General features: G+C 69.1%; 57 protein-coding genes and 1 pseudogene (2 of these 58 only partly in view). 26 read left to right on the top strand and 32 right to left on the bottom strand.

Annotation, left to right across the window (positions count from 1 at the left end; translation table 11 throughout):
* A protein-coding gene (locus AB2U09_RS19665) for a potassium channel family protein (protein WP_459194445.1) crosses the window boundary here: on the bottom strand, window positions 1-742 show its beginning. It extends 899 nt beyond the left edge of the window; 742 of the gene's 1641 nt are visible here — the first part of the coding sequence; its start codon is at window positions 740-742; its stop codon lies off the left edge, out of view.
* Between the two features lie 153 nt (window positions 743-895).
* Here AB2U09_RS19665 and AB2U09_RS19660 point away from each other — a divergent pair.
* A pseudogene (locus AB2U09_RS19660) lies at window positions 896-1222 on the top strand (ATP-binding cassette domain-containing protein); the annotation flags it as partial.
* Between the two features lie 168 nt (window positions 1223-1390).
* Here the strand turns inward: AB2U09_RS19660 and AB2U09_RS19655 are convergent.
* Window positions 1391-2188: an ABC transporter permease subunit gene (locus AB2U09_RS19655; protein ID WP_459194444.1), complete on the bottom strand. Its 798-nt coding sequence runs from the start codon at window positions 2186-2188 to the stop codon at window positions 1391-1393.
* Window positions 2185-3183, bottom strand: coding sequence for an ABC transporter ATP-binding protein (locus AB2U09_RS19650; protein ID WP_459194443.1), 999 nt, complete (start codon window positions 3181-3183; stop codon window positions 2185-2187). Before AB2U09_RS19650 ends, AB2U09_RS19655 begins: the two co-directional genes overlap by 4 nt.
* A 166-nt stretch (window positions 3184-3349) precedes the next feature.
* Here AB2U09_RS19650 and AB2U09_RS19645 point away from each other — a divergent pair, with 166 nt between their 5' ends.
* The 5 genes from AB2U09_RS19645 to AB2U09_RS19625 all read left to right on the top strand — a co-directional run bounded on the left by AB2U09_RS19645 (window position 3350) and on the right by AB2U09_RS19625 (window position 6603).
* Window positions 3350-3523: a protein translocase SEC61 complex subunit gamma gene (locus tag AB2U09_RS19645; protein ID WP_459194442.1), complete on the top strand. Its 174-nt coding sequence runs from the start codon at window positions 3350-3352 to the stop codon at window positions 3521-3523.
* Between the two features lies 1 nt (window position 3524).
* Window positions 3525-3962 (top strand): transcription elongation factor Spt5, encoded by a 438-nt coding sequence (locus AB2U09_RS19640; protein WP_274325850.1) that lies wholly within the window; start codon window positions 3525-3527, stop codon window positions 3960-3962.
* Between the two features lie 198 nt (window positions 3963-4160).
* Window positions 4161-5132 carry an ABC transporter ATP-binding protein gene (locus AB2U09_RS19635; protein WP_459194441.1) on the top strand — a complete coding sequence of 324 codons (972 nt, stop codon included), beginning with the start codon at window positions 4161-4163 and terminating at the stop codon, window positions 5130-5132.
* The gene (locus AB2U09_RS19630) at window positions 5129-6010 is read left to right on the top strand and encodes an ABC transporter permease subunit (RefSeq protein WP_459194440.1); all 882 of its coding nucleotides are present in this window, start codon (window positions 5129-5131) and stop codon (window positions 6008-6010) included. Before AB2U09_RS19635 ends, AB2U09_RS19630 begins: the two co-directional genes overlap by 4 nt.
* 5 nt (window positions 6011-6015) lie before the next feature.
* A complete protein-coding gene (locus tag AB2U09_RS19625) occupies window positions 6016-6603 on the top strand; it encodes a hypothetical protein (protein WP_459194439.1) in 588 nt (195 codons plus the stop codon).
* A 97-nt stretch (window positions 6604-6700) separates the two neighbouring features.
* On the opposite strand, the gene AB2U09_RS19620 is transcribed toward AB2U09_RS19625, so the two are convergent.
* The 4 genes from AB2U09_RS19620 to AB2U09_RS19605 form a co-directional block, all read right to left on the bottom strand.
* Window positions 6701-7006 (bottom strand): DUF7565 family protein, encoded by a 306-nt coding sequence (locus AB2U09_RS19620; RefSeq protein ID WP_459194438.1) that lies wholly within the window; start codon window positions 7004-7006, stop codon window positions 6701-6703.
* Between the two features lie 84 nt (window positions 7007-7090).
* Window positions 7091-7573, bottom strand: coding sequence for a metal-dependent hydrolase (locus tag AB2U09_RS19615; protein WP_459194437.1), 483 nt, complete (start codon window positions 7571-7573; stop codon window positions 7091-7093).
* A 118-nt stretch (window positions 7574-7691) separates the two neighbouring features.
* The gene (locus AB2U09_RS19610; protein ID WP_459194436.1) at window positions 7692-8213 is read right to left on the bottom strand and encodes a CinA family protein; all 522 of its coding nucleotides are present in this window, start codon (window positions 8211-8213) and stop codon (window positions 7692-7694) included.
* A 79-nt stretch (window positions 8214-8292) separates the two neighbouring features.
* Complete coding sequence (locus AB2U09_RS19605; RefSeq protein ID WP_459194435.1) at window positions 8293-9255, bottom strand: winged helix-turn-helix domain-containing protein; 963 nt, start codon at window positions 9253-9255, stop codon at window positions 8293-8295.
* A 126-nt stretch (window positions 9256-9381) separates the two neighbouring features.
* Between AB2U09_RS19605 and AB2U09_RS19600 the strand changes: the two genes are divergently transcribed.
* Window positions 9382-9876, top strand: coding sequence for a P-loop nucleotide/nucleoside kinase family protein (locus tag AB2U09_RS19600; protein ID WP_459194434.1), 495 nt, complete (start codon window positions 9382-9384; stop codon window positions 9874-9876).
* Window positions 9877-9951: 75 nt separating this feature from the next.
* Window positions 9952-11070: a pyridoxal phosphate-dependent aminotransferase gene (locus tag AB2U09_RS19595; protein WP_459194433.1), complete on the top strand. Its 1119-nt coding sequence runs from the start codon at window positions 9952-9954 to the stop codon at window positions 11068-11070.
* A 30-nt stretch (window positions 11071-11100) separates the two neighbouring features.
* Here the strand turns inward: AB2U09_RS19595 and AB2U09_RS19590 are convergent, their stop codons facing one another.
* Both AB2U09_RS19590 and AB2U09_RS19585 read right to left on the bottom strand, forming a co-directional pair.
* Entirely contained in the window at window positions 11101-12159 is a 1059-nt protein-coding gene (locus AB2U09_RS19590; protein WP_459194432.1) for a Gfo/Idh/MocA family protein, read from the bottom strand.
* Between the two features lie 92 nt (window positions 12160-12251).
* Window positions 12252-14549 (bottom strand): sensor histidine kinase, encoded by a 2298-nt coding sequence (locus AB2U09_RS19585; RefSeq protein ID WP_459194431.1) that lies wholly within the window; start codon window positions 14547-14549, stop codon window positions 12252-12254.
* Window positions 14550-14762: 213 nt separating this feature from the next.
* Between AB2U09_RS19585 and AB2U09_RS19580 the strand changes: the two genes are divergently transcribed.
* The 3 genes from AB2U09_RS19580 to AB2U09_RS19570 all read left to right on the top strand — a co-directional run bounded on the left by AB2U09_RS19580 (window position 14763) and on the right by AB2U09_RS19570 (window position 19343).
* Window positions 14763-17339: an ATP-dependent DNA helicase gene (locus tag AB2U09_RS19580; RefSeq protein WP_459194430.1), complete on the top strand. Its 2577-nt coding sequence runs from the start codon at window positions 14763-14765 to the stop codon at window positions 17337-17339.
* A 199-nt stretch (window positions 17340-17538) separates the two neighbouring features.
* Entirely contained in the window at window positions 17539-17694 is a 156-nt protein-coding gene (locus AB2U09_RS19575; protein ID WP_425484368.1) for a DUF7563 family protein, read from the top strand.
* Between the two features lie 578 nt (window positions 17695-18272).
* Window positions 18273-19343 (top strand): ArsA family ATPase, encoded by a 1071-nt coding sequence (locus tag AB2U09_RS19570; RefSeq protein WP_459194429.1) that lies wholly within the window; start codon window positions 18273-18275, stop codon window positions 19341-19343.
* Between the two features lie 6 nt (window positions 19344-19349).
* Here AB2U09_RS19570 and AB2U09_RS19565 read toward each other — a convergent pair whose 3' ends face one another.
* Together AB2U09_RS19565 and AB2U09_RS19560 are read right to left on the bottom strand one after the other, a co-directional pair.
* Window positions 19350-20711, bottom strand: coding sequence for a glycerate kinase type-2 family protein (locus AB2U09_RS19565; RefSeq protein ID WP_459194428.1), 1362 nt, complete (start codon window positions 20709-20711; stop codon window positions 19350-19352).
* 2 nt (window positions 20712-20713) lie between these two features.
* The gene (locus AB2U09_RS19560; RefSeq protein WP_459194427.1) at window positions 20714-21538 is read right to left on the bottom strand and encodes an SDR family oxidoreductase; all 825 of its coding nucleotides are present in this window, start codon (window positions 21536-21538) and stop codon (window positions 20714-20716) included.
* A 132-nt stretch (window positions 21539-21670) separates the two neighbouring features.
* On the opposite strand from AB2U09_RS19560, the gene AB2U09_RS19555 reads away from it, so the two are divergent.
* A complete protein-coding gene (locus AB2U09_RS19555) occupies window positions 21671-22234 on the top strand; it encodes a class I SAM-dependent methyltransferase (protein ID WP_459194426.1) in 564 nt (187 codons plus the stop codon).
* A 34-nt stretch (window positions 22235-22268) separates the two neighbouring features.
* Here the strand turns inward: AB2U09_RS19555 and AB2U09_RS19550 are convergent, their stop codons facing one another.
* Both AB2U09_RS19550 and AB2U09_RS19545 read right to left on the bottom strand, forming a co-directional pair.
* Entirely contained in the window at window positions 22269-23135 is an 867-nt protein-coding gene (locus tag AB2U09_RS19550; RefSeq protein WP_459194425.1) for an endonuclease V, read from the bottom strand.
* Window positions 23135-24067: a rhomboid family intramembrane serine protease gene (locus AB2U09_RS19545; RefSeq protein WP_459194424.1), complete on the bottom strand. Its 933-nt coding sequence runs from the start codon at window positions 24065-24067 to the stop codon at window positions 23135-23137. Before AB2U09_RS19545 ends, AB2U09_RS19550 begins: the two co-directional genes overlap by 1 nt.
* Window positions 24068-24224: 157 nt before the next feature.
* Between AB2U09_RS19545 and AB2U09_RS19540 the strand changes: the two genes are divergently transcribed.
* Window positions 24225-24800, top strand: a complete 576-nt coding sequence (locus tag AB2U09_RS19540) for a response regulator (RefSeq protein ID WP_459194423.1) — start codon at window positions 24225-24227, stop codon at window positions 24798-24800.
* Window positions 24801-24959: 159 nt separating this feature from the next.
* Here AB2U09_RS19540 and AB2U09_RS19535 read toward each other — a convergent pair whose 3' ends face one another.
* From AB2U09_RS19535 to btuC, 3 genes are all read right to left on the bottom strand, one after another.
* Window positions 24960-25775, bottom strand: coding sequence for a CAP domain-containing protein (locus AB2U09_RS19535; RefSeq protein ID WP_459194422.1), 816 nt, complete (start codon window positions 25773-25775; stop codon window positions 24960-24962).
* Window positions 25776-25867: 92 nt separating this feature from the next.
* Window positions 25868-27193 carry an ATP-binding cassette domain-containing protein gene (locus AB2U09_RS19530; RefSeq protein WP_459194421.1) on the bottom strand — a complete coding sequence of 442 codons (1326 nt, stop codon included), beginning with the start codon at window positions 27191-27193 and terminating at the stop codon, window positions 25868-25870.
* Window positions 27190-28290, bottom strand: a complete 1101-nt coding sequence (btuC, locus tag AB2U09_RS19525; protein ID WP_459194420.1) for a vitamin B12 ABC transporter permease BtuC — start codon at window positions 28288-28290, stop codon at window positions 27190-27192. The genes AB2U09_RS19530 and btuC overlap by 4 nt, the downstream gene beginning before the upstream one ends.
* Before the next feature lie 62 nt (window positions 28291-28352).
* Between btuC and AB2U09_RS19520 the strand changes: the two genes are divergently transcribed.
* Window positions 28353-29606, top strand: coding sequence for a PGF-CTERM-anchored ABC transporter substrate-binding protein (locus AB2U09_RS19520; protein WP_459194419.1), 1254 nt, complete (start codon window positions 28353-28355; stop codon window positions 29604-29606).
* Window positions 29607-29663: 57 nt separating this feature from the next.
* Here AB2U09_RS19520 and AB2U09_RS19515 read toward each other — a convergent pair whose 3' ends face one another.
* Window positions 29664-32345 (bottom strand): outer membrane protein assembly factor BamB family protein, encoded by a 2682-nt coding sequence (locus tag AB2U09_RS19515; RefSeq protein ID WP_459194418.1) that lies wholly within the window; start codon window positions 32343-32345, stop codon window positions 29664-29666.
* 186 nt (window positions 32346-32531) lie between these two features.
* Between AB2U09_RS19515 and srp19 the strand changes: the two genes are divergently transcribed.
* The 7 genes from srp19 to AB2U09_RS19480 all read left to right on the top strand — a co-directional run bounded on the left by srp19 (window position 32532) and on the right by AB2U09_RS19480 (window position 37325).
* On the top strand, window positions 32532-32810 hold the full coding sequence (gene srp19, locus AB2U09_RS19510; protein WP_459194417.1) for a signal recognition particle subunit SRP19: 279 nt from the start codon (window positions 32532-32534) through the stop codon (window positions 32808-32810).
* An 18-nt stretch (window positions 32811-32828) separates the two neighbouring features.
* Window positions 32829-33056: an H/ACA ribonucleoprotein complex subunit GAR1 gene (locus AB2U09_RS19505; RefSeq protein WP_459194416.1), complete on the top strand. Its 228-nt coding sequence runs from the start codon at window positions 32829-32831 to the stop codon at window positions 33054-33056.
* A 69-nt stretch (window positions 33057-33125) separates the two neighbouring features.
* Window positions 33126-34031, top strand: coding sequence for a phosphatase PAP2 family protein (locus AB2U09_RS19500; protein WP_459194415.1), 906 nt, complete (start codon window positions 33126-33128; stop codon window positions 34029-34031).
* A 42-nt stretch (window positions 34032-34073) separates the two neighbouring features.
* The gene (locus AB2U09_RS19495) at window positions 34074-35210 is read left to right on the top strand and encodes a presenilin family intramembrane aspartyl protease PSH (RefSeq protein WP_459194414.1); all 1137 of its coding nucleotides are present in this window, start codon (window positions 34074-34076) and stop codon (window positions 35208-35210) included.
* A gap of 112 nt (window positions 35211-35322) precedes the next feature.
* Entirely contained in the window at window positions 35323-35490 is a 168-nt protein-coding gene (locus AB2U09_RS19490) for a hypothetical protein (protein WP_459194413.1), read from the top strand.
* Window positions 35491-35601: 111 nt separating this feature from the next.
* Window positions 35602-36414, top strand: coding sequence for an aldo/keto reductase (locus tag AB2U09_RS19485; RefSeq protein ID WP_459194412.1), 813 nt, complete (start codon window positions 35602-35604; stop codon window positions 36412-36414).
* Window positions 36415-36431: 17 nt separating this feature from the next.
* Window positions 36432-37325, top strand: a complete 894-nt coding sequence (locus AB2U09_RS19480; RefSeq protein WP_459194411.1) for an SDR family oxidoreductase — start codon at window positions 36432-36434, stop codon at window positions 37323-37325.
* Window positions 37326-37382: 57 nt separating this feature from the next.
* Here the strand turns inward: AB2U09_RS19480 and AB2U09_RS19475 are convergent, their stop codons facing one another.
* From AB2U09_RS19475 to thiE, 4 genes are all read right to left on the bottom strand, one after another.
* Window positions 37383-38342 carry an oxidoreductase gene (locus AB2U09_RS19475; RefSeq protein WP_459194410.1) on the bottom strand — a complete coding sequence of 320 codons (960 nt, stop codon included), beginning with the start codon at window positions 38340-38342 and terminating at the stop codon, window positions 37383-37385.
* Between the two features lie 83 nt (window positions 38343-38425).
* Window positions 38426-39778, bottom strand: coding sequence for an MFS transporter (locus tag AB2U09_RS19470; RefSeq protein WP_459194409.1), 1353 nt, complete (start codon window positions 39776-39778; stop codon window positions 38426-38428).
* A gap of 103 nt (window positions 39779-39881) precedes the next feature.
* Window positions 39882-40076 carry a hypothetical protein gene (locus AB2U09_RS19465; protein ID WP_459194408.1) on the bottom strand — a complete coding sequence of 65 codons (195 nt, stop codon included), beginning with the start codon at window positions 40074-40076 and terminating at the stop codon, window positions 39882-39884.
* A gap of 29 nt (window positions 40077-40105) precedes the next feature.
* Window positions 40106-40747, bottom strand: a complete 642-nt coding sequence (thiE, locus tag AB2U09_RS19460; protein WP_459194407.1) for a thiamine phosphate synthase — start codon at window positions 40745-40747, stop codon at window positions 40106-40108.
* Between the two features lie 505 nt (window positions 40748-41252).
* Between thiE and AB2U09_RS19455 the strand changes: the two genes are divergently transcribed.
* A complete protein-coding gene (locus tag AB2U09_RS19455; RefSeq protein ID WP_459194406.1) occupies window positions 41253-42419 on the top strand; it encodes an MBL fold metallo-hydrolase in 1167 nt (388 codons plus the stop codon).
* A 48-nt stretch (window positions 42420-42467) separates the two neighbouring features.
* Here AB2U09_RS19455 and AB2U09_RS19450 read toward each other — a convergent pair whose 3' ends face one another.
* On the bottom strand, window positions 42468-42758 hold the full coding sequence (locus AB2U09_RS19450; RefSeq protein ID WP_459194405.1) for a DUF6432 family protein: 291 nt from the start codon (window positions 42756-42758) through the stop codon (window positions 42468-42470).
* Between the two features lie 145 nt (window positions 42759-42903).
* Between AB2U09_RS19450 and AB2U09_RS19445 the strand changes: the two genes are divergently transcribed.
* Together AB2U09_RS19445 and AB2U09_RS19440 are read left to right on the top strand one after the other, a co-directional pair.
* Complete coding sequence (locus tag AB2U09_RS19445; protein ID WP_459194404.1) at window positions 42904-44037, top strand: DUF7093 family protein; 1134 nt, start codon at window positions 42904-42906, stop codon at window positions 44035-44037.
* Between the two features lie 96 nt (window positions 44038-44133).
* Window positions 44134-44526 carry a DUF5611 family protein gene (locus AB2U09_RS19440; RefSeq protein ID WP_459194403.1) on the top strand — a complete coding sequence of 131 codons (393 nt, stop codon included), beginning with the start codon at window positions 44134-44136 and terminating at the stop codon, window positions 44524-44526.
* Window positions 44527-44893: 367 nt separating this feature from the next.
* On the opposite strand, the gene AB2U09_RS19435 is transcribed toward AB2U09_RS19440, so the two are convergent.
* The 10 genes from AB2U09_RS19435 to AB2U09_RS19390 form a co-directional block, all read right to left on the bottom strand.
* Window positions 44894-45253, bottom strand: a complete 360-nt coding sequence (locus AB2U09_RS19435) for a cell division protein SepF (protein WP_459194402.1) — start codon at window positions 45251-45253, stop codon at window positions 44894-44896.
* Between the two features lie 81 nt (window positions 45254-45334).
* Window positions 45335-45691 carry a hypothetical protein gene (locus AB2U09_RS19430; RefSeq protein WP_459194401.1) on the bottom strand — a complete coding sequence of 119 codons (357 nt, stop codon included), beginning with the start codon at window positions 45689-45691 and terminating at the stop codon, window positions 45335-45337.
* 160 nt (window positions 45692-45851) lie between these two features.
* A complete protein-coding gene (locus AB2U09_RS19425) occupies window positions 45852-46109 on the bottom strand; it encodes a hypothetical protein (protein ID WP_459194400.1) in 258 nt (85 codons plus the stop codon).
* A 462-nt stretch (window positions 46110-46571) separates the two neighbouring features.
* Window positions 46572-47063 (bottom strand): DUF7285 family protein, encoded by a 492-nt coding sequence (locus AB2U09_RS19420; RefSeq protein ID WP_459194399.1) that lies wholly within the window; start codon window positions 47061-47063, stop codon window positions 46572-46574.
* Window positions 47041-47541 carry a DUF7283 family protein gene (locus AB2U09_RS19415; RefSeq protein ID WP_459194398.1) on the bottom strand — a complete coding sequence of 167 codons (501 nt, stop codon included), beginning with the start codon at window positions 47539-47541 and terminating at the stop codon, window positions 47041-47043. The genes AB2U09_RS19420 and AB2U09_RS19415 overlap by 23 nt, the downstream gene beginning before the upstream one ends.
* A 111-nt stretch (window positions 47542-47652) precedes the next feature.
* Window positions 47653-49371 (bottom strand): secretion system protein, encoded by a 1719-nt coding sequence (locus AB2U09_RS19410; protein WP_459194397.1) that lies wholly within the window; start codon window positions 49369-49371, stop codon window positions 47653-47655.
* A gap of 19 nt (window positions 49372-49390) precedes the next feature.
* Window positions 49391-51325, bottom strand: coding sequence for an ATPase, T2SS/T4P/T4SS family (locus AB2U09_RS19405; protein ID WP_459194396.1), 1935 nt, complete (start codon window positions 51323-51325; stop codon window positions 49391-49393).
* A 98-nt stretch (window positions 51326-51423) separates the two neighbouring features.
* Window positions 51424-51921 carry a DUF7311 family protein gene (locus tag AB2U09_RS19400; RefSeq protein WP_459194395.1) on the bottom strand — a complete coding sequence of 166 codons (498 nt, stop codon included), beginning with the start codon at window positions 51919-51921 and terminating at the stop codon, window positions 51424-51426.
* Window positions 51918-52730 (bottom strand): DUF7310 family coiled-coil domain-containing protein, encoded by an 813-nt coding sequence (locus AB2U09_RS19395; RefSeq protein WP_459194394.1) that lies wholly within the window; start codon window positions 52728-52730, stop codon window positions 51918-51920. The genes AB2U09_RS19400 and AB2U09_RS19395 overlap by 4 nt, the downstream gene beginning before the upstream one ends.
* A 147-nt stretch (window positions 52731-52877) precedes the next feature.
* Window positions 52878-53936, bottom strand: coding sequence for an ATP-binding protein (locus AB2U09_RS19390; RefSeq protein WP_459194393.1), 1059 nt, complete (start codon window positions 53934-53936; stop codon window positions 52878-52880).
* Window positions 53937-54011: 75 nt separating this feature from the next.
* Here AB2U09_RS19390 and AB2U09_RS19385 point away from each other — a divergent pair, with 75 nt between their 5' ends.
* Window positions 54012-54500, top strand: coding sequence for a hypothetical protein (locus tag AB2U09_RS19385; RefSeq protein WP_459194392.1), 489 nt, complete (start codon window positions 54012-54014; stop codon window positions 54498-54500).
* Between the two features lie 149 nt (window positions 54501-54649).
* Window positions 54650-55204, top strand: the 5' end (the start) of a protein-coding gene (locus AB2U09_RS19380; protein WP_459194391.1) for a GLUG motif-containing protein. 1845 nt of this gene lie beyond the right edge of the window; 555 of the gene's 2400 nt are visible here — the first part of the coding sequence; it begins with the start codon at window positions 54650-54652; its stop codon lies beyond the right edge, outside the window.

The raw sequence follows: 55204 nt of genomic DNA, 5'->3' as shown, positions 1-55204 counted from the left end.
GGTCCGTGGAGACGCCGGCGGTCACCTTCCGCGCGAGGCTCTCGCCCAGCAGCGGCCGCGGCGACAGCACCGCGTCGGCGCCGGCGAGCTCGTGGTAGCGCGCGCGGTCCGGCTCCTCGACGACGCTGACCACCCGGACGGACTCGTCGAGTTCCTTGGCGGTCAGGACGATGCTCGCGTCGACCTGGTCGGAGACGTCGGCGACCAGCGCGCGGGCGTCGGTGAAGTTGGCCGCCTCCAGCCCGCTCACGGAGTCGGGATCGGTGTGGATGACGTCGTAGCCCTCCTCGTAGAGGTCGGTGGCGCTCTCGCGGTCCGGTTCGACGATGACCCACTCGACCCCGCGGGAGTCGAGTTCGGCGATGAGCGTCTCGACCCTGGGCGTGTAGGTCGCGACGATGACGTGGTCTTCGAGGCTGTTCTCGACCGCGGAGGGGACGGTCGTCGACAGCGCCTCCTCGAAGGCGGGGAAGGCCACGACCGGGAGCGCGAGGAAGATCATGACCGTCCCGATGATGTCCATGACGCTGACGAACGCGAGCATAACGGAGGATTCCCAGCCGGCCTGGGCGCCGTAGCCGGTCGTCGTGAACGTCTCGACGATGAACTGGAAGGCCTCGAAGTACGTCTTGGGGTCGCCCTCGAAGTTCGCCATCCCGTAGTGGTAGACGAGGGTGAACGCGAACATCGAGAGGGCGAGCACGCCGGTGTACCAGACCGACCGGCGCTGCCACGTGTTCATTACCCGTGTGGTTACCGTTGTCCCGTAAAACGGTTCTGGGAGGTGGATCGACCGTCACCGATGGGAGCCTTTGGGGCCGAGATCGAATTCGGCTGCGGCCGAAGTACGCAGTTATTTACTGTAGTAATGTAATTTGCAAATGTACAAGTAATAATGAGTGCGATCGAGATTGACGGACTCACGAAACGGTACGGGAGCGTCAATGCAGTAGACGGGCTCGACCTGACAGTCGAGCGCGGTGAGGTGTTCGGATTTCTCGGCCCGAACGGTGCGGGGAAATCGACGACGATCAACGTATTGCTCGATTTCGTGCGGCCGACCGACGGTCGCGTCTCCGTCCTCGGATACGATCCGCGGACGGAGAGTCGCGCTGTCAGAGACCGGATCGGCATCCTTCCGGAGGGGTACGACCTCTACGGGCGCCTGACGGCGCGCCGGAACGTGGCGTTCGCCATCGAACTCGAAGACTCCGACGACGAGTGCGGCGACAACTGCGGTGGCACCACCTGTTCACCCGCCGGCAACTGCTGGCTCTCACGACGTGAGTGCAGCGAAGACTGCCGACAGAACGGCTCCGACCACTACTGCCACGACGACTGCCACTGCGGGTGCTGAGCGTCGAGCGCAGGCAATTACCCTCTCACTTTTTTAGAACTCGGCCCTCCGGAACGCCCAGTATCCCGCTGCTGCAGGAACGATTGTCCATGCCAGTAGCACGGCCAGCATCGCGGGCGTCGACAGCAGCGGGTCGGTCACCGGGACGGCGTAGATGTTCTCTTTCGGCGTCGCCGCCTGACTGTAGGCTCCGAACGGGCTGAGTCGTGCGAGGAATTCGAATAGGACGCCGCCGGACTCGGAGCCTGCGCGACCGCCATTCGAGGGGGCGACCATCCCGACGATATGCGGCCAGAACAGCGACCAGACGTAGAAGCCGAGCGCGGCACCGACGGCCCGCAGTCTGGTCGGCGAGACCGCCGAGACGGCGATCCCGACGGCGGTGTAACACAAACAGACCAGCACCGTGGGCACGGCGACGGTCACGGCGTCGCCGATGAAACCGGGATCCGTGATCGCGAGGACGCCCGACAGCACGGCGAATCCGGCCGCGACGGCCCCACAGGTCAGGACCGCCCGTGAGGCGAGCGTCCCGAGGTAGACATCGCCACTCGTCAGGGGCGTTCCGAACAGCAGTCGGTGACGGCCTGACTCGCGGTCGGCGGCGAGCGTCACCGAGGCCGTCAGCAGTGCGCCGAGCGGGACGGCCGTCCCCGCGACGAGCCACAGCGAGAACGCGAGGAAGTCGGGTGTTAGCGGCCCGTTCGACAGAGCGCGCCCGACGACGACGCTGCCGACCGTCGCGGCGACCGCGAGTCCGACCACGAGCCGCCCGACGGTCGTCCGCCGCACCACCGCGAGGTCGTGACGAAGGAACGACGCCACGGTCATTCCGCTCGCTCCCCGTCGAGTTTCGGGTTCCGGTCGGCCTCGAGGGTTGGACGTGACCCGTCCGCCGATCCGCTGCGGTCCCGCGCGACCGTCTCCGCAAAGACCTCTTCCAACCCGGTTTCGACGATTTCGAAGTCCACTACGGAGCAGCCCCGGTTCGCGTGCTCGATGACGTCGGCCTTCGCGGCCGGTTCGGTGCAGGCGACCGAAAGTGCGCAGCCGTCGCGTTCGACCGCCGCCACGCCGTCGATCGAGCGCAGTCTGTCGAGCGTGTCCTCGTCAGCCGGCCGCTCGGTCGTTAGTCGAAGTTGCTTGTTCCCCCCCACACGCTGTTCGAGCGCGTCGACGTCCTCGACTGAGACGACCTCTCCGTCAGCGAGGATGGCTGCTCGGTCGCATAGTGCCTCGACCTCGGCGAGCCGGTGGCTGGAGAAGAAGACGGTCGTCCCCGCCTCCGCCCGCTCGCGGACGAGTTCCCGGACGAGGACGACGCCTTCGGGGTCCAGCCCCGACATCGGTTCGTCGAGGATCAGCAGATCGGGGTCGCCGGCAAGCGCCGCGGCGAACACCAGCCGCTGGCGCATCCCAGTCGAGTAGCCCTCGACCGGCCGCTCGACCGCCTCGTCGTCCAGCCCGACGGTGTCGAGAAGCCGGTCGAGGTCCCCGTCGGCCGACTTCAGCCGCTGCAGCAGGCGGAGATTCTCCCGGCCGCTCAATCCGCTGTAGAGACCGTAATCCTGCGGTAGGACGCCGATCCGGTCGCGTACGGTCCGCGGGTCTGCGGTCACGGACGTTCCGAAGACGAGCGCTCGACCCTCGGTCGGCGTCGTCAGCCCGAGGAGGACATCGATGAGCGTCGACTTCCCCGCCCCGTTCGGACCGAGCAGACCGTATACCGTCCCTCGACCGACGCTCATATCGACCCCGTCAAGGGCTCTTACAGGCCCGAAATCCTTCCTCAGCCCCTCGACTGCGACGGCGTTCGCCGTTTCCATGAGTGTCACACTACTGTAGAGAATTTATTATTTTCCGTAGCCATGAACGTCCAGTGATCGAAAGCCGATGCTCGGTCGGGGCGAAACGGGCGGTCGACCGACGCGTCAGACGGGCAACCGGCGCCGACCACAATATAGAAAAGCACGGACTGGCAACGGACAGAACATGAACGTTCCCTACGACCTGAACTCCTACGTCCGCGTGCTGAAACTGGCCAGCACGCCGTCGTGGGACGAGTTCTCGCAAGTCGCGAAGATCGCCGGGGCCGGCATCATGCTCGTCGGCATCCTCGGCTTTTTGATCTTCGTGGTCATGAACTTCATCCCGGGAGGGCCCTGAGATGGGCATCTTCGCCGTCAAGACCACGGCCAGTCAGGAGCGGACCGTCGCCGACATGATCATGAACCGCGAGGAGGAGTCCATCCACGCCGCGCTCGCTCCGGACTCGCTGACCTCCTACGTCATGGTCGAGGCCGAGGACTCCGCCGTCTTCGAGCGGATCTCCGACGAGATTCCCCACATGCGCGGCGTCGTCCCCGGCGAGTCCGGGATCAGCGAAGTCGAGCACTTCCTCTCGCCCAAGCCGGACGTCGAGGGCATCGCCGAGGGGGACATCGTCGAACTCATCGCCGGCCCGTTCAAAGGCGAGAAGGCGCAGGTCCAGCGCATCGACGAGGGCAAAGACCAGGTCACCGTCGAACTGTACGAGGCGACCGTCCCGATTCCGGTCACCGTCCGCGGCGACCAGATTCGCGTCCTCGACTCCGAAGAGCGATAAGCTACCGTCCGGCGGCTTCGCCGCCGGTTCCCCGAACTCGCGCACAGCGCGAGTTCGGCCTTTTTGCCCCATCTTTTTGGCGGAGTGGTGGGCGCGGTTTGCCCACCACTCCGCGAAAAAGGTGGTTGGTCAAACGCTCATCGAACCCAGGGGAAGACACTTACTGGCCCCCCGTGTGTCGATTGACGAGAACCACACATGCCCTCCATCCAGACGAACGGGTTGACAAAGGAGTTCGGCGACGACGTCGTCGCCGTCGACGGGCTCGACCTCACGATCGAGGAAGGGGAGATATTCGGCTTCCTCGGGCCCAACGGCGCGGGGAAGTCGACGACGATCAACATGCTGCTCGACTTCATCCGGCCGACCGCGGGGTCGGCGCAGGTGTTCGGGATGGACGCCCAGGACGAGGCGGCGGCCATCCGCGAGCGCATCGGCGTGCTCCCCGAGGGGTACGGCTTCGACGACTACCTCACCGGCCGGGAGTACATGGAGTGGGCTATCGAGACGAAGGGCGCCGAGGACGACCCCGAGCATCTGCTCGACCTCGTGGGGATCCGCGAGGACGCCGGTCGGGTCGCCGCCGGCTACTCGAAGGGGATGCAACAGCGCCTCGCCTTCGGGATGGCGCTGGCCGACGACCCCGACCTGCTGATCCTCGACGAGCCATCGACGGGGCTGGACCCGAACGGCATCCAGCACATGCGGTCGCTCATCCGCGACCGGGCGGACGACGGGACGACCGTGTTCTTCTCCAGTCACATCCTCTCGGAAGTCGAGGCGGTCTGCGACCGCGTCGGCGTGATGAACGAGGGGAAACTGGTCGCCATCGACACCATCGACGGCCTGCGCGAGAGCGCGAGCGGCGAGGCGACCATCGAACTGGAGTGTGCGAGCGCGCCCCCGACCGACGGGGTCGCTGACATCGACGGGGTCGCCACGGTCGACGTGGCGGGGACGACGCTGACCGCGACGTGTACCGACCCGCGCGCGAAGGTCGACGTGGTCAAGCGCGTCGACGCCCGTGCGGAGGTGGTCGACATCCTCGCGGACAACACCTCGCTCGAGGAGCTGTTCAACCAGTTCACCGGCGGCGGCCGCGACGGTGACGTCGACGTGCCGGCGGGCGCAGCCGGCGAGCGCGGCGAGGCACAGGAGGTCTCCACATGAGTACGGTCACCGTCGCGAAGAAGGACTTCAAGGCGGCGCGGCGCTCGAAGATGCTCTGGGGAGCGGCCATCGCGCTCGGGATGATCGCCGCGTTCCTCGCGTACGTCTCCGGAGGGGCCGCAGCGACCGACGTCCGGCGGGTCCAGTCGCTGTTCCGCACGCTGGGGATGTTCCTCGGCGTCCTGTTGCCCATCGTCGCGCTGGTGGCGAGCTATCTCGCTATCGCCGGCGAGCGCGAGGGCGGCGGGATCAAGTTCCTCCTCTCCTTGCCGAACACGCGCCGCGGCGTCTTCGTCGGGAAGGTACTCAGCCGGAACGGCATCGTGGCCGGCGGCGTCGCGTTCATGTACGTCACGGCGGTCAGCGTCGCGCTGACCCGCCACGGTGCGTTTCCGGCGGCAGTGATATTCGGCACGCTGCTGGTGACGCTGGTGTACGGGTCGACGTTCGTCAGCATCGCGCTGGCGATGTCCTCGGCGGCGGCCTCCCGGAGTCGCGCCATCGCGGGCGCGTTCGGGACGTACTTCCTGCTGGTCATCCTGTACCTCTTCCCGATCGCATCTGTGAGTGACATCGCCCGCTGGATCCACACGACGATCCTCGGCGCCGACGCCAACCCCGACCTGTACAACGCCGTCCAGTACACCAGTCCGTACCTCGCCTACCGCAAGGCGATCAACCTCGTGATGCCCGAAGCAATGCGCCAGAACGTCTTCCGGTCGAGTCTTCCCGAGGACCTCCGATTCGATCCGGTCGGGGCCAACGACGCGCTCCCGATGTACCTGCAGGACGAGGTTTCACTGGTCGTACTGGCGTTCTGGCTGGTTGTACCGCTGCTGATCGGCTACTGGCTGTTCGAACGGGCGGACCTGGAGTGATATCGATGAATCGACGGAACACACTCGGTACGGCGCTGGTGGTACTGGCAATCGTGCTGTTCACGGTCCCGGCGTTCTTCCCGGTCCAGCCGGTACTGGTCCACGACACGGACAGGTCGGTGAACGCACCGCCGGAGGAACTGCGACAGGAGGGGTACCGGATCATCGGCTACGAGAACCTCTCCTCGCGGGGCCAGGAGCTGTACGTGGAGGCGCTGAAACAGCGTCGCGACTACAGCGTCCCCCAGGGGCAAGGCGCCGACGAGTTCCCCTATCTCAACCAGACCGAGATCCAGCAAGTCTACAGAAACGACAACCGGAGCGATCTCGACCAGGTCGTGATCAAGCGGCCGGCCGACGACAGCGGGCTCCCGCCGGCCGGCGAGTACTACCACGAGCGCGACCCCGAGGAGACGAACATGACCGAGCAAGAGCGCGAGCAACGCCGCGAACGGGCCCTCCGCTACGACGCCATCGAGACGACGATGGAGCAGCCGCCACTGGGCGCGACGCCGCAGCTGCTCCGGCTTGCGGCCGTGCTGTTCGCAGTGCTGTCGCTCGGCGTCGGTGGATACCTGTTCTCCTCGAAGTAGCCGGCGCTCGCGGGGTCTTTTCGACGGCCGAATCGGTACCGACTGCGAGTGAGAGCGGAGAGAACGGCGGGAGCGCGACGACGGAGCGACGCGGTTCTCAGAGGCTGCCGCTGCCGCCTTCGAGGCGGTCGATGACCTCGCGGATGTCGGCCTCTTCCTCGATGGTCTCTTTGACGTTCTCGCGGCGGCGGACCTCCTTGGCGGTGGCGTCGTAGGCGCGGACGTACTCTGCGCGACTGTGTTCGTCGAAGGCGTGGCGGATGGCGAAGTAGCCGTCTGGGAGGACGGTCCCGCAGACCTTGCACTCGATGCGTTCGTGTGCCGTCGACTGGTGGACGATCAGGTCCTCGACGCGTTCGAACTGGTCGTCGTCGCCGTCGATCGCACACTCCCAGGGGGCCATCGTACCCGAGACATGCCGGCCCCGTAATAAAAATATTCCCCCTCGACCGGCGGACGGCGGCCGATCCGCCGTGGTCGGCTGCCCTCAGACCGGGAGCACGCCGCTCAGGTCCGGGAGATACGCGGGGAGCACGTAGACGAGTCCGGCGGCGACCGTCAGTTCGAAGGCGGTGATGGCGAGCATCATCGCGTCGGAGAAGTCGCTGCTGACGGGGACGCCGACCGGGGCGCCGAACTCCTCGTCCCACAGCGGGTAGAAGAGGGCGATCCCGCGGGTCGTACCGAACACGTCGAGGACGTAGTGGGAGAGGACGCCGAGCCAGACCCACTGGAGGTTGTCGAAGTAGATCGGGTAGGCGGCGACGATCCCGAGGACGAAGACGTTGTGGAGGGTCTTCCGGTGCTTGCCGAAGTGGGTGTCCACGTCGGGGAAGAGTGCGCCCAGGACCAGCGGCACGAACACCGCCGCGACGGTCCGGAAGGTCGCCGCGTCGCCGGCCGGTTCGAGGACGAACCCGAGCCCGACGGCGAGGATGACCGCGTTCAACACGTGTCCGCGCTTGTTCATCGGCGGTTTCGAGGGATGGCAGGGTCACAAGTGTTCCCCTTCGGCGCGCTCGCGTCCGGCGGAAAGAGACCGACCGGAGCGGGGAGACCGGCTGACAGTATCGCGAGCGGACCGAGACTCACTTCGGGCGGTCCCGGGCTTCGCGTTCGAGGTCGGCGAGCGCGCGGCGGGCGAGGCGCTCGCGGACGGCGGCGCGGTCGCCGTCGAACTCGTAGCGTGAGACGGTCGCGGTGGAGTCGCCCGTCTCCCACGGGGCGGCGTACGCGACGCCGACGAAGCAGGTACCGACCGGTTTCGCCTCGGTGCCGCCGCCGGGGCCGGCGATGCCAGCGGTCGCGATCCCCCAGGTGGCGTCGGCGGTGTCGCGGGCAGCCCGGGCGAGTTCCCGGGTGACCGGTTCGCTGACGGCGCCGTGTTCGTCCAGCGTCTCGCGAGCGACCGCGAGCGTCGACCGGAGCGCATCGTAGTCGTAGGGGACGATCACGCGGTCGAGGTAGTCGCTCGCGCCCGGCGCGCTCGTGAGGAGCGTCCCGACCAGTCCTCCCGTTGCTGTCTCGGCCACGGCGACGGTGTCGCCGCGCTCGCGCAGCAGGTCGCCGACGCGCTCCTCGACCGGCGGGTCCTCGGCGAACTCGTCCATACCGGCCCGACGGGCGGCCGGCCGAAAAATGCAGGGGAACGGCCGTAGCGGAACGGTCGCGCGATATCCGGCGGGGTGCTCAGGGGCGCTCAGCCCCGGTCACGGAGAGGGACTCATCGAGAGTCAGGGTGAGGGCGTCGTCGTCCACGGCGAAGGTGAACCGCGCTTCGAATGGGTCGGTCGAGACGACCTCCTCGTCGAAGTCGTTGTACGCGCGGCCGATCGCCGGGAGCGTCTCGGCGGTGGGCGCGAAGGGGTTCAGCCCGTGGTCGAGCAGGAAGGCCACGAGCGGTGCCGCACCGGCGAAACCGACGACGGCGGCGCCGCTCTCGTCGTAGATGCAGTTCGTGCACGCCAGGTCGAACGCGACGGCGTGGCGCCGGCCGCAGGACTCGCAGAGCCCCTCGTCCGCGTCGTGGTCCTCACAGACGCGGGTCGAGCGATCGAGCGTCGCCGAGCAGCGCGGGCAGACGCCCGCCGAGGCGGCGAGCAGTTCGAGGTGCCCCCAGACCCACGCCGCGCGGAAGACCGCCTCGGGGTCGCGGTCGGCGACGCCCGCCGGCGGAAGCGGGTGATAGCCCAGATAGCCGTACCCGTCGTCGGTACCGGTCTCGTCGACGGCGCAGCCGCTCTGTCGGGAGTACGTTCCCGCGCACTCGGTACAGTACAGCTCGACGCGCTCCTCGCGGAAGCGGACGGCGACCGGGGCGCCGCAGTAGTGACAGGGCTGGTCGATCTCCGTCGGTTCGAGGACCGGCGCGTCGGTGACCGCGCCGGAGAGGACCGCCTCCACGACGCGTTCGCCCGGTCGCCGGAGTTCGTACCCGTCCTCGGTCTTGCGGACGAAGTGGCCGGTCAGCCGGTCGAGGTGGTAGTTGAAGCGCCCGGAGTCGGCCGTCCCGACCCGCTCGCGGAGCGCGGAGAACGACACCGGTGCCCCCGCTCCGCCGAGCGCCCGGAGGATGCTCACGCGCGTCTCGTTTCCGAGTACCTCGAACGCCTCGTCCGGCGAGAGCGTCCGGTCGGCCGGATCGTCGGTCATGGCTCCCGCTATCGCGCTCGGACAGGAAAAGGCTCGCTCTCGCTCGGCGACGAGGGTGCGCGAAGGGGCGATATCGACGAATCGGTTCAGTCGGATTCATAGGGCCGGAGGCTCGATACTGGGCCGATGGGTCCGAGACTCGTGGTGCAGTGTGGCCTGCCCGGCGTCGGGAAGTCGACCGTCGCGGCCGAGATCGCCGACCGCCTCGGCGTCGAGCGCGTCCGGAGCGACGCCATTCGCGCCGAACTGTTCGACGATCCGACCTACAGCCGCGCGGAGAAAGACCGCGTCTACGCGACGATGCTGGAGCGTGCGCGCTCGTCGCTCGCCGAGAGACGCCCGGCCGTCCTCGACGCGACCTACGAGCGACAGGTCGACCGCGACGACGCTGCGGCGCTCGCCGACGAGATAGATGCGGACCTCCAGTTGGTCCGTGTCGTCTGCGAGGAGTCGGTCGCTCGCGAGCGCATCCGCCAGCGCGAAGACGATCCGAGCGAGGCCGACGTCGAGGTCTACGAGAACGCCCGCGAGCGCTTCGAGCCGCTCGACCGCGAGCACGTCACGATCGACAACTCCGACGATTTCGCGGCCACCTGCCGGCAACTCGACGAGCACTTCTGAGTCGGCGGGACGCCCGCTCGCGCGAGCGGCGAGCGTCAGGATTTACGTCGCGGGGGGCCAACCGGCGAGTACTCGATGGACTACGAGACGCCGCAGTTCTTCAGAGTCATGCAGTACGCCGCCCGCGCCGACCGCGACGTGGTCGACATGGTCAGCGGGAACCCCGACTGGGAGCCCCCCGAGGCGCTCCGCGAGGGGTTGCGCGAGTACGCCGACGGCGAGGTGAGCGACTTCCAGTACCCGCCGAGCGTCGGCATCACGCCGCTACGCGACGAAATCGCCGAACGGCGCGGCGTCGACCGCTCGCGCGTGCTCGTGACCAACGGCGCCGGCGAGGCCAACCACCTCGCGATGACGAGCGCGCTCGACCGCGAGGCGGGCGAGGAAGTGATCATGACCGACCCGGTTTACCCCTACTACGCCGGCCGCGCGAATCTGCTCGACGCGCCGGCCACCTACGTCCCCGTGGACGAGACGGGCCAGCTCGACCCCGCCGACGTCCGCGCGGCCGCCAGCGACGACACCGCCGCCATCGTCGTCAACTCGCCGAACAACCCGACTGGGGCGGTCTACCCTCCCGAAACCGTCCGAGCGCTGGTCGAGATCGCCGAGGAGTACGACGCCGTACTCGTCAGCGACGAGGTGTACGACCACTACGACTTCAGGGGCGGGTTCGAGAGCGCGCTCGCGACCGACTCCGACCACGTCGTCGCCACCAACTCCTTCTCGAAGTCGATGGCGATCACGGGCTTCCGGGTCGGCTACGCCGTCTTCCCGCCGGAGGACGGGCCGCTGGGCGAACTCCTCGACCGGGCGCGGACTCGCCACATGATCCAGAACGTGGCCGGGAGCCGACCGGCCCAGTACGCCGTCCTGCGGGCGCTGCGGGAGACGCCGGTCGAGTACTACGAGCGCAACCGCGAGCGGCTGCGCGAGCGGATCGACCGGTTCACCGACGCGCTCGACGCCGCCGGCGCGGAGTACACGACCCCCGGCGGGTCGTTCTACGTGATGGCCCGCTTCGAGGGGTTCCCGGGGACGATGGAGAACGTCGAGCGACTGATCGACGAGGCGGGCGTCGCGGGGATGCCCGGCGAGGCGTTCGGCGAGTCCCGCACCGACTGGCTCCGCTTCGCGCTCGTCACGCTCCGCGTCGACGAGGCGGCGGAGCGACTGGCCGACTACCTCGGCTAGCCGGTCGGTCGGCCGCTCCGGCGCCCCGAGTCACTCCAGCGTCACGGACTCGCCGCGCTCGGCGGACTCGTAGACGGCCTCGACGATGGCCACGGCCTTGCGCGACTCCGGGCCGTCGAGCATGAACGGTTCGCCGCGCTCGCGGGCGTCGAGGAACTCGCGGACGTTCGGGACCTCCAGCGGGTCCGGTTCGTCGGCGCTCGCGTCGGGTCCCGAGAAGCGCTCGCGGACCTCCGCGTCCTCGTCCCGTTCCGCGCGAAACTCCCAGGTGTCGAGTTCCTCGCCGGTGACCGCCGCGGAGCCGTCGCGCCCCCCGAACTCGTAGCGGGCGGCCCCGCCGGGGTAAGATCCCGTCGTCGCGAGGACCTGCCCGAGCGTTCCGTCGCGGAACCGGAGCGTCGCGACGGCCGCGTCCTCGACCTCGATCAGGTCGTCGTCGTGCGCTCGGACGTCCGCGAACGCGAAGACCTCCGCGACGGGGTTCTGTCCCCGCTCGAGATCCATTCCCGCGCCGGCGATCCACTGGAGGGCGTCGACGTTGTGGATCGCCTGGTTCATCACCGCGCCGCCGCCCGAGGCATCGCGGTCGGCCTGCCAGGCGCCGTCGTAGTAGTCGTCGTCGCGCCACCACGGCAGCGTGGTGCTCGCGATCGACAGCGACCCGAATCGGCCTTCGTCGACCGCCTCCCGGACGGTCCGCAGGACCGGCTTGTACCGGCGCTGGAAGATCCCGCCGAGCCGGATCCCGTGCTCGTCGGCCGCCTCGATCATCCGGTCGACGCGCTCGGTCGTCACCTCAAGCGGCTTCTCGCAGAGCACGTCGACGCCGCGTTCGGCGGCCGCGAGCGTCGGGTCGAGGTGCGCGCCGCTGGGTGTGCAGACGTCGAGGACGTCCGGATCGGCGTCGTCGAGCATCGAGTCGACCGATTCGTACGCCTCGCAGCCGCGTTCGTCGGCGAAAGATGTTGCGCTCGCCATACTCCGGCTCGTACAGGCGACAACTTCCGCGTCTTCAAGTTGCTCGAAGGCGCGTGCGTGGGTCCCGGCGGCGTTCCCGGCGCCGGCGATCGCGATCCGGTGAGTTGGCATGGGCGAACGAACGGCGAACGACGGGAAAAAGGCGAGGGCCCGCCGGTCGACGGAGTCCGGACGGGACTGGTCGGTTCCTGCTGTGTCTCAGTTCACGTCAGGTCCCCAGCGTCGCCGGCGTCGAGGGTGACGGTGACGGTCGTGCCGTCGGGGCCGGCGTCGAAGGACAGTTCGCCGCCGGAGCGCTCGACGACCCAGTCGACCAGCCAGAGGCCGACGCCGGTCCCGTGTTTGAGTGGCGTCTCCTGGCGCTCGGCCAGGACCTCGAGTTCCTCCTGCGAGATTCCGGGCCCGTCGTCTTCGATCCGGAGGACGACCGTGTCCCCGTCTTCGGTCGCCGAGATCGTCACCGTCACGTCGCTGTAGTCGCGCTCCGCGGGACTCTCGGGGTCAGTATCGGCGTCCGTTTCGCCGTGGCTTTCGAGGCCGGTGTCGGCTTCGTCGTGACCTCCGTCTTCCCGCCCCGGCTCCGCGTCGGACCCGGCCGGACAGTGCTCTACCGCGTTCTCGATCAGGTTCTCGACCGCGCTGGGAAACGCCGGGTGGACGCGGACGGGCAGTCGCTCGGTGATCCGCACGTCGTACTCCGCGGCGGGGTAGGCGGCCGAGACGTCGGCGACTGCACCGGTGACGACCGATCGCAGGTCGAGCGTGTCGCGGCCCGCCTCGCTGTCGATGACGCGCTCGATGTTCCGGGCCTTCTCGGCCGTCTCGGCGAGCTCTTCGCTCCGCTCGACGATGGTCTCGGCCATCCGCTGTTCCTCGCCGGACGTGCGTTCGGCCAGCACTTCCGCCTGCCCGCGGACGACCGTGAGGCCGGTCCTGACGTCGTGGCGGAGGACGCGCGTGAGCACCTGTTTCAGGAGGTCGAGTTCGCGCTCGCGGCGCTCGCGCTCGGTCACTTCGTGGAGGATCCCGACCGAGCCCGTGGCGTCGGCGTCACCGAGTCCCGCGACGGTGGCCTGGAACTGCCGGGCCTCGTCGTCGGGCGTCCGGAGTTCGAGTTCGAACGTGACGCTCTCGTCGGCTTCTCGGGCGCGCTCCAGCGCCGCGCGGGTCCGTTCGACGGCTTCGTCCGGGGCGAGTTCGGTGAGGGGGACGCCGTCGAGCGACTCCGGCGAGCGGTCGAACAGCGAGGCCAGCGCGTCGTTGCAGATCTCGACGCGGCCCTCCCCGTCGAGGACGTACATCGGGTCGTCGGCGCTCTCGACGAGACGGCGGTAGCGTTCGAGGCGCCGCTCGTGCTCGCGGCGCTCGGTCACGTCCCGGGCGACGTTGACGAGCCCCTGGTAGCCGCCCTCGTCACCCCGGACCGAGAAGTTGACTGCGAGCGTCCGCTCGTCACCGTCGGCGGTCTCGAAGCCCATGTCGATGACGCCGCTGTCCTCGCTCGCCGTCCGCAGCCGCTGGATCAGCCGCTGGCCGGACTCGAGTTCGCCGCCGGTCATGAACGACGCCGTGTGCTCGCCGACCATGTCGTCGTAGCCGAGCAGTCCGGCGAACGACTCGTTGTGGTACTGGACGCGGCCGTTGGCGTCGACGACGGAGATGCCGTCCTGGACGTGGCGGTCGAGCAGCTCCAGCAACTCGTAGCGGGCGTCCGACCGGGCCGACCACGTCACGTCTTCGACGACGACGAGCCGGAGCGGCCCCACCGTCTCCGGGAACTCGTGTTCGCTGTAGCGGAAACACGCCTCGCTGTCGGCGGTCGGGACCGTAAACCGCGTCGGCTCCTCCGGGATGTCCGGGCCGCGGATCGTCCGGATCGCCTCGGGATCGTGCGTCAGCGCGGCCGAGAGTTGCTTGTAGAAGTTCGGCGTCTCCGGGAGCGTGACCGCCACGTCGCGGCGGTCGAACAGTTCCTCCAGCGTCGCCGTCTCCCAGATGACGGTCCCGTCCTCGTAGACGAGGAAGCTCGACGCCGACTGGGTGTCCGGGTCGACCCGTTCGAAGGCGCGGGTGAACCGCGACTCGGGTTCGGCGGCCGCGCGGACCGCGCCCAGCAACTTCTCGACGACGAAGTCCAGCCCCTCCTCGGCAGTCCACTTCTCGACGAGGGTGTCGGCCGCGCCGGAGATCGCCGGGTCGATGTCGTTCGGTTCGAGCGCCGTGTAGAGGGCGATTGGCACCTCGGCGTCGGCGACGAGGTCGGTCACGTCGGCCGGACCGTCAGGTTCGACGACGAGGACGTCGGCGTCGCCGTCGTCGAGTCGTTCGCGTATCTCCTCGGGATCGTCCGTCCCGTCGTAGGTCACGTCGTCGTCGCGTTCGTCGACGACGGTCCCGAGTCGGGACCTCACTGTCTCGTCGTGATCGAAGTGGAGAATCCCGACCGTCGATCCGTCGCTCTCCGCGTCTCCGTCGGCTGTATCGTCGTCCGGTCCTGTCATCTGTCACTCCCGCCTGGCCCGTTTCGCGCCCCACCGGCCGTCTCGTCGGCCATCGGTGCCGATAGTGCTGACTCCAGAACCATAAGTGTCCCGCGAAATCGCCCCCGCTGGCGGGGTGACGGGCGCGCGGACGAGCGGAGTTTCGACCACACGGGTCCGCGGGCCGTCGCGCCATCCGTGCGTTCATAGGCGAGGACGACACAGGGATCCACGATGGCCGACGACCGGGGCGCGAGCGGGGAGGCCGGGAGCGGATCAGTGACCGGTGGGACTGCCGAGTCAGCAGGATCGGACGGCGATCCGGCGGCGTTCGAGAGCGGGGACCCGCAGGACGTCTGGCCCGACGTGTTTGGCTTCGACGAGCCCTACGAGAGCCAGACCGACGCGATCGAGACCGCTATCGAGGTCGGCGAGCGCGGCGGCTACCTCGCGATGGAGGGGCCCTGCGGGACCGGCAAGACGATGGCCGCGCTGACCGCGGGCGCGACGCTCGTGCGGACGACCTCGAAGTACGACCGCGTAATGGTCGTCACGCCGGTCAAACAGCAGCGCATCCAGTTCGTCGAGGACCTACGGACGATGAACGCCGGGCTGGCCGCCGACCCCGACGCGCCCGACCCGCTGGACGGCGTCGCGCTCGTCGGCAAGCGCGACCTCTGCCCGTACGGCCGCGAGGGCGCGTTCCCCGACGACGCCTCGACGCACGACCGCTGTGAGGACCTGCGCGAATCGACCGCGGATCTGGTCGAGGCCGACCGCCGCTCGGGCGACGCGCCCGCGGCCGACGCCTCGCTCGAGTCCGACCCCGACGACATCTGGTGGGACCCCGACCTCGCGAGCGATCTGGTCCGCGAGGCGCGCATGGACGCCGACACCTACCGCACCTTCGACAGCGCGCTGGGGACCGCGGGCGCGGAGTCACCCTACCCGCGGAGCCAACCCAGCGCGCCCGAAGGGATGACGTCCGGCGACGACGCCCCCCTCTACTGCCCGTTCGAGGCCGACTGGTTCGCCCGCAACAAGGGCTCGCCCGTCGACTTCTCGGCGGGGGAGAACCGCGTCGTCACCGCCGACGACTACCTGCCCGCGAGCGTCGAGCGGGGCACCTGCCCCCACCGCGTGATGGGCGTCATGCTCGAACACGCCGACGTGATAATCGGCAACTACAACCACGTCTTCGACCCGGGGTCGCGGCCGCTGGTCGCCGCCGCGCTCGACTCTTCGACCTTCCTCGTCGTCGACGAGGCCCACCGGCTCGAAGAGCGCGTCCGCGACCTGCTCTCCGATCGAGTCGGGCGCTCGACGGTCAAGCGGGCCCGCAACGACTGTAATCACCTCCTCACGCGAGCGCGCGAGAGCGAGGACCGCAAGCGGCAGGTCCGCGACCGCCTCGCCGCCCACGACGTGCCGCTCTCGGCGATCGACCAGGCTCACGCGTTCTACGACGACCTCCTCGACTGGCTGGACGAGCGCGTCGAGCGGTACCTCGACGCGGAGTTCGACCGCGAGTGGCGCGTCGGCGACCCCGCCGACAGCGTCCCCGCTCGCGACGTGGAGGTCCCCCTGCGCGACCCGGACGAGCCGGAACCCGACGAGCTGACTCGCTGGGCCGAGCGCAACGGCTACGACGGGGACACCTGGCGGACGCTCGCGACCGTCGGCGCGGCCGTCGAGGACGCCATCGACGACCTCGGGCTGGCGCGCTCGCCCGTCTGCGCCGCCGTCGGCGCGGTGATGACCCGCTGGTGGGAGCGCGACCACGACCGGTACCTCCGGGAGATCGAACTCGAACACTCGCCGAAGACCGGGCAGGCCGCCGACGCCGTCGACGAGGATTATCTGCGCGTCTACACGCCGGGGCTCGTCCTCTTCGACTGCATGCCCTCGGAGTCGCTACGGGAGATCTTCGACTCGCTCGGCGGGGGCACCCTCATGAGCGCGACGCTCTCGCCGCTGGACGTCTTCACCGAAGTCTCGGGTCTCGAATCGCTCCGCGCGGGCGACCCCGATCCGGGGCCGACGCCCGACGAGGGCGACTACGGCCGCCCCGTCGAGGCCAAGAGCTACCCCCTGCGGTTCCCGGCCGAGAACCGCGCGAGCTGGGTCGTCGACGCCGAAGCGTTCACCGCGCGCAACCGCGGCGACCCCTCCGAGATGGACCCGCTCGGCGACGGCTGGAACCGGACGCGCGACGAGTACGCTCACGTCCTGCGGTCGGTCGCGCGCTCGCCCGGAAACGTGCTCGTCGCCATGCCCAACTACCGGGAAGCCGAGTGGGCCGGTGCTTACCTCGACGGGGCGGTCGACAAGCCGGTCCTCGTCGACGAGAGTTCGAGCAACGAGGCGACGGAGGAGCTGAAGGCCGAGTTCTTCCGCGGCGGCGGGAAAGTCCTCGTCACGAGCACTCGCGGGACGCTCACGGAAGGCGTCGACTACGACGGTGAGAAGCTGGCGGCCGCCCTCGTCATCGGCGTCCCGCTCGTCAACGTCGGATCACCACGTGTACAGGCGGTCCGGCGGGCCTACGCCGACGAGTTCGGCGAGGACAACGCCTTCGAGTACGCGCTGACCGTCCCCGCGGTCCGGCGCGCCCGCCAGGCCATCGGCCGCGTCATCCGCGGCACCGACGAGGTGGGCGTGCGCGTGTTCGCCGACCGCCGCTACACGGCGGGCGCCCCGCGTTCCGTCCACGAGTACCTCTCGCCGGCCGAGCGCGAGGAGTTCGTCCGGATGACCGCGGAGTTCCTCGACGGCCAGCTCGACCGGTTCTGGAGCGACCGCTCGCAGTGAACCCGGGAGTGGGAGGTAATCGTCTCGAGCGAGATCGCCCGCGGGCGGACGGGCCGCCGATCGTCTCAGGCCGGCGAAAGGTAGTGAGGATATACCCCCGGGAAGTTGCTACCTGACAACCGACGATGGGGAGTTAATCGGTCTATACCGCCATCCACGGCCGGAAAGCATATGGCGGTGTATTCCCGTTACTCAAGAGATGCCAGAGTGTCAGAACTGTGGGTCGTTTGTTACCGAGGCGTACGTCCGCGTGTTCACGCCCGACGGTCACACTGGCCCTCGCGTCTGTCCGTTCTGCGAAGACAAACTCCGTGACGGTGCCGAGGTGCGCGAGGCTCGGTCGTCGCGGTCATAGGCGTTCCATCCGCTCGTGCCGGCCGTCCGGGGGGACGGTCGTCCACCCGTTGTTTTTGAACTCTTGAGTGGCAACTGTATTGATAGGACGAGTGTGAGGTCCCAATCCGCCTCCGCGGAGTCAAACCGCAGGAATCAGTGGGCGTTGAAAGTCCTCGACGCGCCCGCTAGCAGAGGTAGTATCCGCTACCGCAACAATCGCTGGGCGTTGAAAGCCCTCGGCGCGCTCGCGGTCGCTGAGCGGGATATCCGCGCTCTCCGCACCGCCCGCGCGGATAGTGCCCGCTCAGGCGACTACATAAACGCGAGCCCGCCTCGCCCGTTCAGTCCACCAGGGACAGCAACCGCAACTGCACCGCCATAGCACCGCAGACGGCCACACGCCTCCCCAACCGATTCGCTCCCGACAGTCGCTCATCCCTCGCGCGGCTATTTCGAGCGGCCCGCCAAGAGGCGGGCACGCTCGACAGCGCGCGCCACTGTAGTCTGTCCAGGGGCGTACTGTCTACATATCGACGTGCGACGGCCGTCCCCAGACGAAAGAGATGGTTCTATCCGTCGCGGGAGGCGACTGAACGTATGAGCGAAATCGACGTCGAAGCGGTCGACGACATCGACGACGAGGTGGTCCCGACGGGCGTCGACGCGCCGGAGTACGTCCTCTACGGGGGGAAAGGCGGCGTAGGAAAGACGACGATGGCCGCCGCGACCGCGCTGGCGAGCGCCCGGGACGACACTGCGACGCTGGTCGTCTCCACGGACCCCGCCCACTCCCTCTCGGACACGCTGGAAACCGAAATCCCCGCCGAACCCGCACAGATCCGCGACGACATGCCTCTCTACGCGGCGGAGATCGATCCCGAGGCCGCGCTGGAAGACGGCCCGTTCGCGGAGGGCGGGGGCGGACTCGGCGGTGCGGGCGGGGCGATGGGCGGGCTCGGCGGGATGCTCGGCGACGGGGACGACGAGATGGTCGACCCGCTGGGCGGGTCGATGCCCGGCGCGGACGAGGCGGCGGCCATCCGGCTGCTCATCCGCTACATGGACGACCCGCGGTTCGACCGGGTCGTCGTCGACACCGCGCCGACGGGCCACACCCTGCGACTGCTGGAACTCCCCGACGTGATGGACTCCATGGTGGGGAAGTTCCTCTCGCTGCGCGAGCGGATGGGCGGGATGATGGAGAACCTCGGCGGGATGTTCGGCGGCGACGAGGAGGACGTCGACCCCGAGGAGGGGCTGGACGACCTGCGAGTTCTCAGCGACCGCATCGAGCAGTTGCGGGCCATCCTGCAGGACCCGGCGCAGACCGACTTCCGCGTCGTGATGGTCCCCGAGGAACTGTCGGTGCTCGAATCCGAACGCCTGCTCGCCCGTCTCGACGAGTTCGACGTGCCGGTCGGGACCGTCGTGGTCAACCGGGTGATGCAGGACCTGGCGGACGTTGCGGACGTCGACGCCGACTGGTTCATCTCGCCGAACCTCGATGACTGCGAGTTCTGTCAGCGGCGCTGGGACGTCCAGCGCGAGGCGCTCTCGCGGTCGCAGGACGTCTTCCGCGGCCACGACGTGCGCCGCGTCCCCCTGTTCGCCGACGAAGTACGCGGCGAGCGGGCGCTGCGCGTCGTCGCGGCGTGTCTCGAAGAGTAGGGCGCCTCACTCGACCAGCAGCACGCGCAGGTCGTTGACGTTCGTCCCGGTCTGGCCGGTCCGGACGAGCGCGTCGCGGTCGGCGAGGAACGGTTCGGCGTCGTTGGCGGCCAGCGCGTCGCGTGCGGTAGCCGACGCTTCTGCTCCACGGACCGTCTCGCCGTCGACCAGCGCACCAGCCGCGTCGGTACCCCCGTCTCTCCCGTCGGTGTCGACGGCCCCAAGTACCGCGCCGTCGGGGAGTTCCAGGGCCACCCGGAGCGCGAACTCCTGATTCGGACCGCCGGAGCCGTCGCCGCGGACGGTCACCGTCGTCTCGCCGCCGGAGACGACGACGGCGGGCGGTTCGACCGGGTTACCGGTCGCGTCTATCTCCTCGGCGACGGCGGCGTGAGAAAGTCCCTGCTCGCGCGCCTCGCCGCGCACCCGCGAGGAGAGGACTGCAGTATCGTATCCCGCTTCGTCGGCCACCGCGCGTGCGGCGTCGATGGCCGTCCACGCGTCAGCGAGCAGGTGGTACCTGACGTGCGAGAAGTCGGCGTCGGGGCCGGGCGTCTCCGCGCGGTCGCCGGCCGCGCCGGCTCGCAGGTGCGCCTCGACTGCTTCGGGGACGGCGAGGTCGTAGCGGTCGAGGACCGCGAGCGCGTCGTCGAACGTGGTCGGATCGGGTGCGGTGGGGCCGCTGGCGATGACGCCGGGGTCGTCGCCGACCACGTCGCTGAACGCGAGCGTGACGACGGTCGCCGGCGCGGCCGCGGCGGCCAGCCGGCCGCCCTTGATCGCCGAGAGGTGCTTGCGAACGGCGTTGATCTCGTCGATTTCTGCGCCGGCGTCCAGCAGCGCGGCGGTCGTCTCGCGGACGGCCGCGAGCGGGAGGTCGCCGGCGGGCGCGGGAAGCAGGGCGCTCCCACCGCCGGTGATCACGGCGAAGACGAGCGTCCGGTCGTCGGCCTCCGCGGCCAGTTGGCGGACCCGACAAGCGCCTTCAGCACCCGCCTCGTTCGGAACCGGGTGCGACCCTTCTCTGACCTCGACGTAGTCGGTCTGCACGGGGTCGTCGGTGACGACGCAGCCCCCCTCGACGGCGTCGCCGAGGCGAGTTTCGAGCGCGGCCGCGACCTGTCCAGCCGCCTTGCCGCCGCCGAGAACGATAATCTCCTCGTAGGCACTCAGGTCGTACACCTCGCCGGCGAGGCGGAGCTGGTCGCCGGATACCGAGAGCGCGTCGGCGAGGACGCGCTCGGGGCGAGCCGCCTCGATCCCGGCTTCGATGCAATCGAGGACGACGCCGTGAGCGTCGGTGCGGGCCAGTTCGGCGCGGTCGCGCACCTCGACTACGTCAGATCCCCCCGGCCCGCGGCCGGACATCGTCAGGTCACCACCCAGCGCATCAATCGGTAGGCGGCGTCACGCCAGCGGTCGGGGAGGTGCCGGGAGGCGATCATGACGCTCGCGAGCGTCCCGACGGGGTAGCGCGGGTCCGGGTCGGAGGCGGAGGCGGCGTCGCCGATGACGGCCGCGACCTCGGAGGGGTGGACACCGAAGTCGTTACCGCTCCCCAGTACGTCGGTGTCCTCCTGGACGGCGTAGAGGTCCTCGTAGCACTCCGAACGCTCCAGGCGGTCGAACTCCGCCTCGGCCCGGTCACCGAAGCGCGTCGCGACGGGGCCGGGCTCGACAAGCACTACGTCGATCCCGAAGTCCTCGACCTCGACGCGGAGCGCGTCGCTCATGGCCTCCAGCGCGAACTTCGACCCGCTGTAGGTGCCGGCGCCGCCCGTCGCGACCCGGCCCTGGACGCTGGAGACGTTGACGATGGTCCCGGTCCCGCGCTGGCGCATGTTCGGGAGCACCGCGCGGGTGAGCCGGTGGGGGCCGAAGACGTTCACGTCGAACTGGTCGCGGACGGCGTCGACCGGGACGTCCTCCATCGGGCCGTACTGGGCGTACCCCGCGTTGTTGACCAGGCAGTCGATGCGGCCGGTGTCGTCGACGATCCGGTCGACGACGCGCTCGACGTCGGCGTCGCTGGTCACGTCGAGTGCGGCCGTCTCACAGCCCGCTTCGGCGAGATCGGCCACGTCGTCGGTGTCACGAGCCGTCGCGTAGACCGTCCACTCCCGTCGCAGGAAGTCGACGGCGGTCGCTCGCCCGATGCCGGACGAGCAGCCGGTTATCAGCGCCGTCTTCGTCATGTTCCCGACGACGAGCGCCCGCAAGTTAAGTCTCCGCCGTCGAGCGCCGCCGAGTCGCCCCAGTGGCGTCGTCGCCACCGCTCCGGACCCCGGCACGAGGGTATTTCACGGCGCGACCGCAACCACGAGGCGATGGGTCACCACACGTTTCCCGCCGAGGATGCGGACAGGCTCGAGGACGCCGCCAAGCGCTATCGCCACTGCTCCGCGGAGGAGCTCTACTGGGCGCTCGACCCCGACCCGGAGGACGAGGTAGTGGACCTCGGGAGCGGTACCGGCTTCTACACCGACGACATCGCGCCCCACGTCGGCGTGGTCTACGCCGTCGACGTCCAGGAAGCGATGCACGACCGCTACCGCGAGAAGGGCGTCCCCGAGAACGTGACGCTCGTCACGAGCGGCGCGGACGAGTTACCCTTCGACAACGGGTCGCTCGACGCCGCGTTCGCGACGATGACGTACCACGAACTCCCCGGCGCAGCGGTCGCAGAGATCGCCCGCGTCCTCCGGCCGGGCGGCCGATTGGTGATCGTCGACTGGACCGCCGAGGGCGCAGGTTCCAGCGGTCCGCCGGTGGAGGAGCGCTACGACGCGGACCACGCCGCGGCCGTACTCGACGACGCAGGCTTCTCCGTCGAGTTCAGAGCGACCCGCTCGGAGACGTTCGTGATCGTCGGCGTCCTCGACGGGAAGTAACGGGGAACGTGGGGGTGACGGTTCCCGGACTCTCTCAGAGGTCGTCCCTGACTTCGGCCTTCACGTCGTCGGCGTACTTGTCGGCGAGGCGGGTGGGTTCGGGGAGTTTGTACCCGCTCGAACAGGCCAATGCGATGTCCGAGGCGGTGTCGGCGCTCACGCGGTGGCCGGGGCTAACGATGAGGGGGTTCACGTAGCGGTCGGAGTTCTCGAACTGGCGGGTCTGGACGGCGTCACCGATGTGGGTCCCGGGTTCGGCGGTCTCGACGTCCGCGTCGGCCTGGATTGCGACGCGGGTGCCTTCGGGGAACTTCCCGTCGAGCGACTCCCGTGGGGTGCCACAGAGCAGGCTCTTGGCGACCCCGACCGTCGGGAGGTCGAGCGTGACGCCGACGTGGGTGGCGATGCCGGCCTCCCGGAAGTGGATGCGCCCACTGCCATCGAGCAGCGCGATGTCGGGGTCCCGCGAGAGCAGGTCGAACGCCGAGAGGATGGCCGTCCCCTCCCGGAAGCTCAGGAGACCGGGAATGTAGGGGATCTCGACCGGCTCGACGGCGTAGACGCGCTCGATCACCTCGCCACCCTGCAGGAGGACGACCGCGCTGACGGCGTGGTCGTCGACGAACGACTGGTCGACGCCGGCGACCAGCGGCGAGTCGGCGGCCGCGTCGGCAGCGACCTCGCCGGCCTTGCTGTCTTCGCCAGCGCCGCTCGAACCCACATCGGCGAGACTCGTCTGTTCGTCGTCGGTGGCGGCCGTGCCGTCGCCGCAGACCGCCGCCGGATCGACGGGGAGGTCGTCCTCGAAGACGGCTACCTCGGCGATCTCCCGCTGGAGCGACTCCATGTCCTCGCGGGAGAGCGACGCGTCCGGGACGAACTCGGGGTGAACGATCTTCATCAGAACGGGCCGCGGCCGCCGGGGCCGCCCGGTCCGCCAGGACCGCGACCACCGCCGCCGGCGCCGAACTGGAGTTGATTGGGGACGCGGTGGCGACCCTTGACGTGCTGGCCGTAGAGCAGGCCAATAATCAGCCCGAGCAGGTGGGCGAGCTGGGCCGTCCCGCCCGCACCGATGCCGACGCTCAGGATCTGGTAGACCGTCCAGCCGGTGTACCCCACGGTCAGCAGCCACAGCGGGACGGGGAGGATGAAGTAGAGGTACACGCGGAGGTTCGGGTTCAGGATAGTGAGCACGCCCATGATGGCGAGCGCGGCGCCGCTGGCCCCGAGGACGCCCGGTGCGGCAGCGGGGATACCACCGTACTGGAAGATCTGGAAGCCGACCTGACCGAGGCCGGCGATGGCGCCGCTCCCGAGGAACAGGATCGCGAAGTTACGCGACCCGACGTAGTCCTCGACGATGCGGCCGAAGAAGTAGATCACGATGCTGTTGACGGCGATGTGACCGAAGCCGCCGTGGGCGAAGATGGAGGTGAACCAGGTCCAGACGTACTCGGGGTGGGCCGGCGAGAGGACGAACAGCATCCGCGAGAGCGCCGGCGAACCGGCGATCTGGACGACCAACTGGAGGAAGAAGGTGATCCACATCGCGCCGAGGAAGGCGTAGGTCATGTTCCCGCGGAAGTACGCCAGCGGACCGCCGGGACCGGTATTGATCCCGATGCGGTCGCCAATGCCGCCCCCGCCGGCGTCGTCGTCGACGCTGTCGTCGAAGCCGCTATCGAACACGCCGCCGGGGTCCGACCAGTTGTCCAGCCCCGGACAGCCGTGGTTCTCGGGGAGGCGGTGTTCCGCACAGAACGTGCCGCCGCAGTGACGACACTGGTACGGCATGTTCTCCTGTTTGCCGCACTCGTCGCACCTCGACATTACAGGGTCTTGGGAAGGTACCGGCAAAGGGATTGTGTTTGGGGGCGTCCACGGCGGCTTTCCGCCGGAGCGTCCGCGGGCCGCTAATTGACGGCCGAGCGAGAGTCCGTGGGCCGCACCCACGCACTTACATAGGACCACCGCATCATGTCTCCTCGTGAACGAGACGAGTACCGGGCCGCGGGTCCTGATCGTCGACGACGAGGCGGAGGTCGCCGACGTCTACGCGTTGCGCCTCCGCGAGGAGTACGACACGGAGACGGCCTACGGAGGGGAAAAAGCACTGGAGGTCGTCGACGAATCGGTCGACGTGGTGTTGCTCGATAGGCGGATGCCGGAGGTGTCGGGCGACGACGTGCTCGCTGCGATCCGCGAGCGGGGGCTGGACACGCGGGTCATCATGATCACCGCCGTCGACCCCGACTTCGACATCGTGGACATGCCGTTCGACGACTACCTCTGCAAGCCCGTCCAGAAGGGCGACCTCGTCGCCGCCATCGAACAGCAGCTGACCGCCAGCCGCTACGACGAGCGGCTCACCGAGTACCTGGAGGTCACCTCCAAGCTCGCCCTGCTCGAAGCCGAGAAGAGCGAGTCGGAACTCGACGCCAGCGACGACGTCACCGACCTCCGCGAGCGCGCAGAGCGCCTCCGCGCGGAGATCGACGAGGCGCTCGCCGAGTTCGACGACTTCGAGGCGGCGTTCAACGAGATCAGCCGCCACGCCGACTGAACGGGACCCGACGAAGCAGTCGAAGCCAGCGAGTTCTCGGGACGTGGCTGACAGACAGCGACGCGAAGGGGGAGGAGGACACACCGCCGAGCGGAGACGGACCGGCCGGAATCTATCTCGGTTTCGAGCGAATCCGGCACTCGAGAAGAGCCGTCCCCGTCAGCAGAAGTTCGCAGTGGCGAACACGTCGCCGCGGCGGGTGATATCGACGCCGACGCCGACCTGGTCGGCGTTCGGCCGGGTCACCCGCGGGCGATACGTCGAGGAGTTCCACCAGCTATCGACGATGGCCTCCGCGACGGCGCGCTCGTCGCCGTTGAACTGGCGTTCGCCGCCGCGGCGATACGGCTCGCCGGCGACCGTGCGGTCGACGGCTTCGAGCGCGTTCCTGTCGGCGGTCACGAGTGAGTTCCCGTCCGGCGCAGACCAGCGACAGCGCTCGTGCAGGTTGTTCGACCGGTAGCGGTCGGCGCTGTTCTGCCCGTCGATCCGGTGGATCGCCTCGTCGATGTCGGCCATCCGGACGCTGTGACCGCGAGCCATCGCGATCAGGTTCTCGACGCCCTCTCCCCGGTGTTCGAGTTCCTGAAGGTCCGCTTCGACGCGGCGTTCGTTGAGATACTCACCGACGAGCCGCTCGACCTCCTCTTCGTCGAACGACTCCGCCGGAACGTCGGTCAGTTCCGGCGTCGCCGTTGGCGTGGCCGTCGGCGTCGGTGTCGGTGTCAGCGTCGGATACGGCGTGGGCGTCGCCGTCTCCCCGGTCGTTCCCTCCTCCGTGCCCGCAGACGGCCCACCCGTCGTGGGTTCGAGCGTCGGTAGCGCCGTCGCTTGCTGGGCCGTCGGCGTCGACTCGTCGCCGACGACCGGCGCGTCGGGCTGTGTCAACGCGGCGCCGACGAGGACCGCGATGACTACGAGTGCGACGAAGCCGCCCCCCGCGACCAGCAACGTCGGCTTGTTCACGTCGACCATAGTCGGGTGTGATTACGCCCGCCAATAACTGTTGCGTCAGCCGACCAGCGGGCGATCGACACGTATCAGTCGGTACGAGGACGGGAATCCGTCTAGTCGTCCGCCCCCGCGGGCCGGTCGAGGGTCGCCCGGATACCCGCGGCGACGGTGCCCGGCGTGGCCGCGGCATCCGCTTCGACGAGGTGACTGTCCCGGTCCGCCTCGACCGCCCCGGACTCGATGTCGGCCACCGCGGATTCGACCGATTTCGGCGTTCTCCCGTCGGCTACGTCGACCGGGCCGATCACGTCACTCACGGCGCCCGCGTCGATCTCGCCGGTCGTCACGCGGACGACTGGCCCGTAGTCGGCGGCGAGCGTCCGGAGCGGCGGGGCGACCGGCTCGACGACGACGACGGCGTCGGCACCCGACAGCAGGTCGCGCGCGTCGGCCTCGACTGCGGCGTCGAGTGACGCGAATGCGGGGGCCGTCACCGTCTCGACGGCGAGTTCGCCGGCGGTCGCAGCCGCCACGTCACCGTCCGGAACCGGTCCGACCGTGACTGTCGCGCCCGCCGACGCCAGTACGGAGACGGTCCGCGCGGCCGGGGCACCCGTGCCGACGACGTGGACTGTCCGGTCGAGGTCGCCCGGATCCGACAGCGGTGTCACCGCGGGCGTCCCCGTCACCGGATTCGGCAGGACGGCCGCGTCGGTGTCGAAGGCGGTCCCGAGGTGCTCGGCAGTCAGCACTTCCGCTGGCTGCCCGACCGCGAGGAGATCCCCGTCGGCGAGGACCGCTAGCCGGTCGCAAAAGCGGGCCGCCACGTCGAGGTCGTGGATGGCCGCGAGCGCGGCTTTCTCCCCCCCGTCGACGAGGTCGCGGACGAGTTCGAGCGTCCGGACCTGATGGTTCACGTCGAGGCTCGCCGTCGGTTCGTCGAGCAGGAGCGCGGGCGTCTCCTGGGCGAGCGCGCGGGCGAGGACGACCCGCTGGCGCTCGCCGCCGCTGAGCGAGGCGACCGAGCGGTCGCGGAACTGCGCGGTGTCGGTCCGGTCGAGCGCGCGCTCGACGGCCGCCTCGGCGTCACTGTCGCCGCTGAACCGACCGTGATAGGGCGTCCGCCCCATCTCGACGACGTCCTCCACGGTGAACTCGAAGGCGACCGTCGTGTCTTGCGGCACCGTCGCGACCCGGCGACTCGCCGCGCGAGACGACAGCCCCGCCATCCGCTCGCCGTCGACTCGGACCGATCCCGACTCGGGGTCGAGGACGCCGTTGATAGCCTTCAGCAGCGTCGTCTTCCCGGCGCCGTTGGGGCCGACGAGACCGACGAACTCGCCAGCGTCGACCGACAGCGAAACGCCGTCCAGTACCTCTACGTCGCCGTAGGCGACCGAGACGTCGTCGACATCGATCAGGGAGCGGCCGGGCGTCACAGCGAATGCACCTCCCGGGTCCGCAGGAGGTAGAGGAAGAAGGGCGCGCCGAGCGCCGCGGTGACGATCCCGACCGGCATCTCGACGGCGCCGGCGCGGGCGACGGTGTCGGTCGCGACGAGGAAGGCGGCGCCGGCGATGGCGCTGGTCGGGAGCAAGATTCGGTGGTCGGGGCCGACGACGAGGCGCATCATGTGCGGGACGATGAGGCCGACGAATCCGATCGCGCCCGCGACGGCGACCGCCGCGGCCGTGACGACGCTGGAGACCGCCAGCAGGATCCGCTTCGTGCGTTCGACCTCGATTCCGAGCGTCTGGGCGTCCTCCTCGCCGAGCAGCAGGACGTTCAGGTCCCGCGCGTACGCGACGAGAACGGCGAAACAGACCAGCGCCACCGGCGCGGTGACCGACACGTCCGTCCACGCCGCGTTGTGGAGCCGACCCATCAGCCAGTACAGCGCCTGTTCGAGGCTCTCGCCGGCGTGCAGGAGGAGATAGGAGGTGACCGCGCCGAGCAACGCCTGGATCGCGACGCCCGAGAGGAGCAGCGTCGCCACGGGCGTGCGCCCGCCCTCGGTGGCGATGACGTAGACGACGAAGGCGGTGACGACCGCGCCGACGAACGCGGCGGCCTGAATGCTGAAGGGGCCGGAGAACGGGAGTGCGATCGTGGCGACTGCGCCGACCGCGGCGCCGGAGGAGACGCCGATGATCGACGGGTCGGCCATCGGGTTCCGGAAGAATCCCTGCATCACCGTCCCCGCCGAGGCCAGCGCGAACCCGACCGTCGCCCCGAGGACGATCCGCGGCAGGCGGATCCGCCGGACGATGGTCTCGTTCGTCGACTCCAGCGGGAACGAGAAGAGGTAGGTGTAGGAGGGGTCCGGGACGGGCACCGAGAACGTCACCCCGAAGAGGGCGACGGAGCCGGAGGCGACGCGGAGCCCGGTCGGGACCCCGACGGCGTTGAGCGCCGCCTTCGCGACCTCGGGGAGCGGGACCCTGACGGGACCGATGGTCGCGCTCACGAGGACGACGGCCACCAGCAGGGCGGTCAGCCCCGCCGACCACCCGACCGCCCTGGTCCGGACGTTCATGCCCATCAAGTCTGATTGCAGTAGGTAAGTATTTATTGCATAAAGGCACAGCCACAGACGCCATGAGAGACGCGACAGCAGTCGTCGGTGCCGCACTGGTGCTTTTCGCCGCGTTCGGGGCGGTCGCGACCCCGGCGGCGGGCGCCGGTACGGCTGCGAGCACGTCGGATATGAGTGCGAGCGGACTCGCGGACTCCTGCAGTTATCCGATGACGCTCACCGACGCGACGGGCGAGGAGGTAACGATCGAGCAAGACCCCGACCGACTCGTCGCACTCGCGCCGAGCGCGGCCCAGATCCTCTGGGACATCGGCGCGCAGGACGAGGTCGTCGGACTTCCGATAAACGAGTACACCGCCTACCTCGACGGGCGCGAGGGGAAGACCGACGTGGCTACGAACGACAGCACGGTCATCAACGAGGCCGTGGTCGGCGCTGAACCCGACCTCGTGCTCGCGCCGAACGTCGTTTCGAACGAAACCGTCCAGACCCTTCGCGACAGCGGTCTGACGGTCTACCGCTTCGAGGGTGCCGACGACCTCGAAGACGTCTACCAGAAGGTCGAACTCTACGGGCGGCTCACCGGCAACTACGAGGAGGCCGGCCAGGTCAGCGCCGAGATGCAGGGCCAGGTGCAGGCCGTCCGCGACGCGGTGGGCGACGAGGAGAACCCGAGCGTCTACTTCTCTCTCGGGAGCGGCTGGACCGCCGGTGAGGACACCTTCATCGGCCAGCTGATCGAGGCGGCGGGCGGCAACAACATCGCCGCCGGCGAGATCAACACCAGCAACGGCTACGGCCAGCTCAGCGACGAGATCGTCACCCAGAAAGATCCCGAGTGGATCGTCCAGAACGGACAGTTCGGCACGGTCCCGAAGACGGCGGCATTCAACGGATCGACGGCCGTTCAGGAGGGGAACATCGTCCAGGTGAACCGGAACTTCATGTCCCAGAACGGCCCGCGGAACGTCCAGCCGCTGAAGAAGATGGCCCAGTCGTTCCACCCCGATGCCTACGAGAGCATCGACTTCTCGGCCGTCGAGACGCCCCAGCCGGCCACCTGTACGACGCCGACGGCGACGGCCACGGCGACGCCGACCGACGCTGATGCGACCGCGACGGACGGAATGGACGAACCGACGGGGACCGTGACGGCAACGATGATGGACGCCGACGCGACCCCGACCGCGGAGTCCGAGGACGGCGCTGCCTCGCCCGCGCCGGAGACCACGACCAGCGGTGACGGCCCCGGCTTCACGGCCGCGACCGCACTGGTCGCGCTGCTCGCGGGCGCGCTGTTCGCACGCCGACAGTAACCGGCCGAGTCGGCTTTTTCGACGGTACCAAAACGGGACGGACTGGCAGCGACGCGATTACTCTTCGTTGCTGTCGTCGGCGCGGACACGGTGCAGTGCCGCGACGCCGAGCGCACTGAGCGCGCTGACGGCTCCGAAGCCGGGACCGTTCCCGCTCGAAGTCCCCTCGTCGCCGCCGTCCTCACCGGCAGACGGCGAATCGGTCGCCACGCCGCCATCATCACCGTCTGACCCGCTACCGGCGCCGCCAGTAGCGGGCGGATCCGGAGTGACGGTCGGTGTCGCTGTCGGGGTCGGAGTCGGTTCGAGAACCGTCACGGTCCGTTCGACGGTGGCGGTCATCCCCTGACTGTCCGTAACCTCGAGCGTGACGGTGTACTCGCCGGCCTCGTCGTAGCTGAAGTCCGGCGTTTCGCCAGTGGGGCCGAGGCGACCGTTCCCGGCGAGGTCCCAGCGATACTGGTCGATAGTTCCGTCCGGGTCGTCCGAGTCGGACGCGTCGAACGTGACGGATTCCCCGACGAACGGGGTTTCGGGGCTGTGCGTGAACGCCGCCGAGGGTGCGGCCGCCGCCTCGAAGGCGTGCATCCGACCGTCCCCGTCAGCGAGGTAGACTCCGCCGTCGACGACGGCGAACGCCTCGCCGATCTGCTCGTCGACGCTCGTCGACCACATCTCGGAGCCGTCCTCGAACGAGCGGCTGTACAGCGTCCCTTCGGCCGTCCCAACGAGAACCTGCTCGCCGGCGATCACGGCCGGACTGGTGACGGGCTCGGCGAGACTCTCCGACCAGACGGTACTCCCGTCCCGCGTCCGGAGGGCGTATAGCGACACCCTGTCGGCGACGACGACGGTCTCCGCACCGACCGCCGGCTGTGCGAGGAAGCTCCCGTCCAGACTCCGCTCCCAGCGTCGGGATCCGGACACTGCGTCGAATGCGACGAGCGTCTCGTCGCCGGTGACGTAGACCGACCCGCCGGTGACGACCGGGGCGGAGACCAGCGGGTACCCTGACCCGAGGTTCGCGCTCCAGTCGATGTCGCCGGTCGCGGCGTCGAAGCAGAAGACGTCGTCCTCGTCGTCGTCACCGTTCGCCACGTACACGCGCCCGTCCGCGAGCGCAGGGGCACTGTCCTGCAGGGCGCTAGCGAACCGGGTGCGCCACCGCTCGGTCCCGTCACCGGCGTCGACTGCGTAGAGTGACGGCCCCTGCTTCGTGAAGACTGTCCCGTCTCCGACGACGAATCGCGCTGGCTCGCCGTCTTCAACCGCGAAGCGCCACTGTTCGGTCCCGTCGCCGGGCGCCAGCGCGTACACCGTCCCGGCCTCGTCGCCGACGTACACCGTCCCGTCGCCACAGGCCACGTCGACGACCGTCCGCTCTGTCTCGAAGGTCCAGCGCTCCGCGCCCGATGCTCTCGACAGGGAGTACACCCTGTTGTCCTCGCTCCCGACGTACACCGCGTCGCCGGTGACAGCTGGCATCGTCGCGAGTTCACCGCCGGTCGCGTACCGCCACCGGGCGTCGCCGGTGATCGTCTCGACCGCTGTCAGGTGCCCAGTTCCCGACCCGATGTACAGTTCGTCCTCGCCGAACGTCGGGGCTGCCACGACGTCCGCCTCGTGGACCCACTGTTCGGAGCCGTTCTCGACCGACAGCGCGCGTACGGCGCCATCTGCTCCGGTCTTCGGCGGCGTCCCGACGTACACGCTCCCGTCGCCGACCACCGGCCGCATCGGATTCCCCGCCGTCTCGATCGTCCAGCGCTGAGACCCGTCCACGGGCGCCAGCGCCGTGACCGTCCCCCTTCCGACGGCCGGGGGGAGCCCCGCTGCGTACACTCCGTCGGCGTCAGCCGCGAGCCGCGGCGGCTCCCACGGCGCGGACTCGACTGACTGCTCCCACAGCCGGTCGCCGCTCTGCGAACTGAATGCGAACACCGTCCCGCCGTCGCCGCCGGCGTACACCGTCCCGTCCGCACTCGCGGGGGACGGCGGTGAAAACGCGTCACGAGCGATCGGAGCCGACTCCCATCGCTGATCGCCTTCCGGCGTGAGCGCGAACAGCCTGTCCGTCACCACGTAGACGCCGTCGGCGGTCACGAGCGGGGATCCCTGACTGAACGTGTCCTGTTCGAATCGCCACCGTTCCTCCCCGGTATCGGGCGCGAACGCCCGCACTGCCTCACCCGTCTGGACGGCGACCGGACCGTCGGCGACCGCGTCGAGCCCGGACACCGACTGGTTCGAGAACGCTTCGGACCACTGCTGGGTCCCGTCGGACGCCGCCAGTGCGTACACCGTCGCATCCATCCCGACGTACACCGTCTCGCCGACGACGACCGGCGCCGTCGCGGTGTCGTGGGTCGTCTCGAACGCCCACTCGCGCTCGCCGGAGTCGAGCGCGACCGCGTGGAGCGTCCCGTCCTCGGTGGGGACGTACGCTGTCCCGTCGACGACCGCGGGCGACGCGACCGGGATACCGCCGGACTCGAACTCCCACTTGCTCGCGACCGCGTCCGCGGGTGGTTCGACCCCGGGGGCATATCCCGTGTTCCCCGTATCGTACTGGAAGGCCCCCCACCTGCCGGTCGACTGAGTCTTCTCCGTTTCCCCGCCGACTGCGGACCCGCTCGCGAGTCCGCACGCGACCGTGCCACCCGTCCACTTCAGTACACTGCGTCTCGTCACCGGGACGATCTGTCCCGGTCCCTCGCCGTCGAAGCCCGCTATGTCCATACCGGCGACTGTATTTTCAATTCGCGTATAATAGTTGGGGAGGTAGTATCAGTATCTGAAACGCCAGAGGGCGGCGGCGTTCGGGACGTCGAGCGGGGCCAGCCGGCAGCCGGGTCGGTCGGCGGACGGGGCGTCGACCGCCGCGACCGGAAAGACCCTTACGTAGGCGGGTTCTCACCGACGGATATGGTCGAGAACGTCATCTGGCCGGCGGCGCTCGACGCCGCCTGCACGCGGAGCGAGGGGCGTCGGGTATCGACGGATCTCGCGGTCCCGGAGCCGACGGTCGACGAGATCGCACAGGCCGTCCAGCAGGTCGGCTACGACGCCGTCATCGAGCGCGACAAGACGTATCCGCGGGAGTACGAACCCCGCGGTCGCGTCCTCGTCAAGGACGCCGACGACGCGAGCAAGACCGACCTGCTCGGCGCCGTCGCCGCCTACCTCGGCGTCATCCGGGAGTGAGCCCGTGGAGGTCCCACAGTGAAACGAGTCGGCGAGGTCGTCCGGATCGCCCAGCACCTCGCGATCGTCCGCGCGTCCGACGCCGACCACGTCGACATCGGCACGCCGGTCGTCGACGAGAACCTCGACGACCTCGGGAGAGTCGTCGACGTGTTCGGCCCGGTCGACCGCCCATACCTCGCGGTCACGACCGGCGACGACGTGCATCTACCCGCGCTGGTCGGGTCGCCGCTGTACGCGCGGTGAACGCCGGGCGAGGCGGCCTGATTCTGTCGCCCGAGCGTTTACACGGGTCGGTCCCCAACGGGAACCGAGATGCAACTGTTCCCGAACGGCCGCGGTGTCGGCGTCACGGAGGCGCTCCACGCGCTGGCCGAGTGGCCGGTCGTCCTCCTCTTCGGGCTGGTCACCCAGCTCGGCGACGGCTGGTTCCTCTTCGTCCTCGGGGGCACGCTGTTCGTCGCCGGCGAGGAGTTCCCGATCGCGGGGCTCGACCGCCGGCGAGCGCTGTTCGTCTTCGGGCTCGCGCTGACCTACGTCGCCGTCATCGGCGCGCTCAAGACCTTCTTCGGACTCGGCCGGCCGCCGGGTGCCACCGAGTCGCCGCAAGTGGAGGTGTTCCCGGGTCTGATCGACGCGCTGTTCGATAGCGTCACCACCGCCGACGGCCCCGGGTTCCCGAGCGGGCACGCGCTCGGCAGCACGATGGTCTGGGGCGGGCTGGCACTGGTCGTGGAGTGGGGGACGCGTCGCCAGCGGTTCGCCGGCGCGGCCGCGGTGATCGGGATCGTCTCGCTGTCGCGGCTCGTGCTGGGCGTCCACTACCTCGTCGACGTGGTCGTCGGGATCGCGGTGGGCGCGGTCCTGCTCGGGGCGCTCTACCGGTTCGCCGAGGCCGGGACCGATCCGGGGCGCGTCCTGGGCGTCGCAGTCGTGGTCGGCTTCCTCGGGCTGTTCAACGGGATTACCTTCGACAGCGTGGCGGCGATCGGCGGCGCGGTCGGGGGCTGGCTCGTCTGGCGACTGGTCGCCGATTCGACGCCCGCAACGCCGGCGAACCGCAGGGAGGTCGTCGCCGGGTTCGCCGTCCTCGCCGTCGCGGGCGTCCTGTTCAGCGCGGTCGAAGCGATCGAGCCGCCGCTGGTGCTCGCGTTCGTCGGGAGCGCACTCGCCGTCGGCGGCGCCGTCGGCGCACCGCTACTGGGCGAGCGGGCGGTATGAGCACAGCGTAACCCTGAAACGCGTCGTGGGCGAGGTGTGCACATGGACCAGCGGACGCGCGCGTACGTCGCCTCGGGGGCTATCGTCGGCATCTTCCTGCTCGTCCAGCTGGGGGCGCTCGCGCTGGTCGGGCCCTTTCAGGACGCGGGGTATCAGGCGACCGACGACCCGCAGAACCCGACGAACAGCCTGATATACGTGGCTTTCATCCTCGTGATGACCGGCGTCATGCTGGCGATCATCCGCTACGACGTCGACTTCCTCCTGCGCCTGCTGCTCGTCGGTACCGGCGCGTACATCGGCCTGTTCGTCTTCCGCGTCCTCGTCCCGCCGGTCGTGACGGTCCCTGTCGGCAGCTTTGCACTCAACGCCGTCGCGTGGGCCGGTGCCGCCGTGCTCGGCCTCGCGCTGTGGTTCCACCCCGAGTGGTACGTCATCGACGCCGCCGGGATCGTGATGGGCGCCGGCGCGTCGGCGCTGTTCGGGATCAGCTTCGGCGTGCTCCCGGCGCTGCTCCTCCTGACCGTCCTCGCCGTCTACGACGCTATCAGCGTCTACGGTACCGAACACATGCTCATGCTGGCCTCCGGCGTGATGGATCTCAAGGTCCCCATCGTCCTCGTCGTCCCGCTGTCGCTGTCGTACTCGTACCTCGACGGCGACCTGCCCGAGGCCGTCAGCGACGAGGCCGACGGGGACGACGCGACCGTCTCCGGAGGCGACGCGACAACCGCACCCAACGGCGGCGCGAGCGGCGAACGGGTCGCTTCGTCCGAAGACGGCACACCGACCGACTCGGGAGACGACGTTCCGGCCGACTCGGGAGACGACGTTCCGGCCGACTCGGAGGCCGATGACATGGACCTCGACAGAGACGCGCTGTTCATCGGCCTCGGTGACGCCGTCATCCCGACGGTGCTCGTGGCGAGCGCGGCGTTTTTCGCGCCGGCGTCGGTGCCGACGGTCGACCTGCTCGGGATTCCCGCGACACTTCCCGCCCTCACCGCGATGGTCGGGACGATCGCCGGACTGGTCGTGCTGCTGTGGATGGTCCTCAAGGGCCGCGCCCACGCCGGGCTGCCGCTGCTCAACGGCGGGACCATCGCCGGCTACCTCCTCGGCGCGCTCGCCAGCGGGCTGACGCTCGCGCAGGCGACCGGGGTCGCGCCGTACCTCTGATCGGACCGGAGCGCGGCTGTCGTCCGTCCGCTACGATCCCGTATTCAGTGTATTAGGAATGGACGGGTGATTGCACACAGCGCTTTTGTATCGTGTTAGATTTTACCACACCATGAGCAAGTCAGAGAGTTCGCGGCCGAGCAGTCCGGGAATTTCGGGAGGCCGACTGAGTTTCCGCGCCGACGGCGACAGGGGCTGTCCTAACTGCGGCGAGATCGCGCTGGCGTTCGACCCGTCGGCGGAGCGGGCGCGCTGTCGCGCCTGCGGGACGACGGTCTGAGTGGAACGAGTTCGTCGGTGAACCCGTCGACGGAGGGCTGCCCATCAGTCGATAGTCGTCTCGGCTTCCGGATACCGAACAGTGAAACGGCCATCGGCACAACAGCGGTCCATGCCGCTCGATTCGCTGCCGCGACTGGGGCTCGGTACGTATTCGGACGACAACCGCGACCAGTGGCGCGAGAACGTCGCCACGGCGCTCGACGTGGGCTTTCGCCACGTCGACACCGCGCACGTCTACGAGAACGAACAGTACGTCGGCCGGGGGATCCGCGACAGCGACGTCGACCGCGAGGACATCTGGCTCTCGACGAAGACCGTCCACCACGACGTCCCGCCCGAACCCGAGCAAGTACCCGAGGCCATCGACGGCTGTCTCGACCGCCTCGGCGTCGACGCCGTGGACCTGCTCTACGTCCACTGGCCCACTGGCATCTACAGTCACGAGGAGGTCCTCCCGGCGTTCGAGGCCGCCTACGAGGAGGGGAAGGCACGCAACATCGGGCTCTCGAACTTCACGCCCGAGCTGCTCGACGAGGCGCGGGAGTTCCTCGACGTACCGATCTTCGCCCATCAGGTCGAGATGCATCCGCTGCTCCCCCAGGAGGAACTCGTCGAGTATGCCCAGGAACACGACCACCGGCTGGTCGCCTATTCGCCGCTGGGGAAGGGCGCGGCGCTCGAAGCGCCCGAGGTACAGGAAGTCGCCGAGAAGCACGACGCGACGCCGGCGCAGGTCAGCCTCGCGTGGGTGCTCTCCCACGACAACGTCGCGGCCATCCCGAAGGCGAGCAGCCGCGAGCACATGGCGCAGAACCTCGCCGCGGCGGACCTCGAACTGGACGAGGAAGACGTCGAGCTGATCGACTCCATCGACCGCCGCCACCGCGAGATCGACCCCGAGTGGGGTCCCTGGAACTGGTAAGCCGGCGCTGGAGACCGATGACGACCCCGACAGGCCGCGACGACGAGGCGACCGGATCGATACTCGTGACGGGCGCGACCGGCCGGGTCGGCTCGGTCGTCGTCGCGGCGCTCTGCGAACGCGACGCGCCGGTCGTCGCAGCGTCCCGGAGCCCGGACCGCGACGACTGCCAGTTCCCGTCCGGGGCGACGCCGGTCGCGTTCGACTTCGACCACCCGGAGACGTGGGGACGGGCGCTCGACGGCGTCGACCGGCTGTTCCTCGTGCGGCCGCCGACGGCGACGCGCGTCGGCCGGTCAATCCTTCCTTTTCTCGACGCGGCCGAACGGACGGGCGTCGACCACGTGGTCACCCTCTCGGTGCTCGGCGCCGAGAAGAACCCGCTGCTCCCCCACCGGCGGATCGAGAAGCACGTCGAGGCCTCGGCGATGGGCCACACGCACCTGCGGGCCTCGTTTTTCGCACAGAACTTCAGCGAGGTCCACCGCGAGGACGTTCGCGCCGGCCGGCTCGTCGTCCCGGCGGGCGACGGGGAGACGAGTTTCGTGGACGCCCGCGACGTGGGGGAAGTCGGCGCGGTGGCCCTGACCGAGCCCGGACACCGGGACCGGGCGTACGACCTGACCGGCCCCGAGGCGCTGACGTACCACGAGGCGGCCGGGGTCTTCTCGTCGGTACTCGGCCGCGAAGTGACCTACGAGGCCCCGTCGATCCCGGCGTTCCTCCGGCACGAACTGGGGCGTGGCCGCTCGCTCGGGTTCGCGCTGACGATGGCCGGCATATACACGACGGCGCGACTCGGCCTCGCCGGCCGGGTGACCGACGACGTGGAACGGGTGCTCGGCCGACCGCCGCGGGACCTGGAGACGTTCGTGACCGACCACGCAGCCCTGTTCGATCCGGACCGCTGATCGCCGTCTTTCAACGCCGACGGCCGACTGCGCGCCGGTGACGACGCGAGGTGAGGGTCACGCCTCGATCGTCGCCGTGAGCGCGTCGAAGTCGTAGGTCACGTCGGTCAGCACCTCCGAGATCGTCCAGAGGCGCTCCGCGCTCTCGACGTCGTAGGAGGCGTCGCTGGAGCGCTGTGGCTCGGGGTAGCCGCGCATCCCGAACAGTCCACCGGGGCCCACGTACTCGCCGCCGACCACGTCGGGCGCCGTGGCCGCGTAGACCAGCGGGAGCGCACCCATCTCGGCCGACTGGGCGACGACGGCGTTGAGCGCTTCCATGGCGTAGCGTTTGAGCGTCGACCCCTCCTCGGAGGGGCCGCGACCCTGTAACTCGGTCGCGGCGTAGCCGGGGTGGCAGGCCGCCGAGATCGTGTCGTCGATCCCCGCGTCGGTCAGTCGGCGCTGGAGTTCGTAGGCGAAGCAGACGTTGGCGAGTTTCGACTGGGCGTAGGCCTCCCACTTGTCGTAGGCGTGCTCGTGGTTGAGATCGGAGAAGTCGATCTCTCCGGCCTCGTGGACGCCGCTGGACTGGGTGATAACGCGCGTCTCGCCCGGCGTCTCAACGATGCGGTCGATCAGGTGCCCGGTCAGTGCGAAGTGGCCGAGGTGGTTGACGCCGAACTGCGTCTCGAAGCCGTCGTCGGTCTCAGCGCGCGGGATGGCCATCACCCCGGCGTTGTTGCAGAGGACGTGCAGTTCGTCGTAGTCGGCGAGCAGGCCGTCGGCGAACGACTCGATCGATTCGAGGTCAGCGAGATCGCACTCGCGGACGTCGAGGTCGGCGCCGCGGACCTCCCCGCGGATCTCGGCGGCGGCGTCCGCGCCGCGGTCGGTACTCCGGCAGGCCATCACGACCGTCGCGCCCTCCCGGGCGAGCAGCCGCGTCGCCTCGTATCCGAGGCCGCTGTTGGCCCCGGTGACGACGACCGTCTTCCCCGTGAGGTCGGGAACGTCGGCGGCAGTCCACGTGCTCATACCGGCCATTCAGCCGCCTGCTACTCAAACTCGTCGCTGGACTGATGGGACGACGGGGGGAGTATCAGTGAGGGCCGGGGCGGTCAGTCGACGGGCTCGACGGCCTCGCCGACCGACGTCTCGGCGACGGTGACCGTCGCCAGAAGTGCCACGATGCCGACCGTCAGTGCGGCGCCGAGGACGAACGGCGACCAGTAGACCACGACCGCGTACAGCCCGGTCATGATCGGCGGGCCGACGGTCCGACCGAGGCTTCCCGCGCCCTGCGTGACGCCGAAGGCGCTCCCCTGGCGCTCGGCGCTGGCCGCGAGCGAGACCAGCGTCGTCAGCGCGACGGTCAACAGGCTGTTGCCCAGCGACAGCACCGTCAGTGCGCCCAGCAGCGCGATCACCCGGGAACCGAACCCGAACACGGCGGTGTCGCCGAGGAGCGCGCGTCCGATCTCCGGCGAGAAGGGGAACGAGGCGAGCGCGACGACCAGCAGGAGCGCGCCGGCGATAGCGAGCCGGCGGGCGGGTACGCGGCGGGCCAACCGCCCGACGAGAACGCCCTGGTTGAACACGGCGAGCGCGCCGACGTAGGTGAGCAGCAGACCCGCCTGGGAGGCGTCGTACCCGTACACGTCGGCGACGTAGGGGATGAAGGCGACCTGCACGCCCGAGAACGCGACCGACGCGACGAGGAACGCCGCGACGAGCGGCCGCATGGTCGCGTCCCGGAAGGCGTCGACGAACTGGCCGATCACGCGCGGTCGACGGGCCGGCCCCGCGTGGCGGTCGGGTTCGGGCAGGAACGCCCACGTCGCGGCGAACGCGACGAGGCTCAACAGGGCCGCGCCGAAGCTCGGCAGCGAGAAGCGCGTCGCCGGCAGGAATTCCGGGAAGACCGCGTCGGCACCGGCGACGACGGCGTCGCTTGCCAGTATCGATCCCAGCGCGGGGCCGAAGACGAACCCGAGGCCGAAGGCGGCGCCGACGAGCCCCAGCGCGCCGGCGCGGCGGTCGGCGGGCGTCACGTCCGCGATGTAGGCCTGTGCGGTGGCGATGTTGCCGCCCATCGCGCCGGCGAGCATCCGCGCGAGAAAGAGCGTCGCCAGCCCGGCGGTCGTGCCGACGGCCGCCCCGACTTCGCCGCCGAGGCCGAACACCGTCCACGCCACCGCGTTGGCCGCCAGCGAGATCATGAGCACGGGGCGGCGGCCGCGGCTGTCGGAGAGCTGGCCGAGCAGCGGCGCGAAGACGAACTGCAGCAGTGAGTACGACGCCGCGAGCAGTCCGTAGACGACGTCGCTCGCGCCGAAATCGCGCACGTAGAAGGGGAGGATCGGGATGACGACGCCGAAGCCGAGCAGGTCGATGAAGACGATGGCGAGCACGGCGAACAGCGCCCGGCGGCGTCCGATTGCCGGCCGGACGACGGCGCGAGGGTCCTGCACGCGCCTCCGTAAGGAGTGGCCGGCCGAATAGCTAGGGGGACTCCGCGACGGTTACCGCTCGCGTCGCTCCCCGTTCGTTTGCCGATTACCGCTCGTTCGCCAGTTACTGTTCGCGTCGCTCGTCGAACTCGAAGGCGAACCAGCCGTCCTTGCAGGTGATCCCGCCCTGCTGAACGCGGCCGGCCGAATCGAGGTCGACGCGATAGCCGTGCAGGGTCGCCTCGCCCGCCCGCAGCTGGCTCGCGATCGATTCGAGGTCGGCGGCGAGTCGCTCCTCGCGACTGCGTCGGTCGCCCATGTCGGAACGTGGGTCGCCGCGGGGAAAATTTAGTCCTCGCGCGCGCCCGCGACGACCTCGCCGAGTCGGCGCGTGGCGGCCTCGGGGTCGTCGGCCCGCGTGATCTCAGTGACGACCGCGACGCCGTCGGCACCGGCCTCGATCACCGGTGCAGCGTTGTCGGCGGTGACGCCGCCGATCCCGACGACGGGGATGTCGACCGCCTCGGCGATGGCTTCGACGCGTTCGGGACCGATCCCGTACTCGTCGTCGTCGATGTCGTCCTTGGAACCGGTCTCGTAGACGGCGCCGACGCCGAGGTAGTCGGCCCCCGCTTCCTCGGCGCGGCGGGCGTCCTCGACGAACGAGACCGAGCGGCCGACGACGGCCTCTGGCCCCAGTTGCTCGCGCGCGACCGAGATCGGCAGGTCGTCGTCGCCGAGGTGGACTCCGTCGGCGTCGACCGCGCGCGCGAGGTCCACCCGGTCGTTGACGATCAGCGTCACGCCGGCCTCGCGCGTCAGCGAGCGCAGTTCCTGCCCGAGACGGTAGCGCTCCCGCGCGCTCCGGTCTTTCTCCCGCAGTTGCACCACGTCCACGCCCCCGGCGATGGCCGCTTCGACGATTTCGGCCGGTGTTCGGCCCGCCGAGAGGTTCTCCTGCGTGACGAGATAGACGTCCCAGTCGCTCATTGCCGGCCGTCGGCGCCCCCGGGGCAAAAACATGGGTGAAGCAGGGCGCTCGCTAGGGGAATCAACGCACCATTCAGCCGACCGAACGAACGAAATGCGGTGGCGCGCGCTGTCGCGAGTTTCATCTCGCGACAGCATCGTGCGAGGGAATCGGTTGGGGAGGGTGTGGCTGTCTGCGGTGCTGTGCAGTCGCGGTTGCTGTCCCTGGTGGACTGAACAGGCGAGGTGGGCTCGCGTGCAGTTCAGTCGTCTGCGCGGGCCCTATCCGCGCGGGCGGTGCCGAGAGCGCGGATATCCCGCCGCAGCGACCGCGAGCCCGCCGAGGACTTTCAACTCCCAACGATTGCTGCGGTAACACTCACTGCTAGCGAGCGTGCCGAGGGCTTTCCATGCTCAGTATACCCTGCGGGTACGGTCACTCCGATTCGACCGGCTTCCTCGTCGACTCGACCAGGAACAGCGGATCGGCCGCGACCTTATACTGCCGCCGAGACTATCCAGAACCATGACCGGCGACACACCGACGATCGACCCGGCGACGCTACAGGCTCGAATCGACGCCGGGGATCCCGTCCGCATCCTCGACCTGCGCAACCGCGGCGAGGTCGAGCAGTGGCGGCTCGCGGGACAGCCCGTCACAGTCACGCAGAAGCCCTACAACCGCTTCGTGCAGGCGCAGGTGACGGGCGACCTCGACGGATTCGTCGCCGACGTCGAGGGCGAGGGGCCGATCACGGTCGTCTGCGCGCGCGGGGAAGCCAGTGCCGAAGTCGCGGCGGAACTGGCCGATGCGGGACACGACGCGCGGAACCTCACCGGCGGGATGGAAGGGTGGGCGCGACTCCTGCTGTCCGCCGAAGTGAGCGATGCAGTCCCGAACGAGTCCGACGGGAGCCTCGTCCAGTACCGCCGGCCGTCCAGCGGGTGTCTGGGGTACGCGATCATCTCGGAGGGGAAAGCCGCGATCGTCGACCCGCTGCGGGCGTTCACCGACCGCTACGTCGCCGATGCTCGCGAGCGCGGCGTCGAAATCGAGTACGTCGTCGACACGCACGTCCACGCCGACCACGTCAGCGGCCTGTGCGAACTGTCCGAAGCAACCGACGCGACGCCGGTGATGCCCGAGACTGCCGTCGACCGCGGCGTCAGCTACGACGTCGAGACCGTCGCCGACGGCGAACAACTGCGAGTCGGCGACCTGTCGGTCGAGGCCGTCCACGCGCCGGGGCATACGACCGGGATGACCGCCTTCGCCGTCGGGGACGCGCTGCTCACCGGCGACACCCTCTTCGTCGACGGCGTCGCCCGTCCGGACCTCGAAGCGACCGACGATGCACCCGCGTTTGCTCGCAATCTCTACCGGACGCTCACCGAGCGGTTCGCGCGCTTCCCGGACGAGACGGTCGTCGCGCCCGGCCACCACGGGGAAGGAGCCGTCCCGGGTGACGACGGAACGGTGACGGCCCGACTGGGTGACTGTCGAGAGCTGCCCGTCTTCGCGCGTGACGAGGACGCGTTCGTCTCGCGGATCACCGAGCGGACGCCACCGCGACCGGCCAACCACGAGCGAATCGTCGCGATCAACCTCGGCCGCGAGTCGGTCGACGAGGACGATGCCTTCGAGCTGGAACTCGGTCCGAACAACTGCGCGGCGGTACCCGTCGACGACTGACCGGTCGATCGCGTCGGGCGGGGCTGCGGTCGACTGCGCGAGCGGGATCTAGAAGGGGAGGCGTTCGCGGATCTGGCCGATAAACGAGTCGTCGCCGGCGTCGTCGGGGCCGACGACGCCTTCCTCGGGGACGATGACCGTGCGGCGGTCTTCCTCGGTGGCCTCGATGAGTTCGTCCTCCTTCAGGTCGGCCAGCGCCGATTCCAGGGTATCGATGTCCACTTCCACCCGGGACCGGAGTTCGAAGACTGTCATCCCCTCCTCGCGCCGGTCGGCCAGCGCGTCGAGGACCGCGACCTCCACGTCGTCGCGGTCGCGGTACTCCGGTTTCGCCCTCATGCTATCGTCTTCGACGCGACGGGTCTTACGCTTATCCCCGCGCCCGCGGGGGGTTCGCCGTCCCCGAGAACCGCTCCCAATCGCCGGACGCTCGGCGTTCGGCCAAGCAGCACGCTTATGTTTCGGAGGCGACGAACACGTGGTAATGAGTATCAAGTGTTCGCTCCTGGGACACAGTTTCGGGGAGACCACTGTCGAGCGGGAGCGCGAAGAGGAGGGGACGGAAGTAGTCATCACCATCACCGAGGTGGAGACCTGTTCCCGCTGCGGCGAATCCCGCGTCGTCTCCGAGAACAAGGAAGTGACGACGCTCGAAGCCCCCGACGACGTCGACGCCGACGCCGACACTACGGACTCAGCGGGCGACGAGAGCGACGGGTCGGCCGACGAGTTCGCGGCGACGCCCACCGACGACGGCACGGATGCGAGCGACGACGGCGCCGATCTCGAGACGGCCGACGCCGGCACGTCGGAGGCCAACGACGCCGTCATCCTCGGCGACGACGACAGCGGCGAGGAGTCCTCGGCCCAGGCCGAGGCCCGCGGCGCGGAGTCGGCGATCCCCGACGCCGAGTCCGACGCGCCGGTCGAAACCGACGCCGAAGACGACGACGCGGTCATCATCGGCGACGCCGAGAGCGACCGCGACCCCGGCGAGTGGCCCGACGAAGACGAGGAGGAGCCCGAGGCAAGCCCGGACGACGACCGGGAAGGCGACGCGGACGACGACGACGAGGCCGACGACCGCGACCCCGGCGAGTGGCCCGAAGAACCGACAGATCCCGCCGAGCGGGCGGGCGAATCCGACGAAGTGGAGATCCTCGACGACAGCCCGAGCGGATCGGACGCGGACGCAGACACCTCGTCGCCCGCGGCCGACGCGGACGTGGACGTCGAGACTCCGGACGTCGGGACGGCGTCGGCTGAGGCGGACGGCGAGGCGGCGAGCGCGACCGCGGACGACGTCGAACCGGCGAACGACCGGAGTACCGGGGCCTGGCCCGAAGAAGAGGAAACGGGGACCGGCGACGACGCCATGGGCGAGTGGCCCGAGGCGACGCTCAAGGACGAACCGGCCGACGACGGCTTCTCCGGCCCGGCGCTCGACGACGAGGAAGGGCACTCGGTGACCGTCCCGGAGGGGATGTTCAAGTGCTCGGAGTGCGGGTTCACGACCGAGGCCGACGCAACGTCGCTGCGAGCGGGGGACTTCTGTCCCGAGTGTCACCGCGGTACGCTGCTCGAACCCGAGGGCGGGGCCACGAGCGACGAGGAGTAGCGGCACCAACAGCGAGGAGTGACCGACGGCGGCCGACTGTCTCGCTCTGGTCGCGCGCTCGAAAAAGGTAAGAACGGGGCTTGCAAAGGGTCGTCCATGCGGGAGTACAAGATGCGTCGGGGAGAGCACCTCGAAGAGCGTATCGAAGACATGGAGGCGAAGATCGAGGATTACTTCGGGACCATCTCCACCACGGAGGAGTTCAAGGGAAGCGACCTGTACGTGGTCGAGGACCCGGACAACCCAGTTTTCAAGCGCATCACGGCGGGGGCCGTCGAGTACAGCGGCAAGAAAGACAAACTGGCGGTCGACTTCGAGGAGCGACCCGCCGAGGAAGTCATCGCAGAGGGGAACGCCGACGCGGCGGCCGACGCGGTCGACGCGAAGAACGACTTCCTGCTCGAAGCGACCGGTCGCGACGCCAAGAGCCGTCGCGACTCGATGAAACGCTCCGTCGAGGACAGCCCCGACGAGGCCGACCAGGTGTAGGCTCGTTTTCCGGCCGGAGGGTTCGTCCGCAGTTCGACGAGAATCCCAGTCAGTACTTGCCCTGACCCGCGGTACCCCTAAATACGTGTGTCACTTAGTGTCACACATCGCCTTCCCGGAGGCGACGACGAAGTATCCCGGCGGGGCCGTCGAAACTGTGGTCATGGGTAGGGCCGTCCACAGTTCCTGTCAGCCACCACCTCGAACGAGGCGGTCACACACGCAAACCGGCGGCCCCGGTAAATGCTTTCTGGCGAGCGGGCAGCCCACGCGAAGCCCGCGACCCGACCGCGTGCCCCCCGACACCGGCCGGTCGAATCGAGAAGGGTGCCGCAGACTTCGCGGCGAGATCGGCCGGACGCGAGGCTTACTGCCCGAGCGGGTCGCGGTTGATCGCGACGCCGTGGGGCGTGATGATAAGCTGGTCGTCGCCTTTCTGAGCGATGTCGCCGCCGACCTCGTTGGCGACCTGCTTGAGTTCGTCCGTGATGTGTTCCATCGTCCGGTCCTGGGTCGTGTGACGCGTGATATCGGCGATGACCACGTCGCCGTCGTAGACGGCGTCTTTGATGTCGATGACGTCCTGCTTGTCACCGATCTTCGCGATCCGGAGTTCCATCCGGGTCGCGGCCCCCCCTGCGTCCACGTTGTCACTCTCGATTTCCACGTAGTCGTCCTTGTGGCGACTACCGCCTGATTCCCCGAGGATCTTGCTCATTAGTCCCATACACTGTCTCCCGGTCGCTGAGGGTTTGTATTTTACGTCAGACATCCCTCGCCGTCCGGACATTCGCCCGCGCCGCTCAGGTCATTCGAGCAGGTCAGCCAGTGTCGTCTCCTCGACCACCCAGTCGTCGGGTACGGTGTCCCGGATCGCCGGCGTCACCAGGTCGCCGCCGCCCTCGCGGCCGTGCAGCGCCGCGACGGACCCCATCTGCAACGTCTCGCCCTCGGGCACCTCGATCACCGAGACGCGGTAGGTCTCGGCCTCCGGCAGCGCGTACCGCTCGACGACGGCCTCCCGGTCGAGGTCCTCGTCGAACTGGTCCGCGCGGTGGAGCCAGCGATCCCCGTCCAGCCCGTCCGGTTCGAACCGGAGATAGCGCTCGGGTCGCCCCGTCTCGAGGTTCACGACGATCGAATCCTCCGCGAACGGTCCGGCCATTGGGTGAGACTGTCGCGTCGGCGACGGGTACGGGTTTCGGTCAGCTGGCTGTTCGGAGTCGCGGCTCCACTGGCAGCGAAATACGCCGAGCCGCGACGGGTCCGCCGGTCAGGTCGAGTCGTCCGCTGACCGCGGTTCCGAGGACTGTCCGATTCCTGGCTCACCTATCGAGGTCGTCGGGCACCGCTTCGGGACAGTCGGTCTTTTCGAGCGTCGCTTCACGGTCGAACTCCAGTTCGATCTCGACGGAGCAAGGTTCCATTCGAGCGAGCGAGTCGGCGATCGTCTCGTCAGGAAGGTACAGCCGTCCCCACTCGGTACCGTCGGCCGCGAACAGTTTGAACGCGTGGTCAGCGAACTCACCGTCAAATTGTTCCCCCCGTAGTTGTGCGTACATCCCCGTCGCTTCGACGGTCACATCCGCTGAAACGGAGTCACCCGCCAGAGTGATCGAGCCCCGATACAGTACGGGATACACCGATCCGACCGTTTCCGGCGGGACCGCCTCGGGAGGGGTCTGCAGACCGGCCTCATCGCTGTGATAGCGCTCGTCACCGATGTCGAACGCAAATTCTGCTCTCTCGAAATGTTTGTCCGTTTCGTACGATGCGAACCGTGCTTCGCACTCGATTTCAGTGTGCATCTTTCGTAATTCGAGTTCTTCGCCGCCAGTCCCGTGGCCGTACGTTCCAGTCAGGACGTCACCAGTACTGGACGGTTGGGATTTTCATATATATTATCTCGATAGCGGACCGGAACACGCGCCCTTGCCGAACGAACCGGTGACAACGATACTGACGCCGTCTTCAAATTCACAGTCGTGGACTGGCTGCTCCAGCTCGATCCGCCTGTCACCGACGACGAGTGTGTCGGTCGCCGCTCACTCCTGCCAGGCGACGACGTGGAGCCGTCCCCCTCGGACGTCACCGGGCCCGTACTGCACCGGTATCGCGCGGCTCCCGTACTGGCTCTCGTCGGGGACTCCGTTCTCCTCGATGTGGCCGGGCATGTCGTCGATCGTATCGCCCGACGGCCCGTAGCTCACCTCCGTGATGATTTCGTGCTTCCGGTCGATACTCTCGTCGTCGTTGGCGACCGTGACGTTCAGATACACGGAGTATCCCTCGGGAAGCGCCGACGGGTCGAGGGCCGATAGTTCGCCGGACCCCTTGACGTACACCCCGGCCTCGTTGATCTCGTCCCAGATCCGGTCGACCGCGCCGGTGGTGACGTCCCGATCGCTCGTCCCCGGGAGCGTGTCGGTGACGAAGCCCGCGTAGACGCCGATCGCGATAGCCATCACGCTGACGGCGAACAGCGCGGCCAGCGGCTCCGTCTGGGCGCGCCAGTCAGACGTCGACGAGCGTAACATGGACATCGTCCCAGACGACGTGTCGGACCCTGAGTCGCCCGTCGGCGGGCAACCAGTCGGACTCGTCGTCGTCCTCGAGGCGGTCTATCGCCGCCTCCTGACTGTCTTCGTAGGCCGATTCGAAGTCGCTCGGGTCGCTGTAGACGTCGTTGACGTCCACGCCGTCGAGAACCGCTTTCAGGTCGTCGTCCGGCCAGACGGGCGCCAGTTCGCCGTATGCGACCGCCGCCATTGACTCCCCACCGTCGTTGCGGAGCCTGATCCCCTCGCTGTCGACGAAGTACTCGTCGGCGTCGTGTTCGTAGGTGCCTGACGCGTTGTAGCCGCTCCCTGCGACCTCGTCGACCGTGTTGGCGACCACGTTGCCGTCGGGCGGCGGTTGTGACGGCAACGCCTGTACCACGCCGAACATCGCCGCGCTGACGATGGACACCCCCAGGAAGATGTACCACGCGTCGGCGGGCGCTTCCAAGTCCATGCCCTCATTGGCCGCGTTCCCCTATTTAAACTCACACAGCCCGACGCCTCCGGGGTGCCGCCACCGTGGCACCTCGCACCGCCCTGCGCCGTCTCCCGCCGCCATCGTCGGTCACATGATCATGCCGACGAAGAAGACGGCGAGGACGTATATCGGCGTCGAGGAGACCAGCGACCGGCCGACGTGGTAGCCGACCAGCGAGCGGTCCAGCCCGTGGCGGAGCCCGATCGAGAGCGTCGTCAGGATGACCGACATCAGGACGACGTACGCCCCGACGACGAGGCCGAGCTGGTCGATAGGAAGCGGTTCGGCCGCCATCTCGCCGGCGGCGTCGAACCCGCCGGAACCGATCATTCCCTCGGCCAGCGCCACCGTGGACCCGGCGACCATCGGCCCGAAGAACGCCGCCGTGTTGTCGAGCGTCCCGGTGACCATCGAGAGCTGCCGTTTGGCTTCGTTCTCGACCTCCTGGAGCTCTTCGAGGTGGTCGGCCATCGACACGATCGCCCGGCCGGCGGGTTGGCCCTCGTCGGCGGCGATGGCCAACAACGACGCCGTCCCACGCGCACGTGGGCTCGGAATTCCCTCGAGGGCACCGTGCTTGCCGAAGAACGCCTCGTCGACGCTGACGTGGAGTCGGCGCTGGAGTCCCGCGGCCTGCTCGAACACCTCGCCGGTCTCGCCCGGGACGCGGTCGCCCGCGTGGTCGATGGCCGATTCGACCGCCTGGCCTTCCGAGACCTGCCGGCCGACGAGATACAGTGCGTCGGTGAGGTGTTCCTCGACGGACTTGACGTAGCGGCGGACCTCCATGATGGGCTTGAAGAAGGTCAAAAGCGCCGTCCCGACGGAGAGCCCGATCCCCGCGATGGGCGTCAGGTAGCGCGGTCCGACGAAGTACGTCACCGCGGCCGCACCACCGCCGACGGCGGCGCCCAGCACGAGCGGCCACCAGATCTTGTTGGGAACGTCGTCGTGGGTGCGGTCGATGTCCGGGGGCGGGAACGCGACCGGTCGCCTGACGAGCAGCCACACGCTCGCGGCGACCAGCCCGACCGGCAGGAACAGGTTGTAGATGAGGACGAAGGGCGTGATCGTGACTGCCATCCCGGCCAGCGAGACGGCGGGAACGAGCGCGACGAGTGCCATCGGCAACATTACGCCGAAGGCGTAGAGCGCGGTCGTCGGACTTCGGATGGTGTTGGTGAACTCCGCCATCTGCTCGCGGGTGCCGTTGAGGATGGCGTCGAGCGATCGGTCGAGTGTCCGCGCACGCTCGGCCTGCGGCGCGTCCTCGGCCGTCGCGAGCAGGTGCGCCGACCGCCGCAGCGCGGGGAAGTCCTTCGCCCAGTCCTCCGCGAATGAGATCAGCCCGGTCCGCGGCGTCCCCATCGCCTGGTCGATGTGCGACCCGAGGCTCTCGGCCAATGGGCCGTACCCCGTGTCGGCCGCGAAGCGGATCGCCGTCTCGGTGGCCGGCTGGATCTGCATCCGCAGGACGGCCCGGCCGACCAGGTTTGGCGTCTCGCCCAGTGCCTCGGTCCGACGGAACGCCGCGGCCAGCACCGGCGCCGTGTGGAGCCCGTGGATCGCCCCGACAGCCAGCAGGAGCGCGAACACCGCGAACAGCGGGCTCACCAGTCCGGCGAGAACCGGCAGCATCAGCGCGAGGAGCGTGACGATCCCCGCACCGAAACCGGCCTGGACGAGGGTCTCGGGATCGACGGGCCACTCGACGAAGGTCAGCGCGTCGACCAGTTCCTCGCTCGTCTGGACCTCGTAGGGGTAGAGCCGTGCGAGCCCGTTGATGGCCAGTGCGGTCTTGCTCATCGGTGTCGCTCCCGGCGAGTCATTCCTCGAGTCCGCGGCCGGCGTAGGCCGCCGCGACCTCCGTCGGCGAGGTCAGTCCGTCGTCGGCGAGCTGTTCGAGGCGGTCGCCGCGCCGCTTGACCGCCTGTCGGATGTCCGCGTATGCCTCTGCCGGTCCGGTCAGCCGGTCCACGAAGCGGCTCTCACCGCGGTCGATCCGGTTGGTCGACCGGGCGATGTCGCCGTCGATCTCGTACAGCGGCGCGAAGCGGATCCCGTCGTCGTCGACGATGACCTCCTCGATAGCGGAGAGGCGGCGCTTGCGGCCGTCGACGGTCTCGTACGCCTGGACGGTCACCACCAGGTCGGTCGCGCCGAACGACGACGGCGGGACGTTCAGGTCGGAGACGACGCGCTCGAACACCTCGTCGGCGCCGTCGCCGTGGATGGTCCCCAGCACCGCGTTGGCGTTCGCGCCGACCCGCATCGCCTCGTAGAGGACCTGCGCCTCCTCCCCGCGGATCTCCCCGACGACGAGCGCCCCGTCGCCCAGTCGGAGGGCGGTCCGGAGCGCGTCCGCGGCGGTGATCTCCGGCCCGGTGCCGGTCCCGGTCCGCAGCGCCTGGACGTCGCGATCGACCGTCTGGAGCTGTCCGACCGGGAGTTCGGGCGTGTCCTCGATGACGACGGTCCGCGTGTCGGCCGATAGTTCGTACAGCAGCGTCCCGAGCAGCGTCGTCTTCCCGGCGCCGCGCGTCCCCGCGATCAGGGCGGCGGCGTTGCGCTCGATCGCCACCGAGAGGAATCCGGCCGCTTCCGCCGGGAGCGTCCCGTTGGCGACGAGCGCCGGGAGCGTGAAGGTGTCCTCGGCCTGCTCGCGGAAGGCGAAGGCGACGCCCTCCGCGACCGGATCGGTGACCCCCGCGATGCGGACGCCGGTGCCGTTGTCGAGCCGGGCCGTCGCGTCGACGGTCGGCGTCGCGCGGGAGAACGCGCGCCCGCTGGTCTTGCGGATCCGGGAGGCCAGCGCCCCGCCCCCGGCGGGCGTCAAGTGGACGTTCGTGGACATCGCCTGCCCGTCGACCTCGACGCGGATCGGGTTGTCCTCCACCGGGGAAGTCGCGTAGACGTCGGTCACCCGGGGGTCCGAGAACAGGTCTTCGAGAACCCCGTACCCGCGCGTGTGCTTGGCGAGGATCGAGGTCAACAGCGGATCGGTCGGCCCGTCGCTGACGCGCTCGATCGCCCGGGAGGCCGCCCGTTCGCCCTCGACGAGGCCGCGTGCGATGGCCTCGTACCCGTCAAGCAGGAGGGTCCGCTGGTCGACCGACAGCGAGATGTCGACCGGGTCCAGCGCGTACAGGGGGACGCTGTCCGGCCGGCTGTACACCCGCGCCTGACTTCCGGTGTCGAGGTCGACCACGTCCTGCAGCCGCGCGCCCTCGCCGACGGACTGGTCGACGAAGTAGTGGCCGATCGTCAGTCCGACGTTCGGTGCGAGAACGGTCTCGTACTCGTTGAGGCCGGCGCCGGCGCCGACCAGTCCCGACTGCGCGCCGATGTCGGCGACCGGACCGACGCGGTCGGCCAGCTCGCCGGCGACGCTGATGGGGTCCTCCGCCGCGACCGACTTGAGGCGGTCGTCGCGGTCACCGAGCAGGTCGATGAACCGCCCCGCCGACGCGAGCAGCGAGACCGCCTGATCGTCGTAGCGGTACCTGAGCCCGTCCGACGTGACGAACAGCGACGTCGCCTTGTGGTCGACGAGCGTCTCCACGACGGCCCGGCGACAGGCGTCGCTCGTCCCCAGATCGCCGTCGCAGTCCGCCGCGTCGACGGTGAGCACCTCCTCCTCGACCGCGTGCTCGCACGAACAGGCCTCCGTGTCCCCCCCGGAGAGGAACCGATCGGCGATCCCGTCGAGACCGACGGAGTCGAGCACCGACTCGACGGAGAGCCCTGACGCCTTCGACATGCCGGGAGTGGCCGCCCGTTCGGATTTAAAACTATACACGCCCGCGGTGGCCGAACGGCGGGCCGTGGCCGCGAGAGAAGCGACGCCAGCGGTCCCGTCTATGCCGTGCAGTCCGGATCGACCGCTTCGGCGCATTCCGGACGGCTGAGCACCACAACCGGCTTGTCTAGCGACTCCGACCACTCCAGCGTCAGGACGAACCGCTGGGTCCCGGTGGACAGTCCCAACTTCACGTCGTTGTCGTTCACGTTGACTATCGGGGCGTCGACCGCCACCGTCCGCGTGGGCCCGCCCTGGACCCAGTACCGGACCGCGCTGGACTCCGCGTCGGGCCCAAGTTCGATCTCGATCCGCTGGACCGGCGCCGAGAAGTACCCCTTCGTCGGGAACGGCGCCTCGACGACCCGCTGTGGCCCGCGAACTCCTTTCGGGGGGAGCGTCTCCTGTTCGATCAGCGAAGTCGCCGCCACCTCGATGTCGGCGACGGCGGTCTCGACCTGTTTCTGGCTCCGGTCGACCACGACCTGCTCGACCGCGGGCATCGAGATGCCGATGATCGCGACCGTCAACAGCACCGCCAGCACGTAGCGTATCACGGCAACTTCGACCGCAGCGACGTGAGGAAGCCGCCGTCGCTCCCGTCGTCGTCACTCCCGCCGGTCCCGACCCGGTCGTCGATGGCCTGCTGGTCGGCCTCCGCGGTCGGTGACCGTTGGCTGCCGCGCTGGCGCCCGGCCGCGGGCTGGCTGCCGGCACCCTGTTGTCTCCCCTGGGCCGGCTGCTGAGCACCGCCCTGCTGGTGGCCGCCCTGACTGCCCTGGGCCCCGCCGTTCTGCCCGTGGTCGTCGAAGAGCCGTTTGAGCGACTCCTCGGGGTCGTCAACATCACCGTTGTCGGACGGCGACGAGGCCGTTCCCACGTTCTCCGTCTGGGACTGCGCTGGGTCCCCGTTCCCGGCCCGTGGCTGGTTCCCCCCGACGCCTCCGTTCGGTGGTCGGGTCCCGTTCGGCGGCTGGGTCCCGGCCGGCGGCTGAGTCCCTGCCCTGTTCCCACCCGGATGGGCGGCGCTGTGGCCGGCGTGTCCGCCCGAGTTCATGGCGCCGACGGTCGCTTCGAGTTCTCCGACTCGCTGTTCGAGGCGGTCGACGGTCGCCATCGCCGACTCGGCCTGCTGCTCGATGTCCTCGTTAACCGAACGGATGTTCCCGACGAACCCCTCCATCGCCTGCGAGCGCGACTCCACGTCCGCCAGGCGCTGCTCGATGTCGTCGAGGCGCTCCTCGAGGCGGTCGACGTCCTCGACGAGCGAAGAGAGATCGGCCAGCTCGTCGAGTTCGTGGTCGCCGTCGACGACCGTCCGCTCGACGGCGGTCAGCCGTTCGTCGAGCCGTTCGATGTCGCTCATATCCCCCCTTGCCTCCGTCTTCGTACTTAAACCACAACTCGCCGCCGGAACGCGACGGCGATGAACGTTGCGGACACGGTGGCGAGGAACGTGGCGGACGCGACGGATGCGCCGGCAGCGACGGATGCGCCGGGTACGGCTGGCCGGTCAGTCGTCGAGTGCCACGTCGCTGGCGTTCGGGCTGTCCCCGCCGTGGGGCGTCTCCCGCCGCCGGACGTTCGCGGCGTGGACCGTCTCGGTGGCGTCGTCGATGACGATCACCTCGCCGGTGCCCGTCGGGAGCCGCTCGTCCAGCGAGGTCTTCATGTACGTGGGCTGGGCGGCCTCCAGCGCGTCGAGGTCCTCCTCGGAGGTCAGGCGATGGGAGACGATCACGTCGGACTGGGAGATGGCGACGTCCGAGACGGCGCTGGGCCGCTGGGTCGCGAGGACGAGGCTCACGCCCGGCGCGCGACCGCGGGTCAGGATCGTCTCCAGCGCGGCCTCGCCGACGCCCTGGAAGAACGTGTGGGCCTCGTCGAGCATGTACCACGGCAGCCGCGCGATCTCGTCGTTGACCCGCGCCCGGTAGAGCGCCTCGCCGACCCCGCGGACGACGGCGTTCATCGGCGCCGAGTCGAGCCCGGAGACGTCGAGGACAGTGACCTCGCCGCCGGCCAGGTCCTGCGCCGAGAGCCCCTCGGGATCGAAGATACCCCACGAATCGGCGAGGTTGATGTGGTTGATCGCCGCCCGCTTGTCGGTCCCGGGGGCGTCGGTGGCGTCGATGTGCTCGCGCATGGCAGCCAGTGTATCCTCGTCCTGAGCGGCCTGCCAGACGAGCCCACCCGCGCCGCTCTCGGGGGACAGATCCAGCAACGCGCACCACGATCGCGGGTCTAGCGTCGTCGGCGTCACCTGCGGATCGGAGATGACGTCGGCGGGGACTGGGTCACCCCTGGAGGCTTCGCCGAGCGTCGGGAACACGCCCATGGGGTCGGCGATGACCGGCGCCACGCCGTGAGCCCGCGAGAGCGACTCGGCGACGACCCCGAGCGTGTAGGACTTCCCGTAGCCGCGCTTGCCGACGATGAGCATCGCGTGGGGTCCATCGAGGTCGAGGTGCAGCGGAGCCCCGTCCGACCCGTCGAGCGCTCGGTAGGTCCCCAGATGTCCGGACGGCCCCTCCTCGACATCCCCCTGCCCACGTCCGATTACGAATGTCACGGGGGACGATAGTTCGCTCGCCGTACTTGTAGCTTCGGTTCAAGGTTTAAGTACGATGGCGGGGCCAAGACCGGCATGCGGTCCACAAGATCGCTACACGGGGACGAACGAGCTATCGAAGGACTACCGATACGGCTGGTGATCGCCCTCGTCGTGGGCGTCGCGAGCCTCGCGGTCATGATGCAGATCCTCGGGGGGATCGGCCCGGTCGGTCAGGAGGAAGTGACGATCGAATACGGCGCCGACGCGGTGCAGGAAGACTCGAACGGTGATGGTTCTCCCGTCACAGTCAACCTCGACAGTATCACCGTCACGACGAAAAGCGGCGACCCGGTCCAGAACGCCCAAGTTCTCATCGTCGGGGGTTCACTGACGATCGATCAACCGGTAGTGGCGGAAGACTCCACTGATAAGAACGGGGAAGCGTCAGGCGTCAGTGGAGACGTGACTCCCGAGTGGCGACCCGACCAGCAGCGCGGGAAAGTGAAGATCGAGATCGAACCGCCGAGTTCGGGGAACTTCAAGGACGAGGAACCGAACGGCGAGATAATCATCGCGCGATAGAGCTGGCGGCTCTATCGCTTCTCGAATTGTGTTTTTATGAAACCACCTCAACCGACGACTCAGACGTGCCGACCGGTTCTGCCATCGTCGGTTGTCTCTCCGGAGCCTACCAACCCCATGCGCCGCTGTAACGCCCACGAACCAGTAACATGAACATCATCACTCAGAATGCACGTGAGGTACAGTCTCTGACCACCCTCATACTGATCACGCTCTGTATCGTCGCAACCGGGCCGGCCACAGCGGTGGGCGCCGTCGCCCTACCGGGCGGCCAGCCGACTGGCGCTGTGGAGGCGCCGACCCTCACACAGATACCAGGAAGCGGGATGCAGGAGGACCCGTACGAGATCTCCAACGCGACGGAACTGCAAGCGATGAACGAAGACCTGGAGGGTCACTACGTGCTCGTCGACGATATTGACGCGAGCGGGACGAGCTCGTGGAACAACGGGAACGGCTTCGACCCGATCGGGGAGGGGGGAACCCACTTCACGGGGGCATTCGACGGTCAGAATCACACTATCGACGGGCTGACGGTCCGCCGCGGCGGCGAGTCCCACGTCGGGCTGTTCGGTCGGATCGGCGAGGAGGGCCGTGTGTCCCACGTCACGCTGACCGGCCTGTCCGTTCGAGGTGACAAACCCGTCGGCGGACTGGCTGGCTACGTCGACGGAACGGTCCGCGATGTAGCGGTCAGCGGAAGT

This window comes from Halosimplex yunnanense (assembly GCF_054504345.1).
The sequence above is the reverse complement of the archived record's forward strand: the minus strand, read 5'-3'. Positions and strand labels throughout refer to the sequence as shown.

Excerpts from the sequence above, each read along its gene's own strand:
- AB2U09_RS19655 (WP_459194444.1), bottom strand. The coding sequence starts at position 2,188 with ATGACCGTGGCGTCGTTCCTTCGTCACGACCTCGCGGTGGTGCGGCGG.
- AB2U09_RS19650 (WP_459194443.1), bottom strand. The coding sequence starts at position 3,183 with ATGGAAACGGCGAACGCCGTCGCAGTCGAGGGGCTGAGGAAGGATTTC.
- AB2U09_RS19645 (WP_459194442.1), top strand. The coding sequence starts at position 3,350 with ATGAACGTTCCCTACGACCTGAACTCCTACGTCCGCGTGCTGAAACTG.
- AB2U09_RS19640 (WP_274325850.1), top strand. The coding sequence starts at position 3,525 with ATGGGCATCTTCGCCGTCAAGACCACGGCCAGTCAGGAGCGGACCGTC.
- AB2U09_RS19635 (WP_459194441.1), top strand. The coding sequence starts at position 4,161 with ATGCCCTCCATCCAGACGAACGGGTTGACAAAGGAGTTCGGCGACGAC.
- AB2U09_RS19630 (WP_459194440.1), top strand. The coding sequence starts at position 5,129 with ATGAGTACGGTCACCGTCGCGAAGAAGGACTTCAAGGCGGCGCGGCGC.
- AB2U09_RS19625 (WP_459194439.1), top strand. The coding sequence starts at position 6,016 with ATGAATCGACGGAACACACTCGGTACGGCGCTGGTGGTACTGGCAATC.
- AB2U09_RS19620 (WP_459194438.1), bottom strand. The coding sequence starts at position 7,006 with ATGGCCCCCTGGGAGTGTGCGATCGACGGCGACGACGACCAGTTCGAA.
- AB2U09_RS19615 (WP_459194437.1), bottom strand. The coding sequence starts at position 7,573 with ATGAACAAGCGCGGACACGTGTTGAACGCGGTCATCCTCGCCGTCGGG.
- AB2U09_RS19610 (WP_459194436.1), bottom strand. The coding sequence starts at position 8,213 with ATGGACGAGTTCGCCGAGGACCCGCCGGTCGAGGAGCGCGTCGGCGAC.
- AB2U09_RS19605 (WP_459194435.1), bottom strand. The coding sequence starts at position 9,255 with ATGACCGACGATCCGGCCGACCGGACGCTCTCGCCGGACGAGGCGTTC.
- AB2U09_RS19600 (WP_459194434.1), top strand. The coding sequence starts at position 9,382 with ATGGGTCCGAGACTCGTGGTGCAGTGTGGCCTGCCCGGCGTCGGGAAG.
- AB2U09_RS19595 (WP_459194433.1), top strand. The coding sequence starts at position 9,952 with ATGGACTACGAGACGCCGCAGTTCTTCAGAGTCATGCAGTACGCCGCC.
- AB2U09_RS19590 (WP_459194432.1), bottom strand. The coding sequence starts at position 12,159 with ATGCCAACTCACCGGATCGCGATCGCCGGCGCCGGGAACGCCGCCGGG.
- AB2U09_RS19585 (WP_459194431.1), bottom strand. The coding sequence starts at position 14,549 with ATGACAGGACCGGACGACGATACAGCCGACGGAGACGCGGAGAGCGAC.
- AB2U09_RS19580 (WP_459194430.1), top strand. The coding sequence starts at position 14,763 with ATGGCCGACGACCGGGGCGCGAGCGGGGAGGCCGGGAGCGGATCAGTG.
- AB2U09_RS19575 (WP_425484368.1), top strand. The coding sequence starts at position 17,539 with ATGCCAGAGTGTCAGAACTGTGGGTCGTTTGTTACCGAGGCGTACGTC.
- AB2U09_RS19570 (WP_459194429.1), top strand. The coding sequence starts at position 18,273 with ATGAGCGAAATCGACGTCGAAGCGGTCGACGACATCGACGACGAGGTG.
- AB2U09_RS19565 (WP_459194428.1), bottom strand. The coding sequence starts at position 20,711 with ATGTCCGGCCGCGGGCCGGGGGGATCTGACGTAGTCGAGGTGCGCGAC.
- AB2U09_RS19560 (WP_459194427.1), bottom strand. The coding sequence starts at position 21,538 with ATGACGAAGACGGCGCTGATAACCGGCTGCTCGTCCGGCATCGGGCGA.
- AB2U09_RS19555 (WP_459194426.1), top strand. The coding sequence starts at position 21,671 with ATGGGTCACCACACGTTTCCCGCCGAGGATGCGGACAGGCTCGAGGAC.
- AB2U09_RS19550 (WP_459194425.1), bottom strand. The coding sequence starts at position 23,135 with ATGAAGATCGTTCACCCCGAGTTCGTCCCGGACGCGTCGCTCTCCCGC.
- AB2U09_RS19545 (WP_459194424.1), bottom strand. The coding sequence starts at position 24,067 with ATGTCGAGGTGCGACGAGTGCGGCAAACAGGAGAACATGCCGTACCAG.
- AB2U09_RS19535 (WP_459194422.1), bottom strand. The coding sequence starts at position 25,775 with ATGGTCGACGTGAACAAGCCGACGTTGCTGGTCGCGGGGGGCGGCTTC.
- btuC (WP_459194420.1), bottom strand. The coding sequence starts at position 28,290 with ATGAACGTCCGGACCAGGGCGGTCGGGTGGTCGGCGGGGCTGACCGCC.
- AB2U09_RS19520 (WP_459194419.1), top strand. The coding sequence starts at position 28,353 with ATGAGAGACGCGACAGCAGTCGTCGGTGCCGCACTGGTGCTTTTCGCC.
- AB2U09_RS19515 (WP_459194418.1), bottom strand. The coding sequence starts at position 32,345 with ATGGACATAGCGGGCTTCGACGGCGAGGGACCGGGACAGATCGTCCCG.
- srp19 (WP_459194417.1), top strand. The coding sequence starts at position 32,532 with ATGGTCGAGAACGTCATCTGGCCGGCGGCGCTCGACGCCGCCTGCACG.
- AB2U09_RS19500 (WP_459194415.1), top strand. The coding sequence starts at position 33,126 with ATGCAACTGTTCCCGAACGGCCGCGGTGTCGGCGTCACGGAGGCGCTC.
- AB2U09_RS19495 (WP_459194414.1), top strand. The coding sequence starts at position 34,074 with ATGGACCAGCGGACGCGCGCGTACGTCGCCTCGGGGGCTATCGTCGGC.
- AB2U09_RS19490 (WP_459194413.1), top strand. The coding sequence starts at position 35,323 with ATGAGCAAGTCAGAGAGTTCGCGGCCGAGCAGTCCGGGAATTTCGGGA.
- AB2U09_RS19485 (WP_459194412.1), top strand. The coding sequence starts at position 35,602 with ATGCCGCTCGATTCGCTGCCGCGACTGGGGCTCGGTACGTATTCGGAC.
- AB2U09_RS19480 (WP_459194411.1), top strand. The coding sequence starts at position 36,432 with ATGACGACCCCGACAGGCCGCGACGACGAGGCGACCGGATCGATACTC.
- AB2U09_RS19475 (WP_459194410.1), bottom strand. The coding sequence starts at position 38,342 with ATGAGCACGTGGACTGCCGCCGACGTTCCCGACCTCACGGGGAAGACG.
- AB2U09_RS19465 (WP_459194408.1), bottom strand. The coding sequence starts at position 40,076 with ATGGGCGACCGACGCAGTCGCGAGGAGCGACTCGCCGCCGACCTCGAA.
- thiE (WP_459194407.1), bottom strand. The coding sequence starts at position 40,747 with ATGAGCGACTGGGACGTCTATCTCGTCACGCAGGAGAACCTCTCGGCG.
- AB2U09_RS19455 (WP_459194406.1), top strand. The coding sequence starts at position 41,253 with ATGACCGGCGACACACCGACGATCGACCCGGCGACGCTACAGGCTCGA.
- AB2U09_RS19450 (WP_459194405.1), bottom strand. The coding sequence starts at position 42,758 with ATGAGGGCGAAACCGGAGTACCGCGACCGCGACGACGTGGAGGTCGCG.
- AB2U09_RS19445 (WP_459194404.1), top strand. The coding sequence starts at position 42,904 with ATGAGTATCAAGTGTTCGCTCCTGGGACACAGTTTCGGGGAGACCACT.
- AB2U09_RS19440 (WP_459194403.1), top strand. The coding sequence starts at position 44,134 with ATGCGGGAGTACAAGATGCGTCGGGGAGAGCACCTCGAAGAGCGTATC.
- AB2U09_RS19435 (WP_459194402.1), bottom strand. The coding sequence starts at position 45,253 with ATGGGACTAATGAGCAAGATCCTCGGGGAATCAGGCGGTAGTCGCCAC.
- AB2U09_RS19430 (WP_459194401.1), bottom strand. The coding sequence starts at position 45,691 with ATGGCCGGACCGTTCGCGGAGGATTCGATCGTCGTGAACCTCGAGACG.
- AB2U09_RS19420 (WP_459194399.1), bottom strand. The coding sequence starts at position 47,063 with ATGTTACGCTCGTCGACGTCTGACTGGCGCGCCCAGACGGAGCCGCTG.
- AB2U09_RS19415 (WP_459194398.1), bottom strand. The coding sequence starts at position 47,541 with ATGGACTTGGAAGCGCCCGCCGACGCGTGGTACATCTTCCTGGGGGTG.
- AB2U09_RS19410 (WP_459194397.1), bottom strand. The coding sequence starts at position 49,371 with ATGAGCAAGACCGCACTGGCCATCAACGGGCTCGCACGGCTCTACCCC.
- AB2U09_RS19405 (WP_459194396.1), bottom strand. The coding sequence starts at position 51,325 with ATGTCGAAGGCGTCAGGGCTCTCCGTCGAGTCGGTGCTCGACTCCGTC.
- AB2U09_RS19395 (WP_459194394.1), bottom strand. The coding sequence starts at position 52,730 with ATGAGCGACATCGAACGGCTCGACGAACGGCTGACCGCCGTCGAGCGG.
- AB2U09_RS19385 (WP_459194392.1), top strand. The coding sequence starts at position 54,012 with ATGCGGTCCACAAGATCGCTACACGGGGACGAACGAGCTATCGAAGGA.